52 protein-coding genes, 4 tRNA genes and 1 pseudogene (1 of these 57 running past the window's edge) are annotated in these 57,671 nt (G+C 61.2%); 33 read left to right on the top strand and 24 right to left on the bottom strand.

The window, feature by feature from the left end; genetic code table 11:
* Nucleotides 1–176 carry the beginning of an acetolactate synthase small subunit gene (gene ilvN, locus AC09SL_RS27790; RefSeq protein ID WP_057450890.1) on the bottom strand. Its footprint begins 316 nt before the window's first position, so the window shows 176 of its 492 coding nt (coding positions 1–176); its start codon is at nt 174–176; the stop codon falls past the left edge of the window.
* 2 nt (nt 177–178) lie between these two features.
* Complete coding sequence (locus AC09SL_RS27785; RefSeq protein WP_003205612.1) at nt 179–1,903, bottom strand: acetolactate synthase 3 large subunit; 1,725 nt, start codon at nt 1,901–1,903, stop codon at nt 179–181.
* 401 nt (nt 1,904–2,304) lie between these two features.
* Here AC09SL_RS27785 and AC09SL_RS27780 point away from each other — a divergent pair, with 401 nt between their 5' ends.
* Nucleotides 2,305–2,727 (top strand): DUF4124 domain-containing protein, encoded by a 423-nt coding sequence (locus tag AC09SL_RS27780; RefSeq protein WP_058542141.1) that lies wholly within the window; start codon nt 2,305–2,307, stop codon nt 2,725–2,727.
* Between the two features lie 6 nt (nt 2,728–2,733).
* On the opposite strand, the gene AC09SL_RS27775 is transcribed toward AC09SL_RS27780, so the two are convergent.
* Genes AC09SL_RS27775 through mrcB form a run of 3 tightly spaced genes read right to left on the bottom strand, consistent with a single transcriptional unit; the run spans nt 2,734 to nt 6,117 of the window.
* Entirely contained in the window at nt 2,734–3,063 is a 330-nt protein-coding gene (locus AC09SL_RS27775) for a YqcC family protein (protein ID WP_058542142.1), read from the bottom strand.
* Nucleotides 3,063–3,782, bottom strand: a complete 720-nt coding sequence (locus AC09SL_RS27770) for a tetratricopeptide repeat protein (protein WP_058542143.1) — start codon at nt 3,780–3,782, stop codon at nt 3,063–3,065. The genes AC09SL_RS27775 and AC09SL_RS27770 overlap by 1 nt, the downstream gene beginning before the upstream one ends.
* Nucleotides 3,783–3,798: 16 nt before the next feature.
* Complete coding sequence (gene mrcB, locus AC09SL_RS27765) at nt 3,799–6,117, bottom strand: penicillin-binding protein 1B (protein ID WP_058542144.1); 2,319 nt, start codon at nt 6,115–6,117, stop codon at nt 3,799–3,801.
* 129 nt (nt 6,118–6,246) lie between these two features.
* Between mrcB and AC09SL_RS27760 the strand changes: the two genes are divergently transcribed.
* The 3 genes from AC09SL_RS27760 to AC09SL_RS27750 all read left to right on the top strand — a co-directional run bounded on the left by AC09SL_RS27760 (nt 6,247) and on the right by AC09SL_RS27750 (nt 8,729).
* Complete coding sequence (locus AC09SL_RS27760; RefSeq protein ID WP_058542145.1) at nt 6,247–7,803, top strand: bifunctional aminoglycoside phosphotransferase/ATP-binding protein; 1,557 nt, start codon at nt 6,247–6,249, stop codon at nt 7,801–7,803.
* Between the two features lie 91 nt (nt 7,804–7,894).
* Nucleotides 7,895–8,236, top strand: coding sequence for a pentapeptide repeat-containing protein (locus tag AC09SL_RS27755; protein ID WP_058542146.1), 342 nt, complete (start codon nt 7,895–7,897; stop codon nt 8,234–8,236).
* A gap of 220 nt (nt 8,237–8,456) precedes the next feature.
* Entirely contained in the window at nt 8,457–8,729 is a 273-nt protein-coding gene (locus AC09SL_RS27750; protein WP_058542147.1) for a TfoX/Sxy family protein, read from the top strand.
* Between the two features lie 396 nt (nt 8,730–9,125).
* Here the strand turns inward: AC09SL_RS27750 and AC09SL_RS27745 are convergent, their stop codons facing one another.
* Genes AC09SL_RS27745 through AC09SL_RS27730 form a run of 4 tightly spaced genes read right to left on the bottom strand, consistent with a single transcriptional unit; the run spans nt 9,126 to nt 12,681 of the window.
* Complete coding sequence (locus AC09SL_RS27745) at nt 9,126–9,977, bottom strand: ChaN family lipoprotein (RefSeq protein ID WP_058542148.1); 852 nt, start codon at nt 9,975–9,977, stop codon at nt 9,126–9,128.
* A 24-nt stretch (nt 9,978–10,001) separates the two neighbouring features.
* Complete coding sequence (locus AC09SL_RS27740; protein WP_058542149.1) at nt 10,002–10,769, bottom strand: heme ABC transporter ATP-binding protein; 768 nt, start codon at nt 10,767–10,769, stop codon at nt 10,002–10,004.
* Complete coding sequence (locus tag AC09SL_RS27735) at nt 10,769–11,752, bottom strand: FecCD family ABC transporter permease (protein ID WP_193034317.1); 984 nt, start codon at nt 11,750–11,752, stop codon at nt 10,769–10,771. Before AC09SL_RS27735 ends, AC09SL_RS27740 begins: the two co-directional genes overlap by 1 nt.
* Before the next feature lie 50 nt (nt 11,753–11,802).
* Nucleotides 11,803–12,681 carry a heme/hemin ABC transporter substrate-binding protein gene (locus tag AC09SL_RS27730; protein WP_058542234.1) on the bottom strand — a complete coding sequence of 293 codons (879 nt, stop codon included), beginning with the start codon at nt 12,679–12,681 and terminating at the stop codon, nt 11,803–11,805.
* A 255-nt stretch (nt 12,682–12,936) separates the two neighbouring features.
* On the opposite strand from AC09SL_RS27730, the gene AC09SL_RS27725 reads away from it, so the two are divergent.
* A complete protein-coding gene (locus AC09SL_RS27725) occupies nt 12,937–13,254 on the top strand; it encodes a Rieske (2Fe-2S) protein (RefSeq protein ID WP_058542233.1) in 318 nt (105 codons plus the stop codon).
* Here AC09SL_RS27725 and sfsA read toward each other — a convergent pair.
* Together sfsA and AC09SL_RS27715 are read right to left on the bottom strand one after the other, a co-directional pair.
* A complete protein-coding gene (sfsA, locus tag AC09SL_RS27720) occupies nt 13,210–13,956 on the bottom strand; it encodes a DNA/RNA nuclease SfsA (RefSeq protein ID WP_058542232.1) in 747 nt (248 codons plus the stop codon). The two genes, AC09SL_RS27725 and sfsA, sit on opposite strands and share 45 nt — an antisense overlap.
* Nucleotides 13,956–15,128: a pyridoxal phosphate-dependent aminotransferase gene (locus tag AC09SL_RS27715; RefSeq protein WP_058542231.1), complete on the bottom strand. Its 1,173-nt coding sequence runs from the start codon at nt 15,126–15,128 to the stop codon at nt 13,956–13,958. Before AC09SL_RS27715 ends, sfsA begins: the two co-directional genes overlap by 1 nt.
* Before the next feature lie 351 nt (nt 15,129–15,479).
* Between AC09SL_RS27715 and dksA the strand changes: the two genes are divergently transcribed.
* From dksA to AC09SL_RS27640, 15 genes are all read left to right on the top strand, one after another.
* Entirely contained in the window at nt 15,480–15,923 is a 444-nt protein-coding gene (gene dksA, locus AC09SL_RS27710) for an RNA polymerase-binding protein DksA (RefSeq protein WP_058542230.1), read from the top strand.
* A 234-nt stretch (nt 15,924–16,157) separates the two neighbouring features.
* The gene (gene gluQRS, locus AC09SL_RS27705) at nt 16,158–17,048 is read left to right on the top strand and encodes a tRNA glutamyl-Q(34) synthetase GluQRS (RefSeq protein WP_058542229.1); all 891 of its coding nucleotides are present in this window, start codon (nt 16,158–16,160) and stop codon (nt 17,046–17,048) included.
* Between the two features lie 78 nt (nt 17,049–17,126).
* Entirely contained in the window at nt 17,127–17,303 is a 177-nt protein-coding gene (locus tag AC09SL_RS27700) for a hypothetical protein (RefSeq protein WP_003176118.1), read from the top strand.
* Entirely contained in the window at nt 17,287–20,241 is a 2,955-nt protein-coding gene (locus tag AC09SL_RS27695; protein WP_165826005.1) for a sensor histidine kinase, read from the top strand. The genes AC09SL_RS27700 and AC09SL_RS27695 overlap by 17 nt, the downstream gene beginning before the upstream one ends.
* Before the next feature lie 22 nt (nt 20,242–20,263).
* On the top strand, nt 20,264–21,697 hold the full coding sequence (locus tag AC09SL_RS27690) for a sigma-54-dependent transcriptional regulator (RefSeq protein WP_058542227.1): 1,434 nt from the start codon (nt 20,264–20,266) through the stop codon (nt 21,695–21,697).
* A gap of 715 nt (nt 21,698–22,412) precedes the next feature.
* Entirely contained in the window at nt 22,413–23,810 is a 1,398-nt protein-coding gene (locus AC09SL_RS27685; protein WP_058542226.1) for a polynucleotide adenylyltransferase PcnB, read from the top strand.
* 3 nt (nt 23,811–23,813) lie between these two features.
* On the top strand, nt 23,814–24,299 hold the full coding sequence (gene folK / locus AC09SL_RS27680; RefSeq protein ID WP_058542225.1) for a 2-amino-4-hydroxy-6-hydroxymethyldihydropteridine diphosphokinase: 486 nt from the start codon (nt 23,814–23,816) through the stop codon (nt 24,297–24,299).
* Nucleotides 24,300–24,664: 365 nt separating this feature from the next.
* The gene (panB, locus tag AC09SL_RS27675) at nt 24,665–25,465 is read left to right on the top strand and encodes a 3-methyl-2-oxobutanoate hydroxymethyltransferase (RefSeq protein WP_058545001.1); all 801 of its coding nucleotides are present in this window, start codon (nt 24,665–24,667) and stop codon (nt 25,463–25,465) included.
* A complete protein-coding gene (gene panC / locus AC09SL_RS27670; protein ID WP_058545002.1) occupies nt 25,462–26,322 on the top strand; it encodes a pantoate--beta-alanine ligase in 861 nt (286 codons plus the stop codon). The genes panB and panC overlap by 4 nt, the downstream gene beginning before the upstream one ends.
* Nucleotides 26,323–26,530: 208 nt before the next feature.
* Complete coding sequence (gene panD, locus AC09SL_RS27665) at nt 26,531–26,911, top strand: aspartate 1-decarboxylase (RefSeq protein ID WP_058545003.1); 381 nt, start codon at nt 26,531–26,533, stop codon at nt 26,909–26,911.
* Between the two features lie 302 nt (nt 26,912–27,213).
* Nucleotides 27,214–28,878, top strand: coding sequence for a glucose-6-phosphate isomerase (gene pgi / locus AC09SL_RS27660; protein ID WP_058545004.1), 1,665 nt, complete (start codon nt 27,214–27,216; stop codon nt 28,876–28,878).
* Nucleotides 28,879–29,049: 171 nt separating this feature from the next.
* Entirely contained in the window at nt 29,050–30,987 is a 1,938-nt protein-coding gene (acs, locus tag AC09SL_RS27655; protein ID WP_058545005.1) for an acetate--CoA ligase, read from the top strand.
* A 245-nt stretch (nt 30,988–31,232) separates the two neighbouring features.
* A complete protein-coding gene (locus tag AC09SL_RS27650; protein WP_058545006.1) occupies nt 31,233–32,249 on the top strand; it encodes a class I SAM-dependent rRNA methyltransferase in 1,017 nt (338 codons plus the stop codon).
* Nucleotides 32,250–32,370: 121 nt separating this feature from the next.
* Entirely contained in the window at nt 32,371–35,304 is a 2,934-nt protein-coding gene (locus AC09SL_RS27645; RefSeq protein ID WP_064107114.1) for a DUF748 domain-containing protein, read from the top strand.
* Nucleotide 35,305: 1 nt separating this feature from the next.
* Nucleotides 35,306–35,602, top strand: coding sequence for a DUF2845 domain-containing protein (locus tag AC09SL_RS27640; protein WP_058542683.1), 297 nt, complete (start codon nt 35,306–35,308; stop codon nt 35,600–35,602).
* Nucleotides 35,603–35,926: 324 nt separating this feature from the next.
* On the opposite strand, the gene AC09SL_RS27635 is transcribed toward AC09SL_RS27640, so the two are convergent.
* Nucleotides 35,927–36,280, bottom strand: a complete 354-nt coding sequence (locus AC09SL_RS27635) for a BON domain-containing protein (protein ID WP_058542682.1) — start codon at nt 36,278–36,280, stop codon at nt 35,927–35,929.
* 273 nt (nt 36,281–36,553) lie between these two features.
* Nucleotides 36,554–36,964: a pilin gene (locus tag AC09SL_RS27630; RefSeq protein ID WP_058542685.1), complete on the bottom strand. Its 411-nt coding sequence runs from the start codon at nt 36,962–36,964 to the stop codon at nt 36,554–36,556.
* A 225-nt stretch (nt 36,965–37,189) separates the two neighbouring features.
* Here AC09SL_RS27630 and pilB point away from each other — a divergent pair, with 225 nt between their 5' ends.
* The 5 genes from pilB to yacG are packed head-to-tail and all read left to right on the top strand — an operon-like array spanning nt 37,190 to nt 41,801.
* Nucleotides 37,190–38,890, top strand: a complete 1,701-nt coding sequence (gene pilB / locus AC09SL_RS27625; RefSeq protein WP_058542681.1) for a type IV-A pilus assembly ATPase PilB — start codon at nt 37,190–37,192, stop codon at nt 38,888–38,890.
* Between the two features lie 2 nt (nt 38,891–38,892).
* Nucleotides 38,893–40,110: a type II secretion system F family protein gene (locus AC09SL_RS27620; protein WP_058542680.1), complete on the top strand. Its 1,218-nt coding sequence runs from the start codon at nt 38,893–38,895 to the stop codon at nt 40,108–40,110.
* 1 nt (nt 40,111) lies between these two features.
* The gene (locus AC09SL_RS27615; protein ID WP_058542679.1) at nt 40,112–40,981 is read left to right on the top strand and encodes a prepilin peptidase; all 870 of its coding nucleotides are present in this window, start codon (nt 40,112–40,114) and stop codon (nt 40,979–40,981) included.
* A complete protein-coding gene (gene coaE, locus AC09SL_RS27610) occupies nt 40,981–41,604 on the top strand; it encodes a dephospho-CoA kinase (protein ID WP_058542678.1) in 624 nt (207 codons plus the stop codon). The genes AC09SL_RS27615 and coaE overlap by 1 nt, the downstream gene beginning before the upstream one ends.
* A complete protein-coding gene (yacG, locus tag AC09SL_RS27605) occupies nt 41,601–41,801 on the top strand; it encodes a DNA gyrase inhibitor YacG (protein WP_058542677.1) in 201 nt (66 codons plus the stop codon). Before coaE ends, yacG begins: the two co-directional genes overlap by 4 nt.
* An 81-nt stretch (nt 41,802–41,882) precedes the next feature.
* On the opposite strand, the gene AC09SL_RS27600 is transcribed toward yacG, so the two are convergent.
* A complete protein-coding gene (locus AC09SL_RS27600) occupies nt 41,883–42,098 on the bottom strand; it encodes a hypothetical protein (protein WP_013694234.1) in 216 nt (71 codons plus the stop codon).
* Nucleotides 42,099–42,161: 63 nt separating this feature from the next.
* Nucleotides 42,162–42,848, bottom strand: a complete 687-nt coding sequence (locus AC09SL_RS27595; RefSeq protein ID WP_058542676.1) for an energy-coupling factor ABC transporter permease — start codon at nt 42,846–42,848, stop codon at nt 42,162–42,164.
* Between the two features lie 143 nt (nt 42,849–42,991).
* On the opposite strand from AC09SL_RS27595, the gene AC09SL_RS27590 reads away from it, so the two are divergent.
* The 4 genes from AC09SL_RS27590 (at nt 42,992) to AC09SL_RS27575 (ending at nt 45,736) form a co-directional block, all read left to right on the top strand.
* Nucleotides 42,992–43,618 (top strand): DUF1780 domain-containing protein, encoded by a 627-nt coding sequence (locus AC09SL_RS27590; protein WP_003205682.1) that lies wholly within the window; start codon nt 42,992–42,994, stop codon nt 43,616–43,618.
* Nucleotides 43,615–44,142: an MOSC domain-containing protein gene (locus AC09SL_RS27585; protein WP_058542675.1), complete on the top strand. Its 528-nt coding sequence runs from the start codon at nt 43,615–43,617 to the stop codon at nt 44,140–44,142. Before AC09SL_RS27590 ends, AC09SL_RS27585 begins: the two co-directional genes overlap by 4 nt.
* Nucleotides 44,143–44,194: 52 nt before the next feature.
* The gene (locus tag AC09SL_RS27580; protein ID WP_003205686.1) at nt 44,195–44,368 is read left to right on the top strand and encodes a DUF3094 domain-containing protein; all 174 of its coding nucleotides are present in this window, start codon (nt 44,195–44,197) and stop codon (nt 44,366–44,368) included.
* Between the two features lie 69 nt (nt 44,369–44,437).
* Nucleotides 44,438–45,736, top strand: a complete 1,299-nt coding sequence (locus AC09SL_RS27575) for an NAD(P)/FAD-dependent oxidoreductase (protein ID WP_058542674.1) — start codon at nt 44,438–44,440, stop codon at nt 45,734–45,736.
* A gap of 112 nt (nt 45,737–45,848) precedes the next feature.
* Here the strand turns inward: AC09SL_RS27575 and AC09SL_RS27570 are convergent, their stop codons facing one another.
* The 9 genes and pseudogenes from AC09SL_RS27570 to rluD all read right to left on the bottom strand — a co-directional run bounded on the left by AC09SL_RS27570 (nt 45,849) and on the right by rluD (nt 52,863).
* Nucleotides 45,849–46,712, bottom strand: coding sequence for a methyl-accepting chemotaxis protein (locus AC09SL_RS27570; RefSeq protein ID WP_419555169.1), 864 nt, complete (start codon nt 46,710–46,712; stop codon nt 45,849–45,851).
* Nucleotides 46,704–47,474: pseudogene (locus AC09SL_RS27565) on the bottom strand (MCP four helix bundle domain-containing protein); the annotation flags it as partial. The pseudogene AC09SL_RS27565 and the gene AC09SL_RS27570, both read right to left, overlap by 9 nt.
* A gap of 146 nt (nt 47,475–47,620) precedes the next feature.
* Nucleotides 47,621–47,697: transfer RNA gene (locus tag AC09SL_RS27560), tRNA-Pro, on the bottom strand.
* 93 nt (nt 47,698–47,790) lie between these two features.
* Nucleotides 47,791–47,866: transfer RNA gene (locus AC09SL_RS27555), tRNA-Lys, on the bottom strand.
* A gap of 5 nt (nt 47,867–47,871) precedes the next feature.
* Nucleotides 47,872–47,948 (bottom strand) — tRNA-Pro (locus AC09SL_RS27550).
* Nucleotides 47,949–47,955: 7 nt separating this feature from the next.
* A tRNA-Asn gene (locus AC09SL_RS27545) sits at nt 47,956–48,031 on the bottom strand.
* 452 nt (nt 48,032–48,483) lie between these two features.
* On the bottom strand, nt 48,484–51,048 hold the full coding sequence (gene clpB, locus AC09SL_RS27540) for an ATP-dependent chaperone ClpB (RefSeq protein ID WP_053125348.1): 2,565 nt from the start codon (nt 51,046–51,048) through the stop codon (nt 48,484–48,486).
* Between the two features lie 130 nt (nt 51,049–51,178).
* A complete protein-coding gene (gene pgeF, locus AC09SL_RS27535; RefSeq protein ID WP_058546853.1) occupies nt 51,179–51,904 on the bottom strand; it encodes a peptidoglycan editing factor PgeF in 726 nt (241 codons plus the stop codon).
* Nucleotides 51,901–52,863 carry a 23S rRNA pseudouridine(1911/1915/1917) synthase RluD gene (gene rluD, locus AC09SL_RS27530; RefSeq protein ID WP_003205696.1) on the bottom strand — a complete coding sequence of 321 codons (963 nt, stop codon included), beginning with the start codon at nt 52,861–52,863 and terminating at the stop codon, nt 51,901–51,903. Before rluD ends, pgeF begins: the two co-directional genes overlap by 4 nt.
* Nucleotides 52,864–53,013: 150 nt before the next feature.
* Between rluD and AC09SL_RS27525 the strand changes: the two genes are divergently transcribed.
* The 4 genes from AC09SL_RS27525 to AC09SL_RS27510 all read left to right on the top strand — a co-directional run bounded on the left by AC09SL_RS27525 (nt 53,014) and on the right by AC09SL_RS27510 (nt 57,315).
* Nucleotides 53,014–54,030, top strand: coding sequence for an outer membrane protein assembly factor BamD (locus AC09SL_RS27525; protein WP_058546854.1), 1,017 nt, complete (start codon nt 53,014–53,016; stop codon nt 54,028–54,030).
* 126 nt (nt 54,031–54,156) lie between these two features.
* Nucleotides 54,157–54,393 carry a PP0621 family protein gene (locus AC09SL_RS27520; protein WP_058546855.1) on the top strand — a complete coding sequence of 79 codons (237 nt, stop codon included), beginning with the start codon at nt 54,157–54,159 and terminating at the stop codon, nt 54,391–54,393.
* Nucleotides 54,383–55,972 carry a two-component system sensor histidine kinase NtrB gene (locus AC09SL_RS27515; RefSeq protein WP_058546856.1) on the top strand — a complete coding sequence of 530 codons (1,590 nt, stop codon included), beginning with the start codon at nt 54,383–54,385 and terminating at the stop codon, nt 55,970–55,972. The genes AC09SL_RS27520 and AC09SL_RS27515 overlap by 11 nt, the downstream gene beginning before the upstream one ends.
* The gene (locus tag AC09SL_RS27510; RefSeq protein WP_058546857.1) at nt 55,969–57,315 is read left to right on the top strand and encodes a sigma-54-dependent transcriptional regulator; all 1,347 of its coding nucleotides are present in this window, start codon (nt 55,969–55,971) and stop codon (nt 57,313–57,315) included. Before AC09SL_RS27515 ends, AC09SL_RS27510 begins: the two co-directional genes overlap by 4 nt.
* The last annotated feature ends 356 nt before the right edge of the window (nt 57,316–57,671 follow it).

The following is a 57,671-nucleotide window of genomic DNA, read 5'->3' as shown; positions in this document are numbered from 1 at the left end:
TGCTCGATGATTTCATCGTGCCCTACGGTGGTCAGCGTCAGACGCGACAGGGTCGGGTCTTCGGTTGGCGCCACGGTCAGGCTTTCGATGTTGTAGTTGCGCTGCGAGAACAGGCCCACAACACGAGACAGAGCACCCGGTTCGTTTTCCAGAAGCAGGGAAATAATATGTCGCATGATTAGGTACGCTCCGTCTTGCTCAGCCACATATCGCGCATGGAGCCGTCTTTGATCTGCATCGGGTAGACGTGCTCGCTGGTGTCGACCGCAATATCGATCACCACCAGGCGATCCTTCATGGCGAACGCTTCCTCCATCTTCGACTTCAAATCCTTCGATTCGGTGATGCGCACGCCAACGTGACCGTAGGCCTCTGCCAGCTTGACGAAATCAGGCAACGATTCCATGTACGAGTGCGAGTGACGGCTGCCATAGCTCATGTCCTGCCACTGGCGAACCATCCCCAACACACCGTTGTTCAGGATCACGATCTTCACCGGCAAACCGTATTGCAGGCAGGTGGACAGTTCCTGGATGTTCATCTGGATGCTGCCCTCGCCCGTGACGCAGGCGACATCAGCCTCTGGAAAGCTCAACTTGATGCCCATGGCCGCCGGAAAACCGAAGCCCATGGTGCCCAGGCCGCCGGAGTTGATCCAGCGGTTGGGTTTGTCGAACTTGTAGTACTGCGCAGCGAACATCTGGTGCTGGCCCACGTCGGAGGTCACAAAAGCATCGCCCTTGGTCACTTCGCACAGGGTTTCGATCACGGTCTGCGGCTTGATCACACTGCCGTCACCCTTGTCATAAGGGAACAGCCCACGATCGCCGCGCCATTCATCAACCTGCTTCCACCAACTGGCCACGGACTCCTTGTTCGGAACCTCGCCGATTTCCTTGAGAATGGCGACCATTTCGGTCAGCACGCTCTCTACAGGACCGACAATCGGCACGTCTGCCTTGATGGTCTTGGAGATGGACGCCGGGTCGATGTCGATGTGGATGATCTTGGCGTTCGGGCAGAATTTCGCCGGACCATTGATGACGCGGTCGTCGAAACGTGCGCCGACCGCCAGGATGACATCGGCGTGGTGCATCGCCAGGTTGGCGGTATAGCTGCCGTGCATGCCGAGCATACCGATGAACTGACGGTCGGTGCCCGGGAACGCGCCCAGGCCCATCAGCGTATTGGTGACCGGCAGATTGAGCATTTTCGCCAGTTCGGTCAGCGGCGCGGAGCCACCGCCGAGGATCACGCCACCACCGGAGTACAGCACAGGGCGCTTGGCCGCCAGCAGCATTTCGGCTGCCTTGCGGATTTGCCCGGAGTGGCCGCGTACGGCCGGGCTGTAGGAACGCAGCTTGGCTTTTTTCGGGAAGATGTATTCGAACTTCTCGGCCGGGTTGGTCATGTCTTTCGGGACATCGACCACGACCGGGCCCGGACGCCCGGATTCTGCCAGGTAGAACGCCTTCTTCATGACTTCCGGGATTTCCGACGCGTGCTTGATCATGAAGCTGTGCTTCACGATCGGCCGGGAGATACCGATCATGTCGGTTTCCTGGAATGCATCGGTGCCGACCATGGTGCTGGGCACCTGGCCGGAGATGATCACCATCGGGATGGAGTCCATGTACGCGGTGGCGATACCGGTGATGGCGTTCGTGGCGCCTGGACCGGAAGTCACCAGTACCACGCCGGCCTTGCCGGTGGCACGGGCATAGCCGTCAGCCATATGGGTGGCCGCCTGCTCGTGACGAACCAGGATGTGAGTCACTTCCGGTTCTTTGAACAGGGCATCATAGACATGAAGAAGAGCACCACCGGGGTACCCGTAGATATATTTGACGCCTTCGTCACGCAAAAAGCGGACGAGCATCTCACCGCCAGATAAAAGCTCCACGTTGTTCACCTCTAAAACGCCAGAATACCGACCCACAAGAAAGGGACGGGTCTTAATAGGTTTACTTCTCGGCAGAGCATGAGCGACGGTGGTCGCCGACTACGTCAGCACTGACTGAGCAAGTATTGGGATCGTCCCAAGTGTTGCGGGCCTTTCCCACCCAGCGCGAGGTAACGCGTTGCGGGTGTAACAGGTCGGCGCGGATGTGCGCCTCATGATCTGCCGAGTGGGTCTGCTTCTGGCAGTCCCTCTACAGCGGACTTTGGATTCTTCTGTTTCGCCTCCTTCAAGTCAAGTCGTCTATGTGCTTTATTCGAAGTAAGCGCATGAGAACGCAAGAAAAAACCTTTAAACGGCAACTGTGTTAGCTTCAATTGCGCAACCCATGACAAGGAAACAGCATGCGAATGATCTTCTTGACGGCCAGCCTGCTGGTTGGCCTGAGCCCGATGTGCATGGCCGGTCAGATCTACAAATGGGTGGACGCCCAAGGCGTTACCCACTTCAGCGCCCAGCCGCCCGAAGGCACGGAGGCCACAACCGTGATCAAGTCCGCCCCGCCTCCCGCCAAACCGGCGGCACCGCCGTCTGGCGGGGTCATTGGCGACCAGAAGGCCATCGACCAACAGGTCAAGAAAGAGATTGCCGAGCAGCAAGCCCAACTCAAGGCGTTCTGCGAACAGGCCCGGACCAACCTGGCACAATTGCAGAACAACCCCAGGGTTCGCGAAGACGTGGAAGGAGAAATGCGCCGCCTCACCGATGAAGAGCGGCGCCTGCGGATCGACGAGACCCGCAAGCAAATCGAGGAGAACTGTCAGTAACGTCGGTCAGCCGGCGTTGCTGATCAACTGATCGAACTGCGCCAGCAGCCGCTGCAACTCCATCCCCTGCCCTGGCCGCTGGGCATAGACCATCTCGGCCATGGCAAGGATGCCCGAGGCGTTGGGCAGCGGCAGGTCGTTTTCCAGGATGGCTTTCATCCTGGGCAGGAAAATCCATTGCAGCCATTGCTCGAAGTCCAGGGTGTCGACCGCGAACGGCTCGACACTGGCCAGTGCCTGCGCCGAAGGCGAAACATCGCTCCACCAGCCCTGGACCCGCAGTTCCCGCTCGATCAACAGCAACTGATCGGCGATCTGAGGAAAACGCGTATCCATCAGAGCGAAACCTTGGCCTTCTGACGGGCCAATGCCGCACCAGCGGAATCGCCCTGTTTCTCACGGGCCTGAGCGATCAATTCCCACAGGCTGGCCTGAAGTGCCGGGCGACCACTGGATAGTGTCAGGCCACGACGGGCCAGCTGTTCGGCTTGCGGCGCATCGCCCTGGGCCATGCGCACCTGGGCCAGGCGATAAAGCACCTGGGGTTCGCGCGGTGCCACACGCTGGGCACGCTCCAGGCTGGAAGACGCACCATTGAGGTCGCCGCCGGCCTGTTGCTGTTGCGCCGTGGTCAGCAGGGCCAGCACCGGGCCGTCCAGTTGTTCATCGGCGGACAAACCACCGGCTCCTGCCGACGGGATGCTGCTCGGCGTCGAAGGCATGCTGTAGCTACCCTGATCGATCGGCGAGGTCTCGATAGGCCCCGGGATGATCGGGCCCGGCGTGATCGGCGTGCCACTGATCGGCGCCGAGGTCGTCGCGCCGCCACCAGGCACCATCACGACGACACCGGTGTCGCCCTGCGGGATTGCCTGGACCTGGCCCTGCGCCGGCCGCTTCACTGTCGTTTGACGGAAACCGCCGTTGGCCGAGACGCGCTCGCTGTTGGACACAGCGGTGCCGGAATCAACGACCGGAATCGAACCGCGTTGTACGGTAGAGCAACCACTGAGCAAAGCCACGGCCGTTACCGCTGGAATCAACCACTTGTTCACTTGAAGCCCTCTTTGCTTAATTCATCCAGTCCTTGACCCAATCCATCACCGATTCGGCGGGATTGGTGCCGCCACAGGCTGCACCGGGTGGCGGTTCGCTGCCGCGAATATACGGCATCTGCACGGCACCCGGGCAATTGGCATCGGAACCTTGCCCCGTACGCGAATCGACCCACGCCTGGACGATGTTGTCCGGTTGCGGCATGTCCAGCGGCAACGGATCGGCCTTGCGCATGAAACTGGTCCAGACCTGCAGCGCGCCGGTGGCACCGGTGAACGGGGTCTTGCCATTGTCATCACGTCCGAGCCAGACCACCGCCAGCAGGTCCTGGCTGAAACCGGCGAACCAGCTGTCGCGCGAGTCGTTACTGGTGCCGGTCTTGCCCGCCAGGGTCAGGGTCCGGGGCAGCACGTTATAGACCGAGCTGCCGGTGCCTTCACGCATGACCCGCTGCATCGCGCTCTGGATCAGGTAAATGGAGGCTGGGTCGAAACGTTGCTGGATCTGGAACGGATAACGCTTGAGCGGCTCGCCATCGGCGGTCAGGACGCTGCGGATCCCGCGCATCGGCGTATTGAAGCCACCGTTGGCCAGCGTCTGGTACATGGCCGCCACTTCGATCGGCGTAAGGCCACCGGCCCCCAACAACATCGATGGAAACGCCGGGAATTCGCGACTCACCCCCAGGCGCGCCAGGGTCTTGAGTACGTTCGGCACGCCGACTTCCAGCCCGAGGCGAGCCGTCGACAGGTTGTAGGAATGCGCCAACCCCTGGTACAGGAACACCGTGCCGTGGGAACGACGATCATAGTTCTGCGGCTTCCAGACCTGGCCATCCGCGCCCTTGACCGAGAACGCCTCGTCCGACAGCCAACTGGTCAACGTGTACTGGCTCGGCTTTTCCAGGGCGGTGAGGTACACCGCCGGCTTGATCAGCGAGCCAATCGGACGCACCGCATCCAGGGCTCGGTTGAAGCCGGCGAAACTGGCCTGGCGGCTGCCGATCATGGCCTGGACTTCACCGGTTTCCGGGTTGGTCACCACCATCGCGGCTTCAACTTCATCAGAGCCCTTGCGCCCGGCCAACCGTTTGAAGGTGTCATTGACCGAAGCTTCAGCCTTCATCTGCAGGATCGGGTCGAAACTGGTGAAGATGCGCAGGCCTTCTTCGGTCAAGTCTTCGTCGCGATAGTCTTCCCGCAACTGACGCTTGACCAGGTCCATGAAGCCCGGGAACGAACTGTCTGCCAGACGGCCACGCTTGGTCACGCCCAACGGCATCTTTTTCGCTGCCTCGACTTGCTCGGCCGTCGCCACACCCTGTTGTTGCAGCAGGTCGAGCACCAGGTTGCGCCGTTCGAGGGCACGCTCCGGATTACGCCGCGGGTTGTAGGAAGACGGCCCCTTGACCATGCCCACCAGCAGCGCCACCTGATGCAGCTTGAGCTCGGACAGCGGCTGGCTGAAGAAGAACTGGCTGGCGAGGCCGAAACCGTGCACCGCCCGTTGACCGTCCTGGCCGATAAATACCTCGTTGAGGTAGGCCTCCAGGATCTCCCGCTTGTCGTAGTGCAACTCCAGCAACAACGCCATCATGGCTTCGGTCAACTTGCGGGTCAGGCTGCGCTCGTTGGTCAGGTAGAAGTTCTTGACCAATTGTTGGGTCAGGGTACTGCCGCCCTGGCGCATATGGCCCGAGGAGGTGTTGACCCAGATGGCCCGGGCAATCGATTTGGGCGAGACGCCGAAGTGATGGTAGAAGTCGCGGTCTTCGACGGCGATCAGCGTATCGAGCAGGAACGGCGGCACCTGGTCGATCTTGATCAGGATCCGGTCTTCGAGGTTCTTGGGGTACAGGCCACCAATGAGCAGTGGCTCGAGGCGCACCACCGACAGGCTGGCGTTCTTGGCGCCGGTCAGTGCAGCGACATAATCGCCGGAAAAACGCACCCGCACCGGTTGCGCCTGCTCCAGGCCCTCATAGAACTGGAAGCCACGGGTGTTGAGGTCGATGGTATTGCCATTGACCGAGGCCTCCCCCGGGCCATTGACCACGCTTTCACGGCGATAACCCAAGGCATCGAGTTCGGTCAGGAAATCGTCCTTGCTCAGCTTTTGTCCGACGAACAGCTCCAACGGCCGGGCATAGACCTTGGCCGGAATGGTCCAGCGCTTGCCGGAGAACTTCTCCTGGACCACGGCATCGAGATAGACCGCAAAACCGGCGAGCACGACAAGGCCCACCAGACTGAGTTTAAGGGCCCAGCCCATCCAGGGCCGCAGGCGGCTGGCGGGTGGTTTCTTGGGGGTACGGGGAGATCGGGTACGAGTCATGGCGGCGGATTATACGCACTTTGTCGCGGTTCAACATGAGCCCAGCCACACAGGTCATCCGGTTTGCGTTCGCGTCGCTTGCCGCCATAATGACGACCTCGAATTTTTCCAGACTCTGAAGGACCGCCCGTGAGCCAATCCCTGATCGCTGCCCTGCAAAACCCGGCCCTCTACCCGCATCCCGTTGAAGGGTTTCAGGTCATCGAAACCCATATTTCCTGGGTATTGCTCACTGGGCCATACGCCTACAAATTCAAAAAACCGGTCAACTTCGGCTTCCTCGATTTCACCAGCCTCGAGGCGCGCCAGCATTTCTGTGACGAAGAGTTGCGCCTCAACCAGCGTCTGACCCAGGATCTGTATCTGGAGGTCCTGCCGATTACCGGCAGCGCCGAAGCGCCACAGCTGGGTGGCGACGGCCCGGCCATCGAATACGCCCTGAAGATGCGTCAGTTCCCCCAGAGCCAACTGCTCAGCACGCTGCAAGCCAACGGCGAACTGACCACCGCGCACATCGACGAGATGGCCACGCAGATCGCCCAGTTCCACCTTTCCACGCCCAAGGTGCCCGCCGAAAACGACGCTGGCACCCCGCAAAGCGTGATGGCACCGGTGCTGCAGAACTTCGAACAGATCCGCCCTTTCCTCAACGACAAGGCCGACCTGTTGCAACTCGAAGCCTTGCAAGCCTGGGCCGAAAGCAGTTTCGAACGCCTCAAGCCGCTGCTCACCCAGCGCAAGGCTGAAGGTTTCATCCGCGAATGCCACGGTGATATCCACCTGGGCAACGCCACCGTGATCGACGGCAAGGTGGTGATTTTCGATTGCATCGAGTTCAACGAACCGTTCCGTTTCACCGACGTCTACGCCGACACCGCGTTCCTGGCAATGGACCTGGAAGACCGCGGCCTGAAGTCGCTGGCGCGGCGTTTCGTCAGCCAATACCTGGAACTGACCGGTGATTACCAGGGCCTGGAGCTGTTGAACTTCTATAAAGCCTATCGCGCCCTCGTCCGGGCAAAAGTCGCGCTGTTCAGCATGCCAGCCGAAGCCGATCCGGTGCAGCGGGCCACCACCCTGCGCCAGTACCGCAACTACGCCAACCTGGCCGAGAGCTACAGCACCATTCCTTCGCGCTTCCTGGCCATCACCCACGGCGTTTCGGCCGTTGGCAAAAGCCATGTCGCGATGCGCCTGGTAGAGGCGCTGGGCGCCATCCGCCTGCGTTCGGACGTGGAGCGCAAGCGCCTGTTCGGCCAGCAACAGGTCCCCAACGATCCACAGGCCGGCATTTATAACAGCGATGCCAGCAGCGCGACCTACGCTCGCCTGCATGAAATCGCCGCAGTGATCCTGCACGCCGGATTCCCGGTGGTGATCGATGCCACTTACCTCAAGCGTGATCAGCGCGACGCAGCGGCGAAAATCGCCGAGGCCACGGGTGCTCCGTTCCTGATCCTCGATTGCGAGGCGCCGCAAGCGGTCATCGAAAGCCGCCTGGCGCAGCGTCAGGCCGACCAGAAAGACCCCTCCGATGCGAACCTGGCGGTCATTGCCGCACAACAATCCAGCCGTGAAGCCCTGACCCCAGCGGAAATTCTCTGCAGCAAACGGGTCCAAACCAACGAAAGCGGCACACTCGACATCGTGGTCGCGCAGATCCGTCAACGCCTGCCAGGCCTGTAGTTAACTATTTCGGCCGTGAACCGATGCCCGACTTCACGGCCGTCAAATAGTGGCACTATACTGGCGTCATAAAACCAACAGGTGATATGAAATGAGCCTTCCCAAGCTTCTCAATACCCCGCTTTATGCCTTGTTGCGCAAAGATGATATCGCCGGGTTCAACAACGAACGTCCACAAGGCCTGGTCGACATGCGCGGCGGCGACTTTCGTGGCCTTGACCTGCGGGAACTGAACGCGGACGACGTTGACTTCAGCGACGCCTACTTCCGCTCCGCCGACCTGCGTGGTATCGATTTTCGCAAGTCTTCACTGGAAGGCGCGAGCCTGGCCCATGCACAAATCTCTGGAGCCTACTTCCCGCCCGAACTGTCTGCGGACGAGATCCTGATGTCGATGAACTTCGGCACCCGCCTGCGCTACCGCACCCGCTGACAGGTAAACCAAGTCGGCCAACGCGCGGACTTGCCACCACCGAACGGATCTCCAGCGCCCCCGCTTGCGCTGGAGAGTGCGGCCTTTTCCCACCCCATCGTGCGTAATGCATTAGAAGCTTTTGCATCGAATCCCACCAAAGAATCACGCTTTTCCTACTGACCGCTACACTGCTCAGAAGCTTGCCCACTGCACCGATCGGCCGTCGCAAGGAGGCTCGATGAATGATGAACTGCAACACCTGAAGAATCTGGGCAAGACATCAGCCCAGTGGCTGCACGCCGTGGGCATCCACAGCGCTTCCGATCTACGCCGGCTCGGCGCGGTGGACGCCTATCGCGCCGTGCGCACGCGTGGCTTCCGGGCGTCCAAGGTGTTGCTGTACGCCATCGAGGGCGCGTTGATGGACGTGCATTGGAATGACATCCCCGCCGAGCGCAAAGACGCCCTGAATAAACAACTGGATGCCATTTCGACACGCCACAAGGCCTGACCCCCCTTTCGTTGCCAGCGAAAACCCTGGCCTTGAGGTTATTTCGACAAATCGTCAAACAATGTTTGACATGGTAATGAGAATCGCTATGATTACCACATCCGGTCGCGAGACTGGTCGATATTTGAACAGCCCTTGGTTCGGACTCTCAGATATCTCCTCATCAGGCTAATCACGGTTATTTGACCCGGCTTTTGCCGGGTCTTTTTTTGCCTGGAAGAACCACACCGCCCCGTAGGAGCCGTGCAGGAGCCGTGTAGGAGCTGTCGAGTGCAACGAGGCTGCGATCTTTCCCCAGACACCCGAATCTCAAGCGAAAGATCAAAGGATCAAAAGATCAAAAGATCAAAAGATCAAAAGATCAAAAGATCAAAAGATCACAGCCTTCACCAGCGCCTACGGGGCTGGGTAGGATTTGCGCATCTGCGCGCAGTAATCCTGTGGCGGCATGGCCGGCGTGTACCACACGTAATCGGCCATGGCCGACGTCACTTCACTGCCCTCCTCGGCCAACATCAGCACGATGGGTGCCTCGCTGGCGCCAAGATCCAACGCATGCAGCGGCACAGCGACGTCTTTTCGAGCGTGCCAGGCACCGGCGAACAACATTGCCGGTGTCGGCGCTTGCAGCAGGCGCTCGGCCATGCGTCGATCGCGCTGTTGCTGCACGGCCAGCATCGCCGGCATTTGCGACTCTGGCAGCAAACCGCAGTGGGATTCACGGATTTGCCCCAACAACTCGTCCTTCACAGTAGCGGCATTGGAGCGAGTGCCCATCAAGCCCGGCGCTTGTCGATAGAAACGCTGGATCTCGGCGGCGTCCAGATTGGCGGCCAGCAACGGATAGCGTTGCGCCAGGGCAAACTCGACGACGGGGCCATACAGGCTCCAATCCCAGCCCGGCGACCAGTCCAGTGCACCGGGCAGGTCCTTTGGCAAGGCGGGTAGCTGGCGGACCGAATCAACGCGTGACTGCTGGGAGGGGGTGAGCATTTCCAGCAACAGGCTGCCCTGGGCCCGCTGCCCGGCCAGGGCCTGGAGCAGCCATACCTGCAGTGCGTGGTGATCGCTATTGTCGTGCCGCTCTCCCACCACCACCCGAGGCGCCTTGGCCAGGCGTTCGACCAATGCCTGGGGCGTCACGGCCTGGCCATTGTGCAAATCACGGATTCGCCCGCCGAGCGGGGGCGGTGCGATGCTCTGACACGCCGTCAGTACACTCAATGCCAGAATCAGGAGCAGACGCACGTCCGTATCCTCCAGGGTGCCCTCTCAGCGGGCAATGATCAATGGATGCCCACGCTCCGGATGGTCTTGCACCAGCACGTCCAGGCCAAACACCGCCTTGAGGGGTTCCGGGCGCAGCACGTGCCGAGGCGTGTCCAGGGCCGCCGGCCGACCGGACGCGAGCAGCAACAGGCGATCACAATAACGCGCCGCCAGGTTCAGGTCATGCAGGATCACCAGCACGGCAGCGCCGCGACTGGCGAACTCACGCACCGCCTGAAGGATGGTGTGCTGGTGCAGTGGGTCCAACATCGAGGTTGGCTCGTCCAGCAACAGGGTTTGCCCCGCTTCACCTGGCCACAACTGTGCCAACACCCGCGCCAGATGCACCCGCTGACGCTCGCCACCGGACAGCGCCAGGTAACTGCGACCATGCAGATGCGCGGCGTCTGCCGCTTGCAGCGCCGAGGCGACGATTTGCTCGTCGCGCAGCCGACCACTCTGGTGCGGCAGGCGTCCCATGCCGACGACTTCCTCGACACGGAAGGCAAAATCCAGGGTCGAGGACTGCGGCAAGACCGCCAGGCGACGGGCGCGCTCGGCACCCTGCCACTGGGCCAGTGGCCGGTCATCGAGCCAGACCTGCCCCTGGGCCGGGCGCAATTCGCCGCACAGCCCCGCCAGCAAAGTACTTTTACCTGCGCCGTTAGGCCCAAGCACTCCGAGTACTTCGCCAGGGTTGAGCGCCAGATCGACGTCCGCCAGCACCGTCTTGCGACCACGATGAATGTGCAGGTTCTGCGCTCGCAGCATCAGGCGCGCCCTCGCACCAATAGATAAAGGAAGAACGGCGCGCCTATAAAAGCCGTGACAATGCCGATCGGCAATTCCGCAGGGGCCAGTGCCAGGCGCGCCACCAGATCGGCGAACAACAGCAGGCTGGCACCCGCCAACATCGAAGCGGGCAGCAACACGCGGTGGTCAGGGCCCGCCACCAGCCGCACCAGATGCGGCACTACCAGCCCGACAAAGCCGATCATGCCCGCAGCCGCCACCGCTGCGCCAACCCCCAAGGCCGTACAAAACACCAGTTCACGCTTGAGGCCTTCGACATTAACACCCAGGTGGGCAGCCTCGGACTCCCCCAGCAACAACGCATTGAGCGCCCGGGCCCGGCGAGGCAGCCAGAGCGCCACACCAGCGCTGACCAGCAACAGCGGCCACAACCGCGCATAGCTGGCGCCGTTGAGACTGCCCAGGTTCCAGAACGTCAAGGTGCGCAGGGTCGCGTCGTCCGCCAGGTAGGTGAACAGGCCGACGGCCGAACCGGACAGTGCGGTCAGGGCAATACCGGCCAGGAGCATAGTCGCGACATGGGTCTGGCCGTTGCGGCGGCCGAGACGATAGACCAGCGCCGTAACGCCGAGCCCGCCAAGGAATGCACACAACGACAACACGTAGGGACCAAAGGCTTCGGGCAACCCACCCAGCGCCGAGCCACCGACAATGGCGAACGCGGCGCCCAGTGCCGCACCGCTGGATACACCCACCAGCCCCGGGTCGGCCAGTGGGTTGCGAAACAGCCCCTGCATCGCCACACCGGACAACGCCAATACCGCGCCCACCGCCAACCCCAGCAAGGTGCGCGGCAAACGGATCTGGCCGAGGATCAGTTCGGCCTGCTCCAAACCATCGGCGGCCACCGGCAAGCCCAACAGGCGCAAGGCGGCGCGCAAGGTGTCGAGCAGCGGCAAGCTCACCGGCCCCAGGGCCAGGGACAGCCAGGTCGCCAGCAGACACAGCAAGCCCAGGCCGATAAATAAGGGGCGTGATTTGACCAACGCGGTCATGGCGCCATGGCCGACGCCGCCGGATAGAAGCCTGCCGTCAGTGTCACCAAGCTTTGTGGCAACCGCGGGCCCAACCCGCCTACCAGCAGCGTCGGATCAAGCTCCATGACACGCCCGTCCCTGGCGGCCCGGGTCGAGGAAAGAATCGGGTTTTCCCTGAACAGTGCCGCACGCGCCTTTTCACCGCTCAAGGCACGGTCAGCAAAGACCAGTACTTGCGGATTCAGGCTGGCCAGGGTTTCCACGGAAAAAGATTTGTAACCACTGTGGGTCGCCAGGTTGTGACCGCCGGCCTGCTGTAACAGCCAATCCGCGGAAGTGCCCCTGCCAGCAACCAGTGGCTTGCCGCCGGAACTGCCCACCAATAGCAATACGCCGGGAGCCTTTTGTTTGCGCTGGGCTTCGGCCACCCGGGTCTGTTGCTGGGCGAGCTGTTTTTGATAGAGGTCGAACAACCGCGCCGCCTCGACCTCGGCTCCCAACAATTGCCCCAAGTGCTGCAAATTGCCCTGCAGGGCCGCCAGTTCTGGTGTGGCCGAGAACAGTTCGACCTGCACGCCGGCGCTGCGAATTTGCGCCAGCACGGGCGGCGGCCCCATTTCCTCGGTGCCGACCAGGATCTGCGGACGCAGGCTCAGCACACCCTCCGCCGATAGCTGTCGCTGATAGCCGATACTGGGCAAGGCCCGCAAGGATTCAGGATGCTGACTGGTTGAGTCCACGCCCACCAGCTTCGACTCGCCCCCCAGTGCACTGACCCACTCCGACACGGCGCCGCCGGCGCTGACCCAGCGTTGCGGCAATTCGGCCGCGCCGCCCCCCTGGCCGGCCAACAGTGCGACACAGAGCGCAACAACGCGGATGTTCAGGCGCATCGGGCAGCTTCCTCAAAGAAGTTTTTCACAGGACCGAGCCTGGCCAAGTATCCTCAGCCACCTGTTAAGAAGGCTCCATTTGATAATTGTTTTCATTTGATCGTCAAGCGTGGATCTTTTGCCACACGAAACCTTGTGGGAGCGAGCTTGCTCGCGATAGCGGCGTGTCAGTCACTGAGATGCTGAATGTGCCGCCGTCATCGCGAGCAAGCTCGCTCCCACAGTGGATTCACTCCGACAAATATTGAGACACACATGAAGTTTCTTTGTACCGCCGCCCAATTGCCCGACAATGGTAGTCGCGGTTTCGACCTCGATGGGCGCAAAGTGCTGGCCGTGCGGCGCGCCGGCCAGGTGTATGCCTATCTCAACCGTTGCCCGCACCGGGGCGTGCCGCTGGAATGGCAACCCGACCAGTTCCTCGACCCCAGCGCCAGCCTGATCCAATGCGCCACCCACGGCGCGCTGTTTCTGATCGAGAGCGGTGAGTGCGTGGCCGGCCCCTGCGCCGGTCAGTTCCTGGCAGCCCTAGAGAGCCGGGAGGACGAGCAAGGCATCTGGGTCGAGTTCTAGCAACACTGGCAACGCCCGGTCCACCCACATCTGCTCGGGCGTCAGCGTGACCCCGTAGGCCAGCACCTCTACACCCGCCGCCACCGCATCACGCAGGGCAGCGGCGTACACCGGGTCGATTTCCTGTGCCGGGCGCACCGCTTCGATGCCGCTCAGGTTCACACAATACAGTTGCACCGCCCGCACGCCTTCCCGGGCCAGGCAGGCAAGTTCCCTCAGGTGCTTGGCCCCGCGCAGGGTCACCGCATCGGGAAACGCCGCCACATTCGTGCCATCGAAACCCAGCGTGACGCTTTTGACTTCGACCCAGGCCGAGTCTTGTTCATAGTCCAGACGAAAATCAATACGGCTGTTTTCCACCCCATAAGCCACTTCACGCTTGAGCCCGGTAAACCCGTTGAGTTCGCTGATGATCCCGGCGCGCAAGGCTTCTTCGATCAACGCGTTGGCCCGCGCGGTATTGATGCAGGCGAGGCGCCCTTGAGGGGTTTCGCCGATTTCCCAGGTTCCGGGCAACTTGCGCTTGGGGTCGTTGGAGCGACTGAACCAGACACGCGCGCCTTGCGCCATGCAATTGAGCATCGAACCGGTGTTAGGGCAGTGAATAGTGAGCAGTTCGCCGTGAACGGTCTCGATATCAGCGAGAAAACGCTTGTAACGTCGAATCAGGCGACCTTCTTCCAGTGCCGGAGAAAAACGCATCAGCCTTGCCAGCTCCGCAGCCCACGTTCGATTCGCTCCACCGCTTCCTGTAGCCGCGGCAGGCTCTGGGTGTAGGCGAAACGCACATGATGACCGGCCTGATGACGGCCGAAATCCAGGCCCGGCGTGAAAGCGACGTGCTCGGTTTCCAGGAAGTGCTGGCAAAACGCAAAGGCATCGCCGCCGAACGCGCTGATATCGGCATAGAGGTAAAACGCCCCTTCCGGCTCCACCGCAATACCGAAGCCCAACTCACGCAAGGCCGGCAGCAGAAAGTCGCGGCGCAGCGCGAACTCGGCCCGCCGCTGCTCGAAGATTTCGATAGTGGCGGGCTCGAAACAGGCCAGGGCGGCGTATTGAGCCATGCTCGGCGCACTGATGTAGAGGTTCTGCGCGAGCTTTTCCAGCTCGCCGACGGCCGCTGAAGGGGCCACCAGCCAGCCCAGTCGCCAGCCGGTCATGCCGAAATATTTGGAGAAACTATTAAGAACAAAGGCGTCGTCGTCGACTTCCAGCACGCTGGCGGCGTCGGTGCCGTATGTCAGGCCGTGATAGATCTCATCCACCACCAGATGGCCGTTGTGGCCCTTGATGGCCTTGGACAACCCCGCCAATTCGTCCCGGGTGAGAATCGTCCCGGTCGGGTTGGCCGGTGAGGCCACCAACGCACCGACACTGTCCTGGTCCCAATGACGGTTCACCAGGTCTGGCGTCAATTGGTAACGCACCTCCGGCCCCACGGGCACCAATTGCGCCGCCCCTTCGACCAGGCGCAGGAAATGACGGTTGCACGGATAACCGGGGTCGGCCAGCAGCCAATGCTTGCCTGGGTCTACCAGCAAGGCGCTGGCCAGCAGCAAGGCACCGGACCCGCCCGGGGTCACGAGAATGCGCCGAGGGTCAATCTCCACCCCATAGCGCTGGCCATAGAAACCGGCGATGGCCTCGCGCAGCTCGGGAATGCCACGGGCCGCGGTGTAACGGGTCTTGCCCGCCGCCAGCGCGGCCTGGCCAGCCCGGATGATCGGCTCGGCGGTGGTGAAGTCCGGTTCGCCGATCTCCAGGTGGATGACGTCATGCCCGGCGGCCTGCAGTTCGTTGGCACGGGCCAGCAACGCCATCACATGGAAAGGTTCGATGGCGCGGCTGCGCGCACTGTAGGGCTGAACCATTGGCCTTCCTTCAGGGGAAAAAAGAACCGATTCTACCCAACTCTCCAGCCAAGTCAGAAACAACTGCGCGAATCCGCGCGAACTGCAATAGGCCTGAGCCCGTGGATTGCAGGAAATGACTCCCGCGATTGGCCCAGGCTTGACTAGAATCAAGCATTGAGCAGGTTTACATCCTCACCGAAGCGAACCCGGCCACGTTTTACAGGCCCCGGCCGCCGCAGGCTCGACAACCGGGAGTAGCGCGGCCCGATTTGATCTGGTAAGTTCGCCCGCTTGCAGCCGCAGGGCCGGCAGGTGTCGGTGATGGAGCAATCCTGCGTAGTGGATTACAAGAGTAGAGGCGGTCCATTCATGCCCACCCAAGCAAAGCAAAATCAAAATAACGCGCTCAGCGGGTTTGAGCCTTACGTCCCGCAAGCTGGCGAAGAGTACATGGGCGCCCCCATGCGCGCGCACTTCACCAAGATCCTGAACAAGTGGAAACAGGACTTGATGCAGGAAGTCGACCGCACCGTGGATCACATGAAAGACGAAGCGGCCAACTTCCCCGACCCGGCCGACCGTGCCAGTCAGGAAGAAGAGTTCAGCCTTGAGCTGCGCGCCCGTGACCGCGAGCGCAAACTCATCAAGAAAATCGACAAGACCTTGCAACTGATCGAAGACGAAGAATACGGTTGGTGCGAGTCCTGCGGCATCGAGATCGGCATCCGCCGCCTGGAAGCCCGCCCGACCGCCGACCTGTGCATCGACTGCAAGACCCTGGCGGAAATCAAGGAAAAACAGGTCGGCAAGTAATTGCCGGGGCTGTCACAGAAACGGAGCGTTCATACGCTCCGTTTTTTGTTTCCGATATTTTCTCCAAGCTTTGTTGCCCTCCTGTGGGAGCGAGTTTGCTCGCGATAGCAGTGGGTCAGCCAACAGTGATGTGGCTGACAGGCCGCTATCGCGAGCAAGCTCGCTCCCGCAAGGGGATATGCTTCGGCATCAAGATTTGTATGCCTGCCGCCCAGACCCAGTAACATTCGCCCTATGACTGCCACCGCCCCCTACATCGGACGCTTTGCCCCCACCCCCAGCGGCCACCTGCACTTCGGCTCGCTGGTCGCCGCCCTGGCGTCGTACCTGGATGCCCGGGCCGTGGGCGGGCGCTGGTTGCTGCGCATGGAAGACCTCGACCCGCCCCGGGAAGAACCGGGCGCGCAAGCGGCGATTCTCAAGGCGCTGGAAAGCTACGGGTTCGAATGGGACGGCGAGATGGTTCGCCAGAGCGAGCGCCATGACGCCTACGATCAAGTCATCAACCGGCTGTTCAGCCAGGGCCTGGCCTACGCCTGTACCTGTTCGCGCAAGCAACTGGAGGCGTACCAGGGCATTTATCCGGGCCTGTGCCGTAACGCCGGGCACGGCACCGAGGACGCTGCCATCCGCCTGCGCGTCCCCGAGCTTGAGTACCACTTCACTGACCGGGTCCAGGGCGAGTTCCGCCAGCACCTGGGCCGTGAGGTCGGTGACTTCGTGATCCGCCGCCGCGACGGGCTCTACGCCTATCAGCTGGCCGTGGTCCTGGACGACGCCTGGCAAGGGGTGACCGATATCGTGCGCGGCGCCGACCTGCTGGACTCCACGCCGCGCCAGCTCTACCTGCAAGAACTGCTCGGGTTGCCGCAACCGCGTTACCTGCACGTGCCGCTGATCACCCAGCCCGACGGACACAAGCTCGGTAAATCCTACCGTTCACCGCCGCTGGCAGCCGATCAGGCCACGCCGCTGCTGTTACGGGCATTGCGTGCGCTGGGCCAGCAACCGGGTCTCGAACTGCTCGATGCCAGCCCACGGGAACTGCTGGCTTGGGGCATTCGCCACTGGGACGCGGACAAGATCCCGCGCACACTGAGCCTGCCCGAAGCGCAAATACGTTGACGGCCCTTGCAGCTTGGCGCCCATCCGTTACCATCGCCGCACGTTTTTTGGGCACGCGCATAAATTAGAGAGGCCGGGATGTATATCTATCGCTTGGTCCTGCTCCTGGTAGTGGGGATTTATCTGTTCTCCCCGGCCATCATGGATTGGTGGATCGATGCCACGGGTGCCTGGTATCGGCCGTATCTGCTCTGGCTGATCCTGATTGTCGTGACCTTCATCCTGCAGAGCCAAAAAGATGCCGATGAGCTTTAGCCTGACCCAGATGATCCTGATCAGCGCCGCCTACCTGGCCGTGCTGTTCGGCGTAGCCTGGATCAGCGAACGAGGCATGATCCCCCGGGCGATCATCCGCCACCCGCTGACCTACACCCTGTCGCTGGGTGTCTATGCCAGCGCATGGGCGTTCTATGGCACGGTCGGGCTGGCCTACCAGTACGGCTATGGTTTCCTGTCCAGTTACCTGGGGGTGTCAGGGGCGTTCCTGCTGGCGCCGGTGTTGCTCTACCCGATCCTGAAAATCACCCGCACCTACCAACTGTCGTCACTGGCCGACCTGTTCGCCTTTCGCTTTCGCAGCACCTGGGCCGGCGCGCTGACCACCATCTTCATGCTGATCGGGGTGCTGCCGCTGCTGGCCCTGCAGATCCAGGCCGTGGCCGACTCCATCAGCATCCTGACCCGCGAGCCGGTGCAGCACCGGGTGGCGCTGAGCTTCTGCGTACTGATCATCCTGTTCACGATTTTCTTTGGTTCCCGACACATCGCCACACGGGAGAAACACGAAGGCCTGGTGTTCGCCATCGCTTTCGAATCGGTGATCAAGCTGATTGCCATCGGTGGCGTCGGTCTCTATGCCCTGTACGGTGTGTTCGATGGCCCGCAACAGCTGGAAGTGTGGCTGCTGCAGAACCAGACCGCCCTCGCCGCCCTGCACACACCCTTACAGGAAGGCCCATGGCGCACGCTGTTGCTGGTGTTCTTCGCATCAGCCATCGTGATGCCGCACATGTATCACATGACCTTTACCGAAAACCTCAACCCGCGCTCGCTGGTGAGCGCCAGCTGGGGCCTGCCGCTGTTCCTGCTGCTGATGAGCCTGGCGGTACCGCTGATCCTCTGGGCCGGCCTGAAGCTGGGCGCCAGTACCAATCCGGAATACTTCACCCTGGGCATCGGCATCGCCGCCAACAACAAGGCCCTGGCGTTGCTGGCGTATGTTGGAGGCCTGTCGGCGGCCAGTGGCCTGATCATCGTCACCACGCTGGCATTGTCGGGCATGGCCCTCAACCACCTGGTGCTACCGCTCTACCAGCCACCGGCCGAAGGCAATATCTACCGCTGGCTGAAATGGACACGGCGGGCGCTGATCGTCGCGATCATCATGGCCGGCTACGGCTTCTACCTGATGCTGGGTGAGGGACAGGACCTGGCCAACCTGGGCATCGTCGCCTTCGTTGCCACCTTGCAGTTCCTGCCCGGCGTGCTGTCGGTGCTGTATTGGCCGACCGCCAACCGCCGCGGCTTTATCGCCGGCCTGCTGGCAGGGATCCTGGTGTGGCTGGTCGCGATGCTGTTGCCATTGATGGGCAACCTGCAGGGCTTCTATATTCCGCTGCTGAACATGATCTACGTGCTCGACGACACCAGTTGGCATATGGCGGCCATCGCCTCCCTGGCGGCGAACGTGCTGATGTTCACCCTGATCTCGCTGTTCACCAACGCCAGTAGCGAAGAGGCCAGCGCTGCCGAAGCTTGCGCGGTGGACAATGTCCGCCGCCCGCAACGCCGCGAATTGCATGCCGCCTCGCCCCAGGAGTTCGCCACGCAACTGGCCAAGCCCTTGGGCGCCAAGGCCGCGCAAAAGGAAGTCGAACAGGCACTGCGCGACCTCTACCTGCCCTTCGATGAACGTCGCCCGTATGCCCTGCGTCGCCTGCGGGACCGGATCGAGGCCAACCTGTCCGGCCTGATGGGGCCCAGCGTGGCCCAGGACATGGTCGAGACGTTCCTGCCCTACAAGGCCGGCGGCGAGAACTACGTCACCGAAGACATCCACTTCATCGAAAGCCGCCTCGAGGATTACCATTCGCGCCTCACGGGCCTTGCCGCCGAACTGGACGCCTTGCGCCGTTACCACCGCCAGACCCTGCAGGAACTGCCGATGGGCGTGTGCTCCCTGGCCAAGGACCAGGAAATCCTGATGTGGAACAAGGCCATGGAAGAGCTCACCGGGATCGCCGCCCAGCGCGTGGTCGGTTCACGCCTGAGCACCCTGGGCGAACCGTGGAAAGGCTTGTTGCAAGGTTTCATCGACCTGCCGGACGAGCACTTGCACAAACAGCACCTGGCCCTCGACGGCCAGACCCGTTGGCTGAACCTGCACAAGGCGGCGATCGACGAGCCATTGGCTCCGGGTAACAGCGGCCTGGTGCTGCTGGTCGAAGACCTGACCGATACCCAGATGCTCGAAGACAAGCTGGTCCACTCCGAACGGCTGGCAAGCATCGGCCGATTGGCCGCCGGGGTGGCCCACGAAATCGGCAACCCGATCACCGGCATCGCCTGCCTGGCGCAGAACCTGCGCGAAGAGCGCGAGGACGACGGCGAGCTGACGGAAATCAGCGGTCAGATCCTCGAACAGACCAAGCGCGTGTCGCGCATCGTCCAATCGCTGATGAGCTTCGCCCATGCCGGCGGTCACCAGCACAATGACGAGCCCGTCTGCCTGGCCGAAGTGGCCCAGGACGCCATTGGTCTGCTGGCGCTCAACCGGCGCAATTTCGAGGTGCAATTGTTCAACCTGTGCGATCCGGATCATTGGGTCGATGGCGACCCCCAGCGGCTCGCCCAGGTGTTGATCAACCTGCTATCCAACGCGCGGGACGCCTCACCGGCCGGCAGCGCGGTGCGGGTCAAGAGCGAAGCCTTCGAACACACGGTCGACCTGATCGTCGAAGACGAAGGCAGCGGTATTCCACAGAACATCATGGACCGATTGTTCGAACCCTTCTTCACCACCAAGGATCCTGGCGAAGGCACCGGTCTGGGCCTCGCACTGGTCTATTCCATCGTTGAAGAGCATTATGGACAAATCACCATCGACAGCCCGGCCGATGTACAAAGCCAACGCGGCACCCGTATCCGGGTGACTTTGCCGCGTCATGTCGAAGCGACGTCCGCTGTGAACTGAGACCGTCGAGAGAATCGAATCAATGCCGCACATTTTGATCGTCGAAGACGAAACAATTATCCGCTCCGCCTTGCGCCGCCTGCTGGAACGCAACCAGTACCAAGTCAGCGAAGCCGGTTCAGTGCAGGAAGCACAAGAACGTTTCAGCATTCCCACGTTTGACCTGATCGTCAGCGACCTGCGCCTGCCTGGCGCCCCGGGTACCGAGCTGATCAAGCTCGGCCAGGGCACCCCCGTGCTGATCATGACCAGTTACGCCAGCCTGCGCTCGGCGGTCGACTCCATGAAGATGGGTGCGGTGGACTACATCGCCAAACCGTTCGACCACGACGAGATGCTCCAGGCCGTGGCCCGCATCCTGCGTGACCGACAGGCGGCGACCAGCAACCCGGCGGAACCCGTCGGCAAGGCCAGTGCCTCGGCGAAAGCCGGCGCCAGCAACAGCAATGGCGAAATTGGCATCATCGGTTCCTGCCCGCCCATGCAGGACCTGTACGGCAAGATCCGCAAAGTGGCGCCGACCGACTCCAATGTCCTGATCCAGGGCGAGTCCGGTACCGGCAAGGAGCTGGTAGCCCGTGCCCTGCACAACCTGTCACGCCGGGCCAAGGCACCGATGATCTCGGTAAACTGCGCGGCAATTCCCGAAAGCCTGATCGAGTCCGAACTGTTCGGTCACGAGAAAGGTGCGTTCACCGGCGCCAGCGCCGGGCGCGCAGGATTGGTGGAAGCGGCGGACGGCGGCACGTTGTTCCTCGATGAAATCGGTGAGCTGCCGCTGGAAGCCCAGGCGCGGTTGTTGCGGGTGCTTCAGGAAGGCGAAATCCGCCGGGTCGGCTCGGTGCAGTCGCAAAAGGTCGATGTCCGCCTGATCGCGGCCACCCACCGTGACCTCAAGAGCCTGGCGAAGATCGGCCAGTTCCGCGAAGACTTGTATTACCGCTTGCACGTGATTGCCTTGAAGCTGCCAGCCCTGCGCGAGCGTGGCGCGGACGTCAATGAAATCGCCCAGGCATTCCTCGCTCGCCAGAGCGCGCGGGTCAACCGCACCGATCTCAAGTTCGCCCCGGACGCCGAACAGGCCATTCGTCATTACGCCTGGCCGGGTAACGTTCGAGAGCTGGAAAACGCAGTCGAGCGGGCGGTGATCCTGTGCGAGAGCCCGGAAATCTCTGCCGACCTGCTGGGCATCGACATCGAACTGAGCGACCTGGACGACGAAGAGTTCATCGGCCTGGCCCCGCAACAGGGCGGCGCAGCCAACAACACCAGCCATGAACCCACCGAAGACCTGTCCTTGGAGGACTACTTCCAGCACTTCGTCCTGGAGCACCAGGACCACATGACCGAAACCGAACTGGCACGCAAACTGGGCGTAAGCCGCAAGTGCCTGTGGGAACGTCGCCAGCGCCTGGGGATTCCACGACGCAAGACCGGGGCGACCAGCGAAAGCTGAGGTGTGGGGGTAACACCGCTGAATGTGAAAAAACTGTTACCTCAGCTTTTTCACGTAACAAAAGCCGGGGTTTACGGTAACGAAACCCCGGCTTTTTTTCGCCTCGGAAAAATGGCTATAACCTTAGACCCCCCGGTTTCGCTGGGCCTCGCAAAAGTTGGCACGCACCCTGCTATAGCTTTGGTACAAGAACAATAACAAGCAATGCAAAAGACAATAAAAATAAGACGAATCGACTCACGCACAATAAAAACAAGACGGCGAGAGGCGCAGCTAACTGATTCTTTTGGAGAGGCGTTGTATTTGGGGCTTGCCCCACAACCAGGCCGAGAACAATAAAAACTGTCTCAAGACAGGTGCCTGAACTGGTTGGATCGATCGATCACTGCAACACAGCGACCAAAGCAATCCGTTTGCTCTTGGCTCCCGATTGGGAGGGTCACGAAGGAAAAACCTTGTGGCGTGGGCACTCAACAAAAACAAGAAGCCCGAAACCAATAATAAAAATAGAGCACGTAACTAATTCTGGGGGAGCTTCGGCTCCCCTTGTGGTTTCTGTCGTCCCGCCGCCCCTTAGCCTACAAGGCTTGTCGCTAAAGCTTGCAGCTCTAAACTGCTCCGTCCTACACCATCCCTCGACTAAATGCTAGAATCTCGGCCCATCATGCGGTCATTCTTCGTTTTTGGCCGAATATTCCTTCAAACAGTGCATCCCATGCTGAAGAAGCTGTTCCAGTCATTCCGTTCTCCCTTGCGTCGTACGCAACACATTCGCAGCACGCCTGAAGTGCTCAACAGCGGCCAGCATTCACTGCAAAAGGCCCAGTTCAGCCGTTATGCGGTGAACATCGTCGAACGTTTGCAGAACGCCGGCTACCAGGCTTACCTGGTCGGTGGCTGCGTGCGCGACATGCTGCTCAACATCACCCCCAAGGATTTCGACGTTGCCACCAGCGCCACGCCGGAACAGATTCGGGCCGAATTTCGCAATGCGCGGATCATCGGCCGGCGCTTCAAGCTGGTCCACATCCACTTCGGTCGCGAAATCATCGAAGTGGCGACCTTCCGCGCCAATCACCCGCAAAACGATGAAGAGGAAGACAGCAACCAGTCTTCCCGCAACGAGAGCGGGCGCATCCTGCGCGATAACGTCTACGGCACGCTGGAAGAAGACGCGCAACGCCGCGACTTCACCATCAACGCCCTGTATTACGATCCGGTCAGCGAGCGCATCCTCGATTACGCCAACGGCGTACACGACATCCGCAATCGCCTGATCCGCCTGATCGGCGACCCCAAGCAGCGCTACCAGGAAGACCCGGTGCGAATGCTGCGGGCCGTGCGTTTCGCCGCCAAGCTGGATTTCGGCATCGAAAAACACAGCGCCGTGCCGATTCGCGAACTGGCACCGATGCTGCGGGAAATCCCTTCGGCGCGCCTGTTCGAAGAAGTGCTCAAGCTGTTCCTCTCGGGCAACGCCGCGGACACCTTCGAGATGCTGGTGGATCTGCAGTTGTTCGATCCGCTGTTTCCCGCCAGTGCCGAGGCCCTGGAGCACAACCCGACCTACACCCATACCTTGATCAGCGAAGCACTGATCAACACCGACCTGCGCATCAAGCAGAACAAGCCGGTGACGCCTGCGTTCCTGTTCGCGGCATTGCTCTGGCCTGCCCTGCCGGCCCGGGTGTTGCGCCTGCAAGAGCGTGGCATGCCGCCGATCCCGGCAATGCAGGAAGCCGCCCACGAGCTGATCGCCGAACAGTGCCAGCGCATCGCCATTCCAAAACGCTTCACGATGCCGATCCGCGAGATCTGGGACATGCAGGAACGTCTGCCACGGCGCAGCGGCAAACGTGCCGACTTGCTACTGGACAACCCGCGCTTCCGCGCCGGCTACGACTTCCTGCTGCTGCGTGAAAGCGCGGGCGAGCAGACCGATGGCCTGGGCGATTGGTGGACCGATTACCAGGACGCCAACGACAGCGAGCGCCGCGACATGATTCGCGAGCTCAGCGGCAAGGATGACGGCGCCAGCGGCCCGCGCAAGCGCCGTCGCAGCAGCGGTGCCAAGCGCAAGCGTGCCGGGGTACCGAGCGCATCGGGCGAGTAATCGATGGAACGCATCTACATCGGCATGGGCAGCAACCTGGCCGAACCCGCCGAACAATTGCGCAGCGCCATCCAGGCGCTGGCGCAGTTACCCGACACCCAACTGGTGGGGGTCTCGGCGTTTTATCAAAGTGATTCCCTGCTGCCCGGCCAGCCGCGCTACACCAACGCGGTGGCGTCGCTGGACAGCCGCCTGGCACCGCTGGACCTGCTCGATGCGCTGCAGGCCATCGAAACCGGACAAGGCCGCGAACGCCTCGAACGCTGGGGCCCGCGCACCCTGGACCTGGACATCCTGCTGTTCGGCGATCGCCAGATCGATGAGGCCCGTCTCAAGGTCCCCCACTACCACATGCAGGCCCGGGCCTTCGTGCTGTATCCGCTAGCGGAATTGGCGCCCACCGACCTGCGCCTGGCCGATGGGCGCTTGCTCAAGGACCTGCTGGCAGCGTGCCCATTCGCTGGCCTGGAACGCTTGCCACCGAACTGAAGCAGTTCCTCTTGTGGGAGCAAAGCTTGCTCGCGATTGCGGTGGGCCAGTGAACATCCATGCCGTCTGATCCACCGCAATCGCGAGCAAGCTTTGCTCCCACAGGATGCGGTACTCGACCGTCATTCCGGGGACACGCCTCTACGCTGAAACGCATCAGTAACCCCGGTAACACCCGGCGGTAACACATCCAATTGACTTCCCGGGTGCTCCTCACGACTATAGGCGTCCCGTTGCCGCCAATACGGCGCTGAAGGGCGCAATCCAGGCCTTACAAGCACCACGCATAGAAGGTGCGCCTGTATAAATGACGAATCATGCGCGTTACTCGCAGTAGTTCACGAGCGCCTAATGAGGACTTTTTCATGCCAGCTATTACCCTGACCACGCTGCAAGGTCTCAAGCAAAAAGGTGAGAAAATCGCCATGCTGACCTGCTATGACGCAACTTTCGCCCACGCCTGCAATGAGGCCGGTGTCGAAGTGTTGCTGGTGGGCGATTCCCTCGGCATGGTGCTGCAAGGTCACGACAGCACGCTGCCGGTGACCACCGCCGAGATGGCCTACCATGTGGCCGCCGTCAAACGCGGTAACACCGATGCACTGATTCTCGCCGACCTGCCATTCATGGCCTACGCCACCCTCGAACAAACCATGACCAACAGCGCCATGCTGATGCAGGCCGGTGCCCACATGGTCAAGATCGAGGGCGCGTTGTGGCTGGCCGATTCGATTCGGCTGCTGGCCGAGCGGGGCATCCCGGTGTGCGCACACCTGGGCCTGACCCCACAAGCGGTCAATATCCTCGGTGGCTACAAAGTCCAGGGCCGCAATGAAAACCAGGCGCGGCAGATGCGCGCCGATGCGATTGCACTGGAGCAAGCTGGCGCGGCGATGTTGCTGCTCGAATGCGTGCCCAGCGAGCTGGCCGAAGAAATCACCCAGGCGGTAAATATCCCGGTAATCGGGATCGGTGCCGGCCACGCCACCGATGGCCAGGTGCTGGTGCTGCACGACATGCTCGGGCTGTCGATCACCGGTCGCGTACCCAAGTTCGTGAAGAACTTCATGGTTGGGCAAACGTCCATCCAGGCGGCTTTGGGCGCCTACGTTGCGCAAGTCAAAGCAACGACTTTCCCTGGCGCCGAACACGGGTTTTCTGCATGAACACCGTAAAAACCGTACGCGAACTGCGGGCCGCCGTGGCCCGTGCCCGCGGCGAAGGCAAACGCATCGCCTTCGTGCCAACCATGGGCAACCTGCACAGCGGCCACATGGCGCTGGTCACCAAGGCCGCGCAACGGGCCGACTTCGTGGTGGCGAGCATTTTCGTCAACCCCCTGCAATTCGGAGCCGGCGAAGACCTGGACAAATACCCCCGCACCCTGGCGGCCGACCAGGAGAAACTGCTCCAGGCCGGCTGCCATCTGCTGTTCGCGCCCAGCGTCGAAGAGATGTACCCCGACGGCATGGCCGGGCAGACCCGGGTCAGCGTCCCGCAATTGTCCGAAGGCTTGTGCGGCGCCAGCCGTCCAGGGCATTTCGAGGGTGTGGCGACGGTGGTCAGCAAGCTGTTCAACATGGTCCAGCCTGACCTGGCGGTGTTTGGCCAGAAAGACTTCCAGCAACTGGCGGTGATCCGCGCACTGGTCCATGACCTGAACATGCCGATCCAGATCATCGGCGAGCCGACCGTTCGCGCCGAGGACGGCCTGGCGCTGTCCTCGCGCAACGGCTTCCTCAGCCCGGATCAACGTGCCGTTGCGCCCGTGGTCTATCGCGCCCTGAACCAGATCGCCGAGGCCATCAAACAGGGCCGACGAGATTTCCCGGCGCTGGTCGATGAGCAGCTCAAACAACTCGAAGCCGCCGGCCTGCGTCCCGACTACCTGGAAATCCGTCACGCCAAGACCTTGCGCCCGGCGTTGAGCGAGGACCGTGACCTGGTGATTCTGGTGGCAGCCTTCCTGGGCACCACACGCCTGATCGACAACCTGCACCTGGACCTCGACACGCCCGCCTGAAATCCCCTTTGTAGGCGCACGTCTGTGGGAGCAAAGCTTGCTCGCGATAGCGGTCTGAAACTCGACATACATGTCGAATCTGACCATGTCGTCGCGAGCAAGCTTTGCTCCCACATACAGACTGCACCTGCAAATCCCTCGCGTATTGCCGCCCCACAAGCCTTCAGGCAGACTGCCCGCCGTTCGGACCCGACCAGAGGAAACATTCATGCACGCCATCATGCTCAAGGCCAAGCTGCATCGCGCCGAAGTCACCCACGCGGTGCTCGATTACGAAGGCTCCTGCGCCATTGATGGTGAGTGGCTGGACCTGTCGGGGATCCGTGAGTACGAACAGATCCAGATCTACAACGTCGACAATGGCGAGCGCTTCACCACCTACGCCATCCGTGGCGAGGAAGGTTCGCGGATGATCTCGGTGAACGGCGCCGCAGCGCACAAGGCCAAGGTGGGTGATCGTGTCATCATCTGCGCCTACGCCCACTACAGCGAAGCCGAGCTGGTCAACTTCAAGCCTCGCATGCTGTACATGGCCCCGGGCAATGAACTGAGCCACACCAGCAATGCCATTGCGGTCCAACTGGCCTGATCGAACCCTGCTGTGGGAGCAAAGCTTGCTCGCGACTGCAATGGACCGTTGCATGGATGTCGCCTGGCACACGGCTATCGCGAGCAAGCTTTGCTCCCACAGCGAACCATTCCCTCCCCCTGTTGTATAAAAAAGTACCGGGAACCGGTCAGACAAAGTCAAGACAGATCGCAACGCGAGGTTTACTGTATTCGCCCTGCGTCCGGCGATCGAGCCAATGCAGTGTCCGGACGCCCACCTCGAGCCGCGCCGGAATTTTTAGTGTACAAAAGGTCGTTCAAGTAAAAAGGAAACCCGCAGCGATGGCGTATTACCGAACCCCTCATGACGTGACCGCTCTGCCAGCCTGGCAAGCGCTGAATGACCACCGCAAAGCCATGCAGGATTTCAGCATGCGCGAAGCGTTCAATGCCGATCCGCAGCGTTTCACTCAATTCACCCTGTCGAGCTGCGGCCTGTTTCTCGACTACTCGAAAAACCTGATCAACGCCCAGACCCGCGACCTGCTGGTGGGCCTGGCCAACGAAGTCGACCTCAAGGGCGCGATCAAGTCGCTGTTCGAAGGCGAAATCGTCAACGCCTCGGAAAACCGCCCTGCCCTGCACACCGCCCTGCGTCGGCCGGTGGGCGACAAGTTGCTGGTCAACGGCGTCAATGTGATGCCGGACGTGCACAAAGTGCTGAACCAGATCACCGACCTGGTGGGCCGCATTCACGACGGCCTGTGGCGCGGCTACACCGAGAAGCCGATTACCGACGTGGTGAACATCGGCATCGGTGGTTCTTTCCTCGGCCCGGAACTGGTGTCCGAAGCGCTGTTGTCCTACGCGCAAAAAGGCGTTCGCTGCCACTACCTGGCGAACATCGACGGCAGTGAGTTCCATGAACTGACCATGAAGCTGCGCGCCGAGACCACGCTGTTCATCGTCTCGTCGAAATCCTTCAACACCCTCGAAACCCTGAAGAACGCCCAGGCCGCCCGCGCCTGGTACCTGGCCCAGGGTGGCTCCGAAGCGGAGCTGTACCGCCACTTCATCGCCGTGTCGAGCAACAACGCCGCCGCCGTGGCCTTCGGCATCCGCGAAGAAAACATCTTCCCGATGTGGGACTGGGTCGGTGGGCGTTACTCGCTGTGGTCAGCCATCGGCCTGCCGATTGCCCTGGCCATCGGCATGTCGAACTTCAAGGAATTGCTCTCCGGTGCCTATTCCATGGACCAGCATTTCCAGAGCGCCCCGTTCGAGCAGAACATGCCCGTGCTGCTGGCACTGCTGGGCGTGTGGTACGGCAACTTCTGGGGTGCGCAGAGCCATGCGATCCTGCCGTACGACCACTACCTGCGTAACATCACCAAGCATTTGCAGCAATTGGACATGGAATCCAACGGCAAGAGCGTGCGCCAGGACGGTACACCGGTGTCGACCGACACGGGCCCGGTGATCTGGGGCGGCGTCGGCTGCAATGGTCAGCACGCCTACCATCAGTTGCTGCACCAAGGCACCCAGTTGATCCCGGCCGACTTCATCGTGCCGATCGTCAGCTTCAACCCGGTTTCCGACCATCACCAGTGGCTGTACGCCAACTGCCTGTCCCAGAGCCAGGCGCTGATGCTGGGCAAGACCCGCGCCGAGGCCGAAGCCGAGCTGCGTGACAAGGGCGCCAGCGAAGAAGAAATTCAGAAACTGGCCTCCCACAAGGTGATCCCGGGCAACCGTCCGAGCAACACCTTGGTGGTCGAACGCATCAGCCCCCGTCGTCTCGGCGCACTGGTGGCGCTGTATGAACACAAGGTGTTCGTGCAGAGCGTGGTCTGGGGCATCAACGCCTTCGACCAATGGGGCGTGGAGCTGGGCAAGGAACTGGGCAAGGGCGTCTACAATCGCCTGGTGGGCAGCGAAGAAAGCCCGGCCGAAGATGCCTCGACCCAGGGCTTGATCAACTACTTCCGCGGACGTCACCGCGGGTGATAGTCTGACAGAGCGGCTCACCCGCCCTGTCACCTTTCATTTAGGACAGTTCCTACGGCTCGGGTCACCCGCAAACCGTGGGGGACACGGTACCGTAGGAGCTGCCGAAGGCAGCTCCTACGGGGGTCGTGCAGCTCCCCTCTTGTCACAAAACAAGAATAAGGAACCGTCATGTTCGATATCAGCCAGTACCCCCAAGCCGATGCCGTCCGCCGGGCTGCGCAACTGAGTCAGGACGAGTACAAGCGGCTCTATAAAGAATCCATCGAACACCCCAGCGCCTTCTGGGCCGAGCAGGCCACGCGCTTTCTCGACTGGATGACGCCCTGGCAAACCGTCCAGCGCTATGACCTCAAGAACGGCGACGCAACCTGGTTTGCCGGTGGCCAGATGAACGTCAGCGCCAATTGCATCGACCGTCACCTGGAAACGCGCGGCGATCAGGTCGCAATCATCTGGGAAGGCGACAACCCCGCCGAGTCGGCGCAAATCACTTACAAAAAACTTCACAACCATGTGTGCCGCCTGGCCAACGTGCTGAAAAGCCGTGGCGTGAAGAAAGGTGACCGGGTCTGCATCTACATGCCGATGATCCCCGAGGCCGCCTACGCCATGCTCGCCTGTACCCGCATCGGCGCGGTGCATTCAGTGGTGTTCGGCGGTTTCTCACCGGACTCGCTGCGCGACCGGATTCTCGACGCCGATTGCCGCACCGTGATCACCGCTGACGAAGGCGTGCGCGGCGCACGCTTCATACCGCTCAAGCGCAACGTCGACAAGGCCCTGGAAAGTTGCCCGAACGTCAGCACCGTGCTGGTGGTCGAGCGCACCCAGGGCGAAGTGGATTGGGTTGAAGGCCGTGACCTGTGGTACCACCAGGCCATGCACGAGATGAGCGACGACTGCCCACCCGAACCGATGGACGCCGAAGACCCATTGTTCATCCTCTACACCTCCGGCAGCACTGGCAAACCCAAGGGCGTGCTGCACACTACGGGCGGCTATCTGCTGCAAGCGGCGATGACGTTCAAGTACGTGCTCGATTACCGCGACAACGAAGTGTTCTGGTGCACCGCCGATGTCGGCTGGGTCACCGGCCATAGCTACATCGTCTATGGCCCGCTGGCCAATGGCGCCACCACACTGATCTTCGAGGGCGTGCCGAGCTACCCCAGCAGTTCGCGCTTCTGGCAGGTGATCGACAAGCATCAAGTCAATATCTTCTACACCGCACCGACCGCCCTGCGCGCGCTGATGCGCGAAGGTGCCGGACCGTTGCAGGAAACGTCCCGCAAAAGCCTGCGATTGCTCGGCACCGTCGGTGAGCCAATCAACCCGGAGGCGTGGGAATGGTATTTCAACACGGTAGGCGAACAGCGCTGCCCGATTGTCGATACCTGGTGGCAGACCGAAACCGGCGGCATCATGCTCAGCCCGTTGGTGAGTACCCCACGGCTCAAGCCAGGCTGCGCCACCCGGCCGATGTTCGGCGTGCAACCAGTCTTGCTGGATGAAGTGGGCAAGGAAATCAGCGGCGCCGGCAGCGGCGTACTGGCGATCAAATCCAGTTGGCCGGGACAGATTCGCAGCGTCTATGGCGATCATCAGCGCATGGTCGACACGTACTTCAAGCCCTACCCTGGCTATTACTTCACCGGCGACGGCGCGCGCCGCGACGAAGACGGCGATTACTGGATCACCGGGCGCATCGACGATGTGATCAACGTCTCCGGGCATCGCATTGGCACCGCCGAGGTGGAAAGCGCCCTGGTGCTGCACGACAACATTGCCGAAGCGGCCGTCGTCGGCTACCCCCACGACCTCAAGGGCCAGGGCATCTACGCCTTTGTCACGCCGATGAACGGTGTGGAGGCCAATGACGAGTTGAAGAAGGAATTGCTGGCCCACGTCAGCAAGGAAATCGGCAGCTTCGCCAAGCCGGAACTGATCCAGTGGGCGCCGGCGTTGCCCAAGACCCGTTCGGGCAAGATCATGCGGCGCATCCTGCGCAAGATCGCCTGCAACGAACTCGACAGCCTCGGCGACACCTCGACCCTGGCCGACCCAAGTGTGGTGGAGGGGTTGATCGACAAGCGCCTGAATCGCTAAGCCAAACGACGCGGTTCCCCCTCAGGCACCGAGTCCTTGTAGCGAGGGGCTTTGTGGGAGCAAAGCCTGCTCGCGAAACAGGCACCTCGATTCCTGAAAGACCGCATCGCCTTCATCGCGGGCAAGTCTTGCTCCCACAAGGCCCTTCGCCACAGGTCGAGCCCGACTCAACAACATGCAATACCCAACCCGAGTATGCATAACTGCTAAACTCCCGCGCCTCATTTCTCTAAGGCGCGCCCGGCATGTCTTCCTTGAATCAGGCGCTGCGCGCCGCCCTCGACCAGCGCCAGGCGCTGCTCGGCCAACTGCACCCGCAAGGCACCGACTGCTATCGCCTGTTCCATGGCAGCCAGGAAGGCGCGCCCGGCCTGACCATCGACCGCTACGGCCCGCAACTGCTGGTGCAAAGCTTCCATCAGTCGCTGGAGCGCGACGACCTGCTGCAACTGCACGGCATCGTTAACGAGCATCTGGGTCTGGACACCCTGCTGGTCTACAACGACCGCGCCCGGGGCAATTCGCGCGTCGACCGCCAGGACACCGTCTATCAGGCGGACGAGGCTGCCCTGCAAGACCTGGTCGGGCATGAATGGGGCTTGAATTATCGCGTCCGTGGCCGCCATGCCGGGCAGGACCCACTGCTGTTTCTCGACCTGCGCAATGCCCGGGGCTGGGTCAAGGCACACAGCCGCAATAAAAGCGTGTTGAACCTGTTCGCCTACACCTGCGGCGTCGGCCTGAGCGCCGCGGCCGGTGGTGCGCGGGAGGTGTGCAACCTGGACTTCGCCGAAGGCAACCTGGCGGTGGGCCGCGAAAACGGCCTGCTCAACCCCGAGTTGCCGCCGATGGAATTCGTGCAGTCGGATTACTTTCCGGCGATCCGCCAACTGGCCGGCCTGCCCATCAGCCAGCGACGCGGGCAGAAACTGCCCAGCTACGTGCGCCTGGAGCCGCGCCAGTACGACCTGGTGCTGCTCGATCCACCGGCTTGGGCCAAAAGTGCCTTCGGCACCGTCGACCTGCTGCGCGACTATCAAAGCCTGCTGAAACCGGCACTGCTCGCCACCGCCGACAATGGCGTGCTGATCTGCTGCAACAACCTGGCAAAAGTCCCCATGGACGACTGGCGCGAGCAGGTATTGCGTTGTGCGCAGAAAGCCGGTCGCCCGGTGCGCGAGTGGAGCGTGTTGACGCCCGGCAGCGATTTCCCTTCCCGGGACCAGCAGCCGCCGCTCAAGACGTTGATCCTCCAGCTCTAGGCCCGCGTCGGAATTATCACTGAGAAAATCAGAGAAATCGCATAAATCACAGTGGCTTCGGAACCGTAAACGCATGCCATACTCCAAGGCATTCCGAATTCACACCAAGATGAAGCCGCACATGTCCAAAGGATTGATTCGCGCTATCGGCGCCCTGTTGACCGCACTGGCCCTCTACAGCCTGTTGGGCTTCCTGATTTTGCCGGGCATCGCCTTGCGCATCGCCAACCAGCAATTGGCTGCCCTTGCGACGGTGCCGGCCCAGATCCAGCGCATCGAACTCAATCCTTTCAGCCTGGAAGTCACCCTCTGGGGCCTGAATATCGGCGAACCGGGCAAGGAACAGGTCGGCTTCGAACGGCTGTACGCCAATTTGCAACTCGACAGCCTGTGGTCCGGCGCCCTGCACCTGGTCGACATCGAGTTGGACAAGCCCAAGACCGACGTGGTGTTCGCCAAGGACGGTCAGTTGAACCTGCTGGGCCTGTTCAAGCTGCCGGCCAGCGAACCGACGCCCGCCGATCCCGAGGCCAAGCCGTTCCCCCTGCGGGTCGATCGAATCAAGTTGGCCGGCGGTTATTTGCATTTCCAGGACCTGCGTCCCAGCGAGCCCATTGAGTTTCTCTACGACACCCTCGATTTCGAACTGAATAACCTCAGCACCCTGCCCGACGACAACGCCGACATGACCCTGGTGGCCATAGGTCCCAACGGCGGGCGGCTCGACTGGACCGGTAATTTCAGCCTCACCCCGATTGCCTCCCAAGGCATGCTCAAAGTCACTGGCGGCCAAATGAAAGCCTTTTGGCCCTACGTGCGCGACGCCGTACCGTTGGTTCTGGAAAACGGCGTCCTGAACCTCAGCACCGACTACAAGCTCAATCTGAACAAGGGCACCGAACTGCTGCTCAGCAACGCCACCGTCAGTGTCGCGCCCTTCGCCATCAAGGCCCCCGATGGCCGTCCATTGGTGAAGCTCGAACGCCTGGACGTGAGTGAAACCACGCTGGACCTGGCCAAGCAGCAAGTGGTGGTGGGCAAGATCCGCAGCCAGAATCTGGAAACCTGGGCCGCTCGCGAGGCGGACGGGCAACTGGACTGGCAGAAACTCTTCGCCAGCCAGCCGGCCAAACCGCAGGTCAAGGCCGAAGCGGCGTCAGCCCCGGCCGCCGCCGATTCGCCAAAAGCTGAACCGGCACCGCCTAGCAAACCATGGCAGGTGATTTTGAAGGATGTGCAACTGCGCGACTACAAGGTGCACCTGGCTGACCGTCAGGCCCAGCCCGCCGTGGCACTGGAGGTCGGCCCACTGAACCTCGACCTGCAGAACTACGACACCCTCAACGGCTCGCCCTTTACCCTCAAGCTGGACACCGGGATAGGCAAACAGGGCAAGATCCTGGCCGACGGCGAGGTCAGCCTGAACCCGATCACTGCCAAGCTCAAGGTCAAGACCCAGGACGTCGACCTGCGCGTCGCCCAGTCGTACATCAACCCGTTCATTCGCCTGGAGCTGCGCTCCGGGATGCTCGGCAGCGACCTGGCAGTCGACCTTAAAAGCACCGAGCCACTGGCATTTGCCGTCACTGGCCGCGCCCAGGTCGATCAGTTGCACACCCTCGACACGCTCAAGACCCGCGACTTCCTCAAGTGGCAGAGCCTGGTCCTTGAAGGCCTGAACTATCAGCACGGGGACAGCCTGTCCATCGACAAGGTCAACCTGTTCCAGCCTTACGCGCGCTTCATGATCAACGACGACCGCACCACCAACGTCGATGACCTGCTGATCCCGCAACCGGCCGACAGCGGCACGAAGAACACCGCGGCAAAACCGACGTCCCAGGAAAAACCGCTGGGCATCCACATCGGCGGCATTGCCATCAATGACGGTTCGGCCAACTTCGCCGACTTCAGCCTGACCCCTAACTTCGCCACCGCTATCCAGCAGCTCAATGGCCAGATCGGCACCATCGACAGCCGCCAGGCCAAACCGGCCAGCGTGGACATCAAGGGCAAGGTCGATCGCTATGCTCCGGTCACCATCAAAGGGGCGCTCAACCCCTTCGACCCGATGGCCAGCCTCGACATCGCCACCAGTTTCAAACGGGTCGAGCTGACCACACTGACCCCCTACTCCGGCAAGTTCGCCGGCTATCGCATCCGCAAGGGCCGGCTCAATCTCGACCTGCATTACCGGATCACCCAAGGCAAGCTCCAGGCGGACAACAAAGTAGTGGTCGAGCAACTGCAACTGGGGGAGAAAGTCGATAGCCCGGACGCCGTGAGCCTGCCACTCAAATTGGCGGTCGCATTGCTGAAGGATTCCGATGGCAGGATTTCCATCGAGCTGCCGGTGTCCGGCGATCTCAACGACCCGCAATTCAGTGTCATGCCGATCATCTGGCAGACCCTGCGCAACCTGGTGGTACGAGCGGCCCAGGCGCCGTTCAAACTCATCGGTGGCCTGGTGGCCGGCGGCGGCTCGGAAGACTTGGGCAGCGTGGCGTTTGCGCCGGGTTCCAGCGACCTGAGCAAGGACAACGAAGGCACGCTGCTCAAACTGTCCGAAGCCCTTGGCAAACGTCCGGAGCTGCGCCTGGAGATCGAAGGCACCGCCGCCGAGAGCAGCGACGGTCCGCTGCTCGCCGCCCAGCGCCTTGAACGCGAATACCAGTACAACTACTACAAGATACTGCAGCGTCGGGGCGACAAAGTACCGGCCCAGGCCTCGCTGATACAGGTGCCCGAGGATGAAAAGGCACCGCTGCTCGAAGGTATCTACCGTACCCGCCTCAAGACCCAACCGCCCGTGGAATGGACGCAATTGGATAAAAAGGCCCGCACCGAGAAACTGCGTGAAGGCGTGATCAAGTTCTGGAGCGGCAGCGACGTGCTCTTGCGTCAACTGGGGCAGGAACGGGCCAGCAGCATCAAGGATTTCCTGGTCGACAAAGGCCAGTTGGCCGACGACCGCGTGTATTTCATCGACGCCAGTCTCGGCCAGGCCGAAAGCGATGGCCGGGTGATTACCCCGATGCATCTGGATGCCGAATAAGATGAAACCTGGGTTTGGGCTCTGCCTGGGTCTAGTGCTGGCCGCCGGCCAGGCCGCGGCGGCCGACACGCTGCGCTGCGGCAGCCAGTTGATCAGCGTCGGTGACCGCTCCAGCGAAGTGCTGCAAAAGTGCGGTCAGCCGGCGGCGCGGGATGACCTGGGTTACAAGCGCAGTGTCAATCGCCGGGAGGAATACCCGGTGGAAGAATGGACCTACGGCCCCAACAGCGGCATGTATCAGTACCTGCGTTTCGAAGGTAATCGGCTGGTGCAGATCACCAGCAAGCGGGGGCGGTGACCTTGTCCGCACAGATGTGTTGAATGTGCCGCCGCCATCGCGAGCAAGCTCGCTCTCACATTGTTCAGGGTGATCTCAAAATCCGTGTTCACCGCCGCCCCCTGTGCGAGCTTACTCGCGATGGCGGCAACTCGGTTCTGACTTACGTGCAAACGCTGACCCGCAGATTGATTCCCCAGAATAGAACAGGCCCCCGGCACGAATGCCGGGGGCCTGTAATGGCCACGTCCGTGTGGCCTTTCGCATGAACTCCAAAGCAACGGCAAACGTATATCCTGGCCCGCTTGCCGCGCCTTCTCCCAGTCCAGGCGAGAAGTCTTAGCCTTACTCGGATTTCAGGCCATCAGCCGATACGGCTTTCACACCTTTGATCTTTTTGGCGATCGCCACGGCGGTCTCTTTTTGCGCATCAGTTACTGCAGTAGTCGAAGACAGGGACACAACACCTTTATTGGTTTCGACTTTGATATCGGTGCCTGGAATGCCTTTTTCGGTGACCAGGTCAGCTTTGACTTTGGTGGTGATCCAGGTATCGGAGACGTCTTCTTTAGCCTCTGTCACTTCACCAGCAGCCAGCATCATTGGCGCCTGAGTTGCTTGAGTGGTCTCGGCGAATGCGCTAGCCATGGTCAGGGTCAGAGCGGTAGCAGCGGCGGCAGTGATAGCGAACTTCTTCATACGAGTAACTCCTGTTTTTCTCAAAAACTGCCGGAGGTGCATCCCGGCAGGGTTATCAGGAGTAGTGCGAACGCTGTGCCAGCTTTGAAACTTTTATTAATTGCTTATAAATCAGTAAGTTAAGAGAAACGGTAATTTTCTATATCATGCAAAATGCATGAAGCGATGATTCTGGACATGCAACTTGCGGGTTTTGAACCTCTCTCCTAAGTTTATGAATTGCGAACGGTTTTCTGGCGAGGGAGGGCTTCCTCCCTCGCCATATGAAACCAATCAAACACCAGGGCAGCCGGCCGGTAAGAACTCCTTGGCAGCGGTAGAAGCACACGTCCAGGCGCCATTCGCGTCACGACTGAGCGTGATCGTCTTGGACGCTACGGCAGCGGGAGCGTTCTGAAGGGTACAAACGATGGTGCCTGTACCCGCTGAAGCGGTACCTGTGACTGCGATTGCGCAGTTGCTGGTAGGCGTCGTTATGCTCATGTTGGTCGCTGAAGGGTTAGTGCCTTGATTCATCATGTCCTCAAACGGCACCTTCAGTGCAGAAATTTCCCCGAGCCCCGCCGTCGCCTTCGCCCGCGCCTGATACTTCGAATATTGCGGCAACGCAAAGGTCGCCAGAATGCCGATGATCGCCACGACGATCAGCAGCTCGATCAAGGTAAAACCACTCTGCTTATTCATAGACATCTCCCATGCATGAGTCGAAATCTCATGACCTGAATCGGCCATTGCAGGGCACATGCCAACCCTCAAGCTCCATCAATAAAGGGGGTTGAACCCACACAACGGCGACGTCCTACCTCAACAACCGCACTATCTGACGTTTTTTGTCACCCTGCCCCCGCTGGTTTGGCGTCGAGGCTTGACTAGGCTATAAGTCATGAATCGTTCGCCGCCGGGATTCCCATGAATGACATCGCCCTCAGCGGCCTGACCAAGCAATTGGTGTTGGCCGAACTGCTCACCGAGCAAAGTGCGCAACAGGCGTATCAACAGGCCCAACGCAGCCGCATCCCCCTGGTCAGCTATCTGGTGCAGAACCAACTGGTGCAGAGCCGCCAGATCGCCGAGATCGCCTCGGAGCATTTCGGCGTTGCCCTGCTGGACCTCAACAGCCTGGACAAAGAAGCCCAACCCAGCGGCCTGGTCAGCGAAAAACTGGTGCGCCAGCATCACGCCCTGCCGCTGTGGCGGCGTGGCAACAAATTGTTCGTGGGCATCTCCGACCCCACCAATCACCAGGCCATCAATGACATCCAGTTCAGCACCGGCCTGACCACCGAAGCCATCCTGGTGGAGGACGACAAGCTCAGCGACGCCATCGAAAAGTTCTTCGAATCCAGCAGCACCGGCCTGGAAGGCATGGGCGATGTCGACCTCGACGGCTTGGACATAGAATCGATCGACGACACCAGGCAGGAGTCCATCGCCGGCCAGGACACCGACGACGCGCCCGTGGTGCGCTTCGTCAACAAGATGCTGCTGGACGCGATCAAGGGCGGCTCTTCCGACCTGCACTTCGAACCCTATGAAAAGATCTACCGGGTGCGGGTGCGCACCGACGGCATATTGCGCGAAGTGGCCAGGCCGCCTATCCAGTTGGCCAACCGTATCGCCGCGCGCTTGAAAGTCATGGCCAGCCTGGATATTTCCGAACGGCGCAAACCCCAGGACGGGCGCCTGAAAATGCGCCTGTCGAAAACCAAGTCCATCGATTTCCGGGTCAACACCCTGCCCACGCTCTGGGGCGAAAAAGTGGTGATCCGGATCCTCGACCCGTCCAGCGCGCAAATGGGCATCGATGCCCTGGGCTACGAACCGGACCAGAAAGACCTGTACATGGCCGCCCTCAAGCAACCGCAAGGGCTGATCCTGGTGACAGGCCCGACCGGCTCGGGCAAGACCGTGTCGCTGTACACCGGGCTGAATATCCTCAACACCGTGGACATCAACATTTCCACTGCCGAAGACCCGGTGGAAATCAACATGGAAGGCATCAACCAGGTCAACGTGAATCCGCGCCAGGGGCTGGATTTCGCCCATGCCCTGCGCTCGTTCCTGCGCCAGGACCCGGACGTGATCATGGTCGGCGAAATCCGTGACCTGGAAACCGCCGAAATCGCCATCAAGGCCGCCCAGACCGGGCACCTGGTGCTCTCCACCCTGCACACCAACAGCGCCGCCGAAACCTTGATCCGCCTGCAGAACATGGGCATTCCGGGGTTCAACATCGCCACCGCCGTGCACCTGATCATTGCCCAGCGGTTGGCGCGCAAACTGTGCAGCCACTGCAAGACGGCCATCGAGATCCCCGAGGAAGCCTTGCTCAAGGAAGGTTTCCCTCGGGAACGCATCGGCACATTCACGATCTATGAGCCGGTCGGTTGCGAACAGTGCAACCACGGTTACAAAGGGCGCGTGGGGGTTTACGAAGTGGTCAAGAACACGCCCGAGCTGCAACGGTTGATCATGGCCGAGGGCAACTCGCTGGAAATCGATCTGCAAATGCGCAAGGACGGTTTCAATGACCTGCGCACGTCGGGGCTGCTCAAAGTGATGCAGGGCGTCACCAGCCTCGAAGAAATCAACCGGGTCACCAAGGATTGAACATGGCGGTCAAGGCAGTCAAAACCGATGTTTACACTTGGGAAGGCAAGGACCGCAAAGGCACGAAAATGACCGGCGAGCTGACGGGCCAGAGCCCGGCCCTGGTCAAGGCACAGCTGCGCAAGCAAGGCATCAACCCGCAGAAGGTGCGCAAGAAATCCACCTCGATATTCAGCAAGGGCAAGCGCATCAAGCCGCTGGATATCGCCCTCTTCACCCGCCAGATGGCGACGATGCTCAAGGCCGGCGTACCGCTGTTGCAGGCGTTCGACATCATTGGCGAAGGCTTCGACAACCCCAACATGCGCAAGCTGGTGGACGAGGTGAAGCAGGAAGTCGCCGCCGGCAACAGCTTCGCCGCAGCGCTGCGCAAGTGCCCGCAATATTTCGACGAGCTGTACTGCAACCTGGTGGACGCCGGCGAACAGGCCGGTGCCCTGGATACCCTGCTGGACCGGGTCGCGACCTACAAGGAAAAGAGCGAAGCGCTCAAGGCCAAGATCAAGAAAGCCATGACCTATCCTGCGGCCGTGGTCCTCGTTGCCGCCGTGGTCACGGGGATTCTGCTGGTCAAGGTGGTGCCGCAGTTCGAATCGGTATTTTCCGGGTTCGGCGCGCAATTGCCGGCCTTCACGGTGATGGTCATCGGCCTGTCGGAATTCATGCAGCAGTGGTGGTGGATGTTGCTTGGCGGGTTGGCAGGGGCTTTTTTTGGTGTGAAGTACGCGCTCAGGCGTTCGGAGCGCTTTCGCGACTGGCGCGACAAATGGCTGCTCAAGCTGCCGCTGATAGGCACCTTGCTGTACAAGTCCGCCGTGGCTCGCTACGCCCGCACGCTTTCCACCACCTTCGCCGCCGGCGTGCCACTGGTGGAGGCCCTCGATTCGGTGTCTGGCGCCACCGGCAACGTGGTGTTCAAACGTGCCGTGCAACGCATCAAGCAGGAAGTCTCGACCGGCATGCAGTTGAATTTCTCCATGCGCGCCTCAGGGATCTTTCCGAACCTGGCGGTCCAGATGACCGCCATTGGCGAGGAATCCGGCGCGCTGGACGACATGCTCGACAAGGTGGCGAGCTTTTATGAGGCCGAGGTGGACAATCTGGTGGACAACCTCACCAGCCTGATGGAACCCTTCATCATGGTGGTCCTGGGGGTGGTCGTCGGTGGCCTGGTGGTTGCCATGTACCTGCCCATCTTTCAACTTGGCTCTGCGATCTGACATGCCCCTGAGCGAATTCTTCGTGCTGTATCCCGTGGCCTTCGTGCTCGTTGCAGCATTGCTCGGCCTGATCATCGGCAGCTTCCTCAACGTGCTGGTGTGGCGCCTGCCGAAGATGCTCAACCGCGAATGGCGCCTGCAGGCCCACGACCTGCTGGGCCTGCCGGCCGAAACCCCGGGCCCGGTCTACAACCTGATGCTGCCCCACTCCCAGTGCCCACACTGCGGTCATCGCATCCGCGCCTGGGAGAACATCCCCGTACTCAGCTACTTGATGCTGCGCGGCCGCTGTTCGAGCTGCGCCGCGCCCATTGGCAGGCGTTACCCCCTGACCGAAGTGGCCTGCGGGGCGTTATCGGCGTTCGTCGCCTGGCATTTCGGCTTTGGCTGGCACGCCGCGGTGGTGATGGTGTTGACCTGGGGCCTGCTGGGCATGAGCCTGATCGACGCCGAACATCAATTGCTGCCCGATACCCTGGTGCTGCCGTTGTTGTGGCTGGGCTTGATCGTCAACAGCTTCGGGCTGTTCGTGTCCTTGAACCAGGCAATGTGGGGTGCGGTGGCCGGCTATCTGGCGCTGTGGTCGGTTTTCTGGGTGTTCAAGCTGATCACCGGCAAGGAAGGCATGGGCTATGGCGATTTCAAGCTGCTGGCGATGCTTGGCGCCTGGGGTGGCTGGCAGATCCTGCCGCTGACGCTGCTGTTGTCGTCGCTGGTGGGTGCCGTTCTTGGGGTGATTGTACTGCGCTTGCGTGATGCTCCCGGGTCGACGCAGATCCCTTTCGGGCCTTATCTGGCCATTGCCGGCTGGATTGCCTTGCTCTGGGGTGGTCAAATAACCGACTTCTATTGGCAGTCTGTCGGTTTCTAATGAATACCCCTTTGGAAAAACCCTGGATTCTCGGCCTGACCGGTGGCATCGGCAGCGGCAAGAGCGCAGCGGCCCAGCACTTCATCGACCTGGGCGTGCACGTCATCGACGCCGATCATGCGGCGCGTTGGGTGGTCGAGCCCGGGCGCCCGGCGCTGGCGAAAATCGCCGAGCACTTCGGCCCCGGCGTATTGCAGGCCGACGGCGCCCTGGACCGGGCGGCGCTGCGCAAGCTGATCTTCGAGAATGCCGATGAACGCCGCTGGCTCGAGGCGCTGCTGCATCCGCTGATCGCCGAGGAAATCGCCCATCATCTGGCCCAGGCACAATCGCCCTATGCAATCCTGGTATCGCCGCTGCTGATCGAGTCAGGGCAGTACGCCATGACCCAGCGGATCCTGGTGGTCGATGCGCCGGAACAACTGCAGATCGAACGTACGTTGCAGCGCGACCAGACCAGCGAACAACAGGTCCAGGCGATTCTCAAGGCCCAGTCCAGCCGCCAGGATCGCCTGAGCCATGCCGACGACGTGGTGGTCAACGATCGCGACCTCGCCTGGCTGCACAGCGAGGTCGAGCGCCTGCATCACTTTTACCTTACTTTGCGTGGAGGCCAATCATGAGCCAAACCCCAACCGTTGATTGCCCAACCTGTGGCGCCCCTGTGGAATGGAGCCCGGAGAGCAAATTCCGGCCGTTCTGCTCTGATCGCTGCAAATTGATCGACCTCGGCGCCTGGGCGTCGGAAGAACACAAGATTCCGGTCAGCCCCGACGCCGAGGACGAGCTGTTCAGCGAAGACTTCGAGCAACGCCACTAAGGCCCGGTCGAATCATTGTGGCGAGGGAGCTTGCTCCCTCGCCACGGGGCTCATTATCTTCTCAGGTAACGGAATTCACCCCTAAGGCCGCATGAAACCGTAGTCCTGCTCATCATCGAGGTTTTCCGCCAGGAAACTCAACTCATCGGCCAGGTCTTCAGGGCTGCGCACTGTCTTGCTCTGTTGCACGATCGCACTGAGCAAGGCGCGCAGGCTCAAGCCTGGGTCAAAACCGATCTCCATTGCGGCGTCGTGGCTACGCCTGATTTCTTGTCTCGCCCACTCATAAACACTCATGGCTGTGCTCCTGGAAATTTTCCAAAGCATGAAGGGCGTGTGGTGGTGCAGCCTTGACGTGAATCAAGGCTTGTCATCATCGTTCCACGGGGCCGACAGGTAGCGCGTGCGGTTGAAGGTCTCCAGCCATTCGGGACTGAACACCACCAACGCACTGATCACCATGCCGTTGATGAAGGCCTCGGGGAAGATGATCAGCCAGAGGTAGCCGACAAAGTCTTCCAACCAGTAAGGCATGGCGAATATACCGTCGTGCCACAGCAGGCCAAGCCCCAGCAGCAGGCACGCCAACGCCGAAAGCGCGGCCGCGAGAAACCCCGAACAGAAGATGTACACGAACAGATTGCGCGGCTGGGCGCGCTCCACCAGGATCGCGCAACACTCGGTGACCAGCACCGGCAACAGGATCAGCAGCGCACCGTTGACCCCCAACGCAGCCATGTCCTGACGGCCCAGCAGCACCAGCGCAAGCTGCGCGCACAGGCCACCGAGGATCGCCAGCGGCCAGTCCAGCAGCAGCGTCACGGCGGTCATGCCGATAAAGTGATACGAAACACCCGTGTCGAAATCCCGTCGCACCAGCCACAACATGAACAGCGCCAACACTGTGCCAAATAGCAAATGCTGGCGCCGGCTGTCGGTGAATAATTCGACCCACGGCGCCCGCGACACAGCCCAGACCAACACTGGCACATAAACCAGCCAGCCGAGCGCCTGGGTCTGTGGTGAGAGCAATTCGGCACCGATCATGGGACTCTTCCTTTCGCTTGGCCCTTGCAGCAAATTTTCTGTGGCGAGGGGATTTCAAGCCAACAGTCTACATCCCACTATAAAGCCCTATTAATCAACGCAACGCTTCCAGCTTGTCGCAATTGAACGCTAAGCTTGGGCTCATGGATGACTCCGATTACTTACGCCTGCTGACCATCGCGGCCGAGCAAGCCAACGCCTTTCTCTCCAATGCCCGCAAATGGGAGCGTGAGCGTTGGGTCTGCCAGCGTCTGCTGCAAGGGCTGAACGTGCCTTATCGCGCCGACGAGTTCGCGCCGGCCGGGGAGCCGCCGGACGTATTGTTTCGCGATGCCAATTTCGAGGTGTTTTTCGTGCTCGACGAGGGGCGTCGCCTCAATGACGAATGGCGCGATGAACTGCAACGCCGTCGCAGCGCCTTTTCCTTGAGCCAACTGGTGCGTCGCGAGGCCAAGCCGCGGCGGATCCCGGCCAATGAGTTCCTGATGCGGCTGGCCCCGACCCTGCGCAAGAAAGCTCACAACTACACCGAGCGCGGCATGGACCTGGGTGACCTGGACATCATCGCCTTCGCCAGCCTCAAGCGCGAAGTGCTGGACCTCAACAGTCACTTCCCACCGCCGACCGAGTACCTGCGCCAGGGCTGGCGCTCGCTGTCGCTGGTGGGGCCGACGTTTGCCCGAGTGCTGTTCGCCCACCCCGACGCGCCGGACTTCCTGCGAAGCAACCTGGGCCGCAGCATTGTGTTCGATGTCGGGATCAGCCTGTGAGCCCTTTGCAGGAACTGATCGCCGCCGTGCCCCAGCAAGGCCGCGTACGCTGGATTGGCGTACGACCCCAGGGTCATGCGCCCATGATCGAACTGGACGCCGTGGAGGCCCGCCTGGAAGCCGGACTGACCGGCGATCATGCCCGCCCCGGTGTGCGCAATGCGCGACAAGTGACGCTGATCCAATGGGAGCACCTGGCCGTGATCGGCTCGCTGATGGGCCGTCCCGAAGACCGCCCCGTGCTGCCACAGGAGCTGCGACGCAATATCGTGGTCAGCGGCATCAATCTGTTCAGCCTCAAGGGCCGGCGCTTTCGTATCGGCCAAGCCATCTTTGAAACCACCGGCTGGTGCCAGCCTTGTGCCCGATTGGAGAGAAACCTCGGCGAAGGTACGTTCCAGGCCGTACGCGGCCATGGCGGAATCACGGCCCGGGTGTTAAAAAGTGGAATCATTCGCCTGGACGACAGCCTGGTCGTCGACCCCGTTCCGGCGAGCGGCTACGCTGCTTTCAATGCCGGCTAGCCGGACGCTGTAACGTCTGCACATTCCGCAACGTCTACCTGACGAGGCCTTTATGACCAGCCGCCTGAACCCAGAAGACCAGAAGCATGTCGAAGAGTACCTGCAACTGTCCCAGCACCGAGTCGAGCGCCGGCCTTTCCGGCCGTGGATGCTCCTGGTGGTGGTACTGGCCGTGACCATCGGCCTGGGCCTGTTGAGCCGACTGATCAGTTACCTGACGCTATGAGCCGCCCAGCCACACTGCCGCTCGCTCGGGTAACGGCACCGATTTCCTTTAGCCTTGCGAGATATCCCCATGACTCATCGTATTGTCATCGTTGGCGGCGGCGCCGGCGGTCTGGAGTTGGCTACCCGTCTGGGTAAGACTCTGGGCAAGCGCGGCACGGCCAGTGTGATGCTGGTCGACGCGAACCTGACCCACATCTGGAAACCGCTGCTGCACGAAGTGGCCGCCGGCTCCCTGAACTCCTCCGAAGACGAACTCAACTATGTCGCCCAGGCAAAATGGAACCACTTCGAGTTCCAACTGGGGCGCATGAGCGGCCTGGATCGCGAGCGCAAGAGAATCCAGCTGGCCGCCACCTATGACGAGGCCGGCGTCGAGCTATTGCCGGCCCGGGAACTGGGTTACGACTCCCTGGTGATTGCCGTTGGCAGCACCACCAACGACTTCGGCACCGAAGGCGCAGCGCAGCATTGCCTGTTCCTCGACACCCGCAAACAGGCCGAGCGCTTCCATCAGCAATTGCTCCACCACTATCTGCGGGCCCACGCCGGGCAGACGGATATCGTCGAGCGCATCAGCGTCGCCATCGTCGGCGCCGGTGCGACCGGGGTCGAACTGGCCGCCGAGCTGCACAATGCCGCCCACGAACTGCACGCCTACGGCCTGGACCGGATCAAACCGGAGAACATGCACATCACCCTGATCGAGGCGGGCCCACGCGTCTTGCCAGCCCTGCCGGAGCGTATCGGCGCACCGGTGCACAAGACCCTGGAAAAACTCGGGGTCAACGTCATGACCAACGCCGCCGTCAGCCAGGTGACCGCCGACAGCCTGATTACCGCGGACGGCAAAGTGATCGACGCGAGCCTGAAAGTCTGGGCCGCCGGGATTCGCGCCCCGGACTTCCTCAAGGACATCGACGGGCTGGAGACCAACCGGATCAACCAGTTGCATGTGCTGCCCACTCTGCAGACCACCCGCGACGAGAACATCTTCGCCTTCGGTGACTGCGCCGCCTGCCCGCAACCCGGCAGCGAGCGCAACGTACCGCCCCGTGCCCAGGCCGCGCACCAGCAAGCCTCGCTGCTGGCCAAATCCTTGAAACTGCGGATCGAGGGCAAGGCCCTGCCCGAATACAAATACACCGACTACGGCTCGCTGATCTCGCTGTCGCGGTTCTCGGCAGTGGGCAACCTGATGGGTAACCTGACCGGCAGCGTGATGCTCGAAGGCTGGCTGGCGCGGATGTTCTACGTCTCGCTGTACCGCATGCACCAGATGGCGCTGTACGGCATGTTCCGCACGGCCATGCTGATGCTGGGCAGCAAGATCGGGCGTGGGACAGAGCCTCGGCTGAAGCTGCACTGAGTCAGCAGCACTGATATTGAATGAGCCACCCTCATCGCGAGCGAGCTCGCGATGAGGGCAGCACAGTTAATACTCAAACTCGGGCAAGACCTCTGTCCGAGCTATCCATCGATCAAACCTGAAACCGCTGCACCATCGTGCGCAACGAATTCGCCAGTTGCGACAACTCATGACTGGACGCGCTGGTCTGGTTCGCACCCGTGGCCGAGCGCACGGACAAATCACGAATATTCACCAGGTTGCGATCCACCTCACGGGCCACTTGTGCCTGTTCTTCGGCGGCGCTGGCAATCACCAGGTTACGCTCGTGAATCTCGCTGACCGACGCCGTGATGGTCTGCAGCGCCTCCCCCGCCCGCTCTGCCATTGCCAGGGTACTGGCGGCGCGACTGGAGCTGGCCTGCATGGAATCCAGCGCTTGGGTGGCACCGCTGCGCATGCCCTGGACCATCTGTTCGATTTCCTGGGTCGACTGCTGCGTGCGATAAGCCAGCGCCCGCACTTCATCGGCCACCACCGCAAACCCACGCCCGCTCTCACCCGCACGGGCCGCTTCGATGGCCGCGTTGAGGGCCAGCAGATTGGTCTGCTCGGCAATGGCGCGGATCACGTCCAACACCTTGCCAATATCCTGCGATTGGTTGGCCAGGGATTGCACCAGGCCACCGGTCACCTGCACATCGCTGGCGAGGGCGCCGATGGCCTCGACCGTGTCGCTGACCCGCTGCTGACCAAGGGACGCCGATTCACTGGACTGGCGCGTGGCATCGGAGGTGGAAACCGCATTGCGCGCCACCTCCTCCACGGCGGTGGTCATTTCGGTGACGGCGGTGGCCGCCTGTTCAATTTCGTTGTTCTGTTGTTGCAGGCTGTGCGTGCTGTCGAGCGTGACAGCGTTCAGCTCATCGGCTGCGGTGGCCAGTTGCGCGGCCGAACCGCTGATGCCCTGCAACGTCTCACGCAGATTTTGCTGCATGGCCGCCAACGCCTTGAGCAAGCGGCTCACTTCATCGTTGCCATGGGTCTCGATCGGACGGGTCAGGTCACCTTTAGCCACGCTCTCTGCGGCACTCAGCGCCTCGCCCAAAGGTTTGACGATGCTGCGGGTAAGCAGCATGGCCAGGGCAACCGTAGCCAGGGCGGCGAGCACAACGAACAGGCTGACGATCATCCGGGAATTGGTGTAGTGGGCCTGGGACTTCTGACTCTCGATGGAGACCTGCTTGGAAAACAGCTCCGCCAGGTCGTTGAGCTGTTTGCCAGAACCGTCCACCACGGTCTTCATGTCTACCAGCAGCAGCTTGATCAGCTCGTCCCGACGCCCCTGCTCCGCCAGGGTGAAGGATTGCGCGATACCTGTACGGTAAGCGGCAAAGGTCTGCTTGAACTGGTCATAAAGCGCCTTGCCTTCAGGCGTCACGACGAGTTTTTCGTAGGCAGCGATTTTTTCGCCCAGCTCCTTGTCGCGCGTGTCCATCTGCCCGCGATACACCGCAATGTTCTTCGGGTCCTGGTCCAGGGCCATGCGCAGGGAAATGGTACGGATCCGCAACATCCACTCGCGGATCTCATCACCGCCGCGAATGCTCGGCAGCCACTGGGTTTGCACCGCGACTTCACTGTCACGAATACTCGACATCTGTCCCAGCGCGAACACCCCGAGCAGCGCCACCAGCACGGCGATCAAGGCAAAACCCAACGCGGCACGAAGGGCGATATTCAGCTGACGAAGAACCATGGGGAATGCCTTTTTATTGTTGGCCTGAAGTGGGGGCCAGGCCCCTGTCGGCGGGTTATCGGCAAGTTGTACGATGTCTTAAGTCCAATCCACTTTATCGCAGGCAAAAAAAATCCCCGTATCTTTCGATACGAGGATTTTTAATATGGTCGGGGTAAGGGGATTCGAACTCCTGACATCCTGCTCCCAAAGCAGGCGCGCTACCGGACTGCGCTATACCCCGGTAAAAAAAAGGCGACCTTCGCAAGTCGCCTTCTCGATCAGCGCTTTTGGCCTCTGATCTTAAGATTCGATTCCAGCGAACTGGTTTCAAAAATGGTGGGTCGTGTGGGATTCGAACCTACGACCAATTGGTTAAAAGCCAACTGCTCTACCAACTGAGCTAACGACCCAAAAATGGTCGGGGTAAGGGGATTCGAACTCCTGACATCCTGCTCCCAAAGCAGGCGCGCTACCGGACTGCGCTATACCCCGATTGAAATGGCTCCGTGACCAGGACTCGAACCTGGGACCCAATGATTAACAGTCATTTGCTCTACCGACTGAGCTATCACGGAACTGATATTTCAAGTTACTGCAATTTTGAAGCTACAACGTTGAAGCTAGCTTCAACCTCTTCTACCCTTACGCATCGCTGCGTTCGTGTGTCTGAGGCGCGCTATTCTACAATCTTCAAAACCTCTGTCAACCCCTTAAATTGCTTTCAAGACAATGATTTGCAACTTATTTTGGATTCCTTCTCAGCGAGAAGTAACCCTTGGGGTGACTGACTGCGGGGCGCACTTTACAAGCCTTTTCCTTTGAGTTCAACGGCCTGATGAAAAAAATGGCCTCGCAACACAAACACGCCCTGTGACAAACGATGGACTGTGTAGGAGCTGACGAAGGCTGCGACCTTTTGATCTTCCCCTTGAGACTCAAGTGTCTGGGGAAAGATCGCAGCCTCGCTGCACTCGACAGCTCCTACGGCGCGCTCCAGGGCGAGCTTGCTCTCGCCACAAAAGCCCGCTCAGTTGAAGACGATTTCGTCGTTCTCCACTGTACCGGTCACGGTTTCGCCCGGCATGAAGCGACCCGACAGGATCAACTGCGCCAGCGGGTTTTCGATCCAGCGCTGGATCGCCCGCTTCAGCGGTCGTGCGCCATAGACCGGGTCGTAACCCACCGCAATCAGCTTGTCCAACGCCTCATCGCTCAATTGCAGTTTCAGCTCACGTTCGGTGAGGCGACTGCGCAGGCGACCCAACTGGATCTCGGTAATGCCGGCAATCTGATCACGGGCCAACGGCTCGAAGATCACCACTTCGTCGACCCGGTTGATGAACTCCGGCCGGAAGTGGGTGGAGATCGCATCCATCACCGCTGCGCGTTGCGCCTCGCGGTCACCCACCAGTTCCTGGATCTGCGTCGAGCCCAGGTTGGAAGTCATCACGATCACCGTGTTGCGGAAGTCCACCGTGCGCCCGTGGCTGTCGGTCAGGCGACCATCCTCCAGCACCTGCAGCAGGATGTTGAACACATCCGGGTGCGCCTTCTCGACCTCATCGAGCAGGATCACCGAGTACGGCTTGCGACGCACGGCCTCGGTCAGGTAACCGCCTTCTTCATAACCGACATAACCCGGTGGCGCACCGATCAGCCGTGCCACGGAATGTTTCTCCATGAACTCGGACATGTCGATACGCACCATGGCCTCTTCCGTATCGAAGAGGAACTCGGCCAGCGCCTTGCACAGTTCGGTTTTACCGACCCCGGTCGGGCCGAGGAACATGAACGAACCGCTCGGACGGTTGGGATCCGACAGCCCGGCACGAGAGCGGCGCACGGCATTGGACACCGCCACCACCGCCTCTTCCTGGCCGATCACACGCTGGTGCAGCAGGCTTTCCATCTTCAGCAGCTTGTCACGCTCGCCTTCGAGCATTTTCGAGACAGGAATGCCGGTCCATTTGGAGACCACTTCGGCAATCTCTTCCTCAGTGACCTTGCTGCGCAGCAACTGGTTTTCGCTCTTGCCGTGCTGGTCGACCATCTGCAGGCTGCGCTCCAGATCCGGGATCACCCCATACTGCAGCTCGGCCATGCGGTTGAGGTCGCCTTTGCGGCGAGCCGCTTCCAGCTCCTGGCGGGACTGTTCGATCTTTTGCTGGATCTGCGCCGAGCCCTGGACTTCGGCTTTCTCCGAGTTCCAGATTTCCTCGAGGTCGGAATATTCACGCTCGTGACGAACGATTTCTTCCTGCAACCTTTCCAGACGTTTCTTCGCCGCTTCGTCGCTTTCTTTCTTCAGGGCCTGGGATTCGACCTTGAGTTGAATCAGGCGCCGCTCCAACCGATCCAGCACTTCGGGCTTGGAGTCGATTTCCATGCGGATGCGACTGGCCGCCTCGTCGATCAGGTCGATGGCCTTGTCCGGCAACTGACGGTCGGTGATGTAGCGGTGGCTGAGCTTGGCCGCCGCGATAATCGCGCCATCGGTGATCGCCACCTTGTGGTGAACTTCGTAGCGTTCTTTAAGGCCGCGCAAGATGGCGATGGTGTCTTCCTCGCTCGGTTCTTCCACCAGCACTTTCTGGAAGCGCCGCTCAAGGGCTGCGTCCTTCTCTATATATTGGCGGTACTCGTTGAGCGTGGTCGCGCCGACGCAGTGCAACTCGCCACGGGCCAACGCGGGCTTGAGCATGTTGCCGGCGTCCATCGAGCCTTCGCCCTTGCCCGCGCCGACCATGGTGTGCAGTTCGTCGATGAACAGGATGATCTGCCCTTCCTGCTTGGACAGCTCATTGAGCAGGGCCTTGAGGCGTTCTTCGAACTCGCCACGGTATTTGGCACCGGCGATCAACGCCCCCATGTCCAGGGACAACAGGCGCTTGCCCTTGAGGCCGTCCGGCACTTCACCGTTGATGATGCGCTGGGCCAGGCCCTCGGCGATGGCGGTTTTACCCACGCCAGGCTCACCGATCAGTACCGGGTTGTTCTTGGTGCGGCGTTGCAGCACCTGGATTGTGCGGCGGATTTCATCGTCGCGACCGATCACCGGGTCGAGCTTGCCTTCCTCGGCGCGCTTGGTCAGGTCGACGGTGTATTTGTCCAGCGCCTGGCGCGACTCTTCGTGGTTGGCGTCGTTGACCGCTTCGCCGCCACGCAGGTTGTTGATGGCATTTTCCAGGGCTTTCTTGCTCACGCCTTGGCCGAGCAGCAATTTGCCGAGCTTGCTGTTCTCGTCCATGGCGGCGAGCAGCACCAGCTCGCTGGAAATGAACTGGTCGCCCTTCTGCTGGGCCAGGCGATCGGCCTGGTTGAGCAGCCGCGCCAGGTCCTGGGACATGTTCACGTCACCGGTGGGGTTCTGGATCTTGGGTAACTGGTCGAGCTCCTTGGCCAGTTCTTTGCGCAGGCTGTTGACGTCAAAGCCGACCTGCATCAGCAGGGGCTTTATGGAACCGCCCTGCTGTTCGAGCATGGCCTGCATCAAGTGCGCCGGTTCGATACCGGGATGGTCCAGGCCGACGGCCAGGGACTGGGCATCGGACAGGGCCAACTGTAATTTGCTGGTTAAACGATCAATACGCATGGGTCACCTTCCTAATGAGCAGGCCGGACCTTGGAAACATCCTGAATGAAGAAACCTGCCAGATACCGTTATAGATGTGGTCGATTCTGGAAGATTCAAGCCGGGCGCCCTTGATACAGATCAGAGAAGTCTAGCGTTCGATCCAGATCAGTGAGGCGAAGCGACCGGTGCGCGGGTTGCGGCGGTAGGAAAAGAAACGTGGGTCGGTCACAGTGCACAGACCGCCACCGTAGACGGCCGTAACACCGCGTGCGGCCAGGCGCAGCCGTGCCAACGCGTAGATATCGGCCAGGAACTTGCCGGCGTTGGGGCTCGCGACAAAGGCTTGTGCCGCCTGGGGCAGTTGCGCGATGAAGGCTTCACGCACTTCCGGCCCGACTTCGAACGCATGCGGACCGATGGCCGGGCCGAGCCAGGCGAGGATTTCATCCGCAGGCACGGCAAGGCTGTCGAGGGAGGCTTCCAGCACGCCGTTCGCCAGCCCGCGCCAGCCGGCATGGGCCGCCGCAACGCGGGTGCCGGCACGGTTGCAGAACAACACAGGCAGGCAGTCCGCCGTCATCGCCGTGCAGGCGATACCCGGTGTGTCGGTCCAACTGGCATCGGCGGTCGCCACCTGGGCCGGGTCAGCCTCGACCACGGCAATGCCGTGGACCTGCTGCAGCCAGGCCGGGGTGATGGCGAATTGATCGGTGAGGCGACGACGGTTTTCGGCGACGGCCACAGGATCGTCGCCCACATGGTCGCCCAGGTTGAGGCTGTCGAACGGCGCCAGACTGACGCCACCCGCACGGGTCGTGATGCAGGCCTTGACCCGGGCCGGCGCGGGCCAGTCGGGTATCAGCCAGTCATTCATCCGATGAACGCCTCGCGGTCCTGCTTGAGCAACGTCAGCAGCCAGACGAAGTCATCCGGCAGCGGCGACTCCCAGCTCATGCGCTTGCCGGTCGTCGGGTGATCCAGCTCCAGGAAACGTGCATGCAGCGCCTGGCGCGGGAAATTCTTCAGCGACTCGACCATGGTCTGGCTGGCAGCCGGCGGAATGCGGAAACGACCGCCGTACGCCGGGTCGCCCACCAACGGGAAGTTGATGTGGGCCATGTGCACACGGATCTGGTGGGTCCGGCCGGTTTCCAGCTTGACCCGCACATGGGTGTGGGAACGGAAACGCTCCAGCACGCGATAATGGCTGACTGCCTGCTTGCCGCCCTCCATCACCGCCATGCGCTGGCGCTGTTGGCCGTGCCGACCGATGGGGGCGTTGATCTTGCCACCGGCGGTGACGACCCCGATCACGATGCATTCATAGATGCGGCTGACGCTACGGCTTTGCAGCTGTGTGACCAGCTGTGTCTGCGCCTGGATGGTCTTGGCCACCACCATCAGACCGGTGGTGTCCTTGTCCAGGCGATGGACGATGCCGGCACGCGGCACATTGATAATGTCCGGAACGTGGTGCAGCAAGGCATTGAGCAAGGTGCCATCAGCATGGCCGGCGGCCGGGTGCACCACCAGGCCCGCAGGCTTGTTGATCACCAGGATGTCATCGTCTTCGTAGACGATATCCAGGGCGATGTCCTGGGCGACCCATTCTCCCTGGGCCTCCTGTTCGGCAGTCAGCTCGAGAATGGCACCGCCGTGGACGATGTCGCGCGGGCGGATCACCGCCCCATCCACAGTCAGGCGGCCGTCCTTGATCCAGGCGGAAAGGCGCGAGCGAGAGTGCTCGGCAAAGAGTTGTGCGGCGACTTGATCGAGGCGTTGGCCGCCCAATTCGGACGGCACCTCTGCGCGAAGTTCTATTTTATCGGACATGCTCGGACTGGGCGTCGGCACAGCCTTTGGTTTCGGCTGCGCGCTTGTGGTTAAATACGGCGTCTTTTGCCCCGAGGCTTTCAACGGGGCGCTCATCATAACAGGACGGCCCCGCCCAAGACAGCGGCCGTCATAGGGACGCAAGCCGCCATGCAAGTGAAACACCTGCTGCTGATCGCCATCCTCGCATTGACTGCTGCTTGCTCGTCGAAGGAAGTCGTAGACGAAAACCTGAGCGAAGTCGAACTGTACCAACAGGCGCAGAACGACCTGGATAACAACAGCTATACCAGCGCCACCGCCAAGCTGAAGGCGCTGGAGTCGCGGTATCCGTTCGGTCGCTACGCCGATCAGGCCCAATTGGAGCTGATCTACGCCAACTACAAGAACGCCGAGCCGGAAGCCGCCAAGTCCGCCGCCGAGCGTTTCATTCGCCTGCACCCGCAGCACCCGAATGTCGATTACGCCTATTACCTCAAGGGCCTGACCTCCTTCGACCAGGACGTTGGCCTGCTGGCGCGCTTCCTGCCGCTGGACATGACCAAGCGTGACCCGGGCGCCGCGCGCGACTCCTACAATGAGTTCGCCCAGCTGACCAGCCGCTTCCCCAACAGCCGCTACTCGCCGGACGCCAAGCAGCGCATGATCTACCTGCGCAACCTGCTGGCGTCCTACGAAATCCATGTGGCCGACTACTACCTGACTCGCCAGGCCTACGTCGCCGCCGCCAACCGCGGTCGCTACGTGGTGGAAAACTTCCAGGAAACCCCTTCGGTGGGTGATGGCCTGGCCGTGATGACCGAAGCCTACCAGCGCCTGCACCTGGACGACCTGGCGGCCACCAGCCTGGAAACCCTCAAGCTGAACTACCCGGATCACCCTTCCCTGGTCGATGGCCAGTTCACCCCACGGGTCGACGAAGCGGACAACCGTTCGTGGCTGAGCAAGGCAACCCTGGGCCTGATCGAGTCCCGTCCACCCCTGCCGCCAGGCGAGACACGCGCCAACCAGGACGTACAGCGCCAGTTCCAGGATGCCAAGGAAGCCATTCCGAACGAGCTCAAGCCCAAGGACGAAAATGGCGACGTGATCGAAGAAGAAGAGCCTGAGAACGAGTCCAGCGACCGCTCTTGGTTCAGCTACATGACTTTCGGCCTGTTCGACTGAGGCTAAGTCCTCGCAAAAAAAGGGAGACCCGGCGGTCTCCCTTTTTTGTGCCTGGGTTTTATTGCGCTGTGCGCCGTTCCTGTCCTTGGCTAAACTGCCTGATCACTCGCCAAAAAGCCGCCCATCATGCTTCGTTTATTGATCTTGTTCGCCGTCGTCGCCTCAGCTATCTGGATCTTTCGCGGGGTGAAGAAGACCAGCGCCCGTGCATCCCGTCCTACCCAGGAACAGGACGCACCGCCGATGGTTCGCTGCGCCCATTGCGGCGTACACCTGCCCCGTGACCGGGCGCTGCCCCTCGAACAACAATGGTATTGCAGCCAGGCTCACCTCGAGCAAGGCCCGGGCAGTCGTGATCGCTGAGGCCTCGAGCCCACGCGAAAAACAGGCGCAGCGCCTGCTGCGCCTCTATCACCTGTATCGCCTGAGCATCGGCATCACCCTGGTGCTACTGATCTCCAGCAAGCTGGACAACCGCCTGTTGGAGTTCGCCAATGACGACCTGCTGCGCAGTGGCAGTTGGTTGTACCTGGTGCTGAACATCCTGCTGGTGGTGTTCCTTGAGAATACTCGCCGCCCCGCCCGGCTGTTCGGCCTGGCACTCACCGATGTGCTGCTGCTCTCGTGGCTGTTCTTCGCCGCAGGTGGTGTGCCCAGCGCCATCGGCAATCTGCTCATTGTCTCGGTAGCCATCGGCAATACGCTGTTGCGAAGCCGGGTCGGCCTATTGATCGCCGCTGTCGCCACGATCGGTATCGTCGGGTCGACTTTTTTCCTCGGCCTGAGCGACTCGAACCGTCCCAGCAGTTATCTGCAAGCCGGCACCCTGGGGGCACTGTGTTTTGCCGCCGCCCTGCTGGTACAAGGCCTGACCCGGCGACTGGAAGCCAGTGAAACCCTGGCCGAGCGACGGGCCAGCGAGGTGATCGGCCTCGAAGCGCTCAACGCACTGATCCTGCAACGCATGCGCACCGGCATCCTGGTGCTCGACCGCGAGCGGCGCGTGCAACTGGCCAACGAAAGCGCCCTGAATCTGCTGGGCATGCACGACCTGGTTGGCCAGCGGATCGATGATTATTGCACCGCCCTGGTCGAACGCCTGCAATTGTGGCTGAACAACCCCAGCCTGCGTCCCCCCAGCCTGACCGTGACCGGCACAGGCCTGACCCTGCAACCGAGCTTCATCGCCTTGGGGCACTACGATCAGCAACAGTTCCTGGTCTTCCTTGAAGACCTGGCCCAGGTTGCCCAACAGGCCCAGCAACTGAAACTCGCCTCCCTCGGGCGCCTCACCGCTGGCATTGCCCATGAAATCCGCAACCCTTTGGGCGCCATCAGCCATGCAGCGCAATTACTGCGCGAATCCGAGGAACTGAACAACGCTGATCGGCGTCTGACGCAGATTATTCAAGATCACTCCCAACGAATGAATCGCGTCATTGAAAACGTCCTGCAACTGTCCCGCCGCCAGCAGACCACGCCGCAACGCCTGGACCTGCGGGCCTGGCTCGAACAGTTCGTCCGTCAGGCCCGCGAAAGCATGGCCGAGCACCAACACTTGCACCTGAGCATCGACCCGGGGCAATACACCACGCTGATGGACCCCGACCAGTTGACCCAGGTACTCGACAACCTGCTGCGCAACGCCTGGCGCCACAGCGCCATGGCCCACGAACAGGCCGAGGCCTGGCTGAAACTGTTCATCGACCCCCACAGCCAGCTGTCCACGCTGGACATCATCGACAACGGCCCCGGTGTAACACCCGAGCAGCAGGCGCATTTGTTCGAACCCTTCTTTACCACCAGCAGCCAGGGCACCGGCCTTGGGCTCTATCTGTCCCGTGAGCTGTGCGAAAGCAACCAGGCCCGCCTAGACTTCAAACCACGCCAAGGCGGCGGTTGCTTTCGCATCACCTTTGCTCACGGACGGAAACAGATTTGAATAATCGCTCACGGCAACGAATCCTGATCGTCGATGACGAACCGGACATCCGCGAACTCCTGGACATCACCCTGGGCCGGATGAAACTCGACACCCGCAGCGCCAAGAACCTTACCGAGGCCCAAACCCTGCTGGCGGACGAAGCCTTCGACCTGTGCCTGACCGACATGCGCCTGCCCGATGGCACCGGCCTGGAACTGGTGCAGCACATTCAGCAACGTTACCCCCAACTGCCCGTGGCGATGATCACCGCCTATGGCAGCCTGGACACCGCCATCGACGCCCTCAAGGCCGGCGCCTTCGACTTCCTGACCAAACCGGTCGACCTGGGCCGGCTGCGGGAGCTGGTCACCAGTGCCCTGCGCCTGCCATCGGTTGGCGTTCCGGCAAGCACCCTCGAGCGTTGCCTGCTGGGCGACTCCCCTCCAATGCGCAGCGTGCGCAAACAGATTGAAAAACTCGCTCGCAGCCAGGCACCGGTGTACATCAGTGGGGAGTCAGGTTGCGGCAAGGAACTGGTCGCCCGACTGATCCACGAACAGGGCCCCCGCTCCACCCAAGGGTTTGTGCCTGTCAATTGTGGGGCGATTCCCACGGAGCTGATGGAAAGCGAGTTTTTCGGCCATCGAAAAGGCAGCTTCAGCGGCGCCATCGAAGACAAGCCCGGGCTGTTCCAGGCCGCCCACGGCGGGACGCTGTTCCTCGACGAGGTGGCCGACCTGCCCCTGGCGATGCAGGTCAAACTGTTGCGGGCGATCCAGGAAAAAGCCGTGCGCGCCGTTGGCGGCCAGCAGGAAGAAGTGGTGGATGTGCGAATACTCTGTGCCACCCACAAGGACCTGGACGGCGAAGTGGCCGCCGGGCGCTTTCGCCAGGATTTGTATTACCGACTGAACGTCATCGAACTGCGCGTGCCGCCCCTGCGCGAACGCCGCGAAGACATCGAGCTGCTGGCCAACCACATGCTCCAGCGCCTGGCAGCCAATACCGGCAGTCCACCGGTCAGATTGCATCCACAGGCGTTGGACGCTCTCAAGAATTACCGCTTCCCGGGCAATGTGCGGGAATTGGAGAACATGCTCGAACGGGCCTATACCCTTTGCGAACAGCAGCAGATCGAAGCGGATGACCTGCGCCTGGCCGAGGGCAGTAGTGCTAGCGAGGCGGGCAACCCCGATTTGATGCAGGTCGACAACCTGGAGGATTACCTGGAAGACGTCGAGCGCAAGCTCATCCTCCAGGCATTGGAGGAAACCCGCTGGAACCGCACGGCGGCGGCGCAGCGGTTGAAATTGTCGTTTCGGTCGATGCGGTATCGGTTGAAGAAGCTTGGGCTGGATTGAGCCAAGGTTCTGTAGGAGCTGCCGAAGGCTGCGATCTTTTGATCTTTTGATCTTTTGATCTTTCGCTTGAGACTCAAGCGTCGGGAAAAGGTCAGCCAGAGTTCTTCCCACCCGGCAACCGCCAGAATTCGTCGGAAAATTCTTTTTGAATCAGAATTTTGTCCGACCATTCCCACAAAGCCTGGTTGGCTGTGAGGGTGGTGTGTATATCCATTTTTGCGGTTACGGCCACTTAGGGTTTCGCCCTGACGGCGAGTCACTTTCGAAAAGCGCGAAAGTAACCAAAGCGCTCATGCCCCACCACTCGGTGCCTCGCCTAGGCTCGGCATGCCCGAACGAAGGCATTGCTCCGTGGG

Source organism: Pseudomonas sp. PF05 (assembly GCF_056521845.1).
Note: the sequence above shows the minus strand (reverse complement) of the source record. Positions and strands in the feature narration are given on the sequence as shown.

Coding starts and splice junctions, on each gene's coding strand:
- AC09SL_RS27645 (WP_064107114.1), top strand. CDS start 32,371: ATGTCCAAAGGATTGATTCGCGCTATCGGCGCCCTGTTGACCGCACTG.
- pgi (WP_058545004.1), top strand. CDS start 27,214: ATGGCGTATTACCGAACCCCTCATGACGTGACCGCTCTGCCAGCCTGG.
- AC09SL_RS27615 (WP_058542679.1), top strand. CDS start 40,112: ATGCCCCTGAGCGAATTCTTCGTGCTGTATCCCGTGGCCTTCGTGCTC.
- yacG (WP_058542677.1), top strand. CDS start 41,601: ATGAGCCAAACCCCAACCGTTGATTGCCCAACCTGTGGCGCCCCTGTG.
- panC (WP_058545002.1), top strand. CDS start 25,462: ATGAACACCGTAAAAACCGTACGCGAACTGCGGGCCGCCGTGGCCCGT.
- AC09SL_RS27590 (WP_003205682.1), top strand. CDS start 42,992: ATGGATGACTCCGATTACTTACGCCTGCTGACCATCGCGGCCGAGCAA.
- AC09SL_RS27750 (WP_058542147.1), top strand. CDS start 8,457: ATGAATGATGAACTGCAACACCTGAAGAATCTGGGCAAGACATCAGCC.
- pilB (WP_058542681.1), top strand. CDS start 37,190: ATGAATGACATCGCCCTCAGCGGCCTGACCAAGCAATTGGTGTTGGCC.
- AC09SL_RS27525 (WP_058546854.1), top strand. CDS start 53,014: ATGCAAGTGAAACACCTGCTGCTGATCGCCATCCTCGCATTGACTGCT.
- panB (WP_058545001.1), top strand. CDS start 24,665: ATGCCAGCTATTACCCTGACCACGCTGCAAGGTCTCAAGCAAAAAGGT.
- AC09SL_RS27685 (WP_058542226.1), top strand. CDS start 22,413: ATGCTGAAGAAGCTGTTCCAGTCATTCCGTTCTCCCTTGCGTCGTACG.
- clpB (WP_053125348.1), bottom strand. CDS start 51,048: ATGCGTATTGATCGTTTAACCAGCAAATTACAGTTGGCCCTGTCCGAT.
- folK (WP_058542225.1), top strand. CDS start 23,814: ATGGAACGCATCTACATCGGCATGGGCAGCAACCTGGCCGAACCCGCC.
- AC09SL_RS27580 (WP_003205686.1), top strand. CDS start 44,195: ATGACCAGCCGCCTGAACCCAGAAGACCAGAAGCATGTCGAAGAGTAC.
- acs (WP_058545005.1), top strand. CDS start 29,050: ATGTTCGATATCAGCCAGTACCCCCAAGCCGATGCCGTCCGCCGGGCT.
- pgeF (WP_058546853.1), bottom strand. CDS start 51,904: ATGAATGACTGGCTGATACCCGACTGGCCCGCGCCGGCCCGGGTCAAG.
- dksA (WP_058542230.1), top strand. CDS start 15,480: ATGCCCACCCAAGCAAAGCAAAATCAAAATAACGCGCTCAGCGGGTTT.
- panD (WP_058545003.1), top strand. CDS start 26,531: ATGCACGCCATCATGCTCAAGGCCAAGCTGCATCGCGCCGAAGTCACC.
- AC09SL_RS27595 (WP_058542676.1), bottom strand. CDS start 42,848: ATGATCGGTGCCGAATTGCTCTCACCACAGACCCAGGCGCTCGGCTGG.
- AC09SL_RS27740 (WP_058542149.1), bottom strand. CDS start 10,769: ATGCTGCGAGCGCAGAACCTGCACATTCATCGTGGTCGCAAGACGGTG.
- AC09SL_RS27575 (WP_058542674.1), top strand. CDS start 44,438: ATGACTCATCGTATTGTCATCGTTGGCGGCGGCGCCGGCGGTCTGGAG.
- AC09SL_RS27600 (WP_013694234.1), bottom strand. CDS start 42,098: ATGAGTGTTTATGAGTGGGCGAGACAAGAAATCAGGCGTAGCCACGAC.
- AC09SL_RS27630 (WP_058542685.1), bottom strand. CDS start 36,964: ATGAATAAGCAGAGTGGTTTTACCTTGATCGAGCTGCTGATCGTCGTG.
- AC09SL_RS27640 (WP_058542683.1), top strand. CDS start 35,306: ATGAAACCTGGGTTTGGGCTCTGCCTGGGTCTAGTGCTGGCCGCCGGC.
- AC09SL_RS27695 (WP_165826005.1), top strand. CDS start 17,287: ATGCCGATGAGCTTTAGCCTGACCCAGATGATCCTGATCAGCGCCGCC.
- AC09SL_RS27755 (WP_058542146.1), top strand. CDS start 7,895: ATGAGCCTTCCCAAGCTTCTCAATACCCCGCTTTATGCCTTGTTGCGC.
- AC09SL_RS27725 (WP_058542233.1), top strand. CDS start 12,937: ATGAAGTTTCTTTGTACCGCCGCCCAATTGCCCGACAATGGTAGTCGC.
- AC09SL_RS27690 (WP_058542227.1), top strand. CDS start 20,264: ATGCCGCACATTTTGATCGTCGAAGACGAAACAATTATCCGCTCCGCC.
- gluQRS (WP_058542229.1), top strand. CDS start 16,158: ATGACTGCCACCGCCCCCTACATCGGACGCTTTGCCCCCACCCCCAGC.
- AC09SL_RS27620 (WP_058542680.1), top strand. CDS start 38,893: ATGGCGGTCAAGGCAGTCAAAACCGATGTTTACACTTGGGAAGGCAAG.
- AC09SL_RS27775 (WP_058542142.1), bottom strand. CDS start 3,063: ATGGATACGCGTTTTCCTCAGATCGCCGATCAGTTGCTGTTGATCGAG.
- AC09SL_RS27700 (WP_003176118.1), top strand. CDS start 17,127: ATGTATATCTATCGCTTGGTCCTGCTCCTGGTAGTGGGGATTTATCTG.
- sfsA (WP_058542232.1), bottom strand. CDS start 13,956: ATGCGTTTTTCTCCGGCACTGGAAGAAGGTCGCCTGATTCGACGTTAC.
- rluD (WP_003205696.1), bottom strand. CDS start 52,863: ATGTCCGATAAAATAGAACTTCGCGCAGAGGTGCCGTCCGAATTGGGC.
- AC09SL_RS27635 (WP_058542682.1), bottom strand. CDS start 36,280: ATGAAGAAGTTCGCTATCACTGCCGCCGCTGCTACCGCTCTGACCCTG.
- mrcB (WP_058542144.1), bottom strand. CDS start 6,117: ATGACTCGTACCCGATCTCCCCGTACCCCCAAGAAACCACCCGCCAGC.
- AC09SL_RS27780 (WP_058542141.1), top strand. CDS start 2,305: ATGCGAATGATCTTCTTGACGGCCAGCCTGCTGGTTGGCCTGAGCCCG.
- AC09SL_RS27520 (WP_058546855.1), top strand. CDS start 54,157: ATGCTTCGTTTATTGATCTTGTTCGCCGTCGTCGCCTCAGCTATCTGG.
- coaE (WP_058542678.1), top strand. CDS start 40,981: ATGAATACCCCTTTGGAAAAACCCTGGATTCTCGGCCTGACCGGTGGC.
- AC09SL_RS27715 (WP_058542231.1), bottom strand. CDS start 15,128: ATGGTTCAGCCCTACAGTGCGCGCAGCCGCGCCATCGAACCTTTCCAT.
- AC09SL_RS27570 (WP_419555169.1), bottom strand. CDS start 46,712: ATGCAGCAAAATCTGCGTGAGACGTTGCAGGGCATCAGCGGTTCGGCC.
- AC09SL_RS27730 (WP_058542234.1), bottom strand. CDS start 12,681: ATGCGCCTGAACATCCGCGTTGTTGCGCTCTGTGTCGCACTGTTGGCC.
- AC09SL_RS27650 (WP_058545006.1), top strand. CDS start 31,233: ATGTCTTCCTTGAATCAGGCGCTGCGCGCCGCCCTCGACCAGCGCCAG.